The sequence below is a fragment of the Myxococcus sp. AM011 genome (genome assembly GCF_013372595.1).
GTDB lineage: Bacteria > Myxococcota > Myxococcia > Myxococcales > Myxococcaceae > Myxococcus > Myxococcus eversor.
In genome coordinates this window covers 1-40,409 of sequence record NZ_JABXEM010000074.1, presented here as the reverse complement: position 1 = coordinate 40,409, position 40,409 = coordinate 1, and the positions used below count along the sequence as shown (strand labels likewise).

General features: G+C 68.7%; 32 protein-coding genes. 7 read left to right on the top strand and 25 right to left on the bottom strand.

Annotated elements, in window-relative coordinates; all coding sequences use genetic code 11:
• The first annotated feature begins 79 nt into the window (after positions 1–79).
• Positions 80–1,537 (top strand): CAP domain-containing protein, encoded by a 1,458-nt coding sequence (locus tag HUW62_RS17595; protein ID WP_176435085.1) that lies wholly within the window; start codon positions 80–82, stop codon positions 1,535–1,537.
• A 78-nt stretch (positions 1,538–1,615) separates the two neighbouring features.
• On the opposite strand, the gene HUW62_RS17590 is transcribed toward HUW62_RS17595, so the two are convergent.
• The gene (locus tag HUW62_RS17590; protein ID WP_141648765.1) at positions 1,616–1,849 is read right to left on the bottom strand and encodes a hypothetical protein; all 234 of its coding nucleotides are present in this window, start codon (positions 1,847–1,849) and stop codon (positions 1,616–1,618) included.
• A gap of 355 nt (positions 1,850–2,204) precedes the next feature.
• On the opposite strand from HUW62_RS17590, the gene HUW62_RS17585 reads away from it, so the two are divergent.
• Complete coding sequence (locus HUW62_RS17585; protein ID WP_176435084.1) at positions 2,205–4,343, top strand: transglycosylase SLT domain-containing protein; 2,139 nt, start codon at positions 2,205–2,207, stop codon at positions 4,341–4,343.
• Positions 4,344–4,375: 32 nt separating this feature from the next.
• On the opposite strand, the gene cmk is transcribed toward HUW62_RS17585, so the two are convergent.
• Genes cmk through HUW62_RS17570 form a run of 3 tightly spaced genes read right to left on the bottom strand, consistent with a single transcriptional unit; the run spans position 4,376 to position 7,151 of the window.
• The gene (gene cmk, locus HUW62_RS17580) at positions 4,376–5,068 is read right to left on the bottom strand and encodes a (d)CMP kinase (RefSeq protein WP_163864704.1); all 693 of its coding nucleotides are present in this window, start codon (positions 5,066–5,068) and stop codon (positions 4,376–4,378) included.
• Complete coding sequence (hisC, locus tag HUW62_RS17575; protein ID WP_163864703.1) at positions 5,065–6,156, bottom strand: histidinol-phosphate transaminase; 1,092 nt, start codon at positions 6,154–6,156, stop codon at positions 5,065–5,067. Before hisC ends, cmk begins: the two co-directional genes overlap by 4 nt.
• Positions 6,157–6,182: 26 nt before the next feature.
• Positions 6,183–7,151, bottom strand: a complete 969-nt coding sequence (locus HUW62_RS17570) for an acetyl-CoA carboxylase carboxyltransferase subunit alpha (protein ID WP_163864702.1) — start codon at positions 7,149–7,151, stop codon at positions 6,183–6,185.
• A gap of 102 nt (positions 7,152–7,253) precedes the next feature.
• Between HUW62_RS17570 and HUW62_RS17565 the strand changes: the two genes are divergently transcribed.
• Complete coding sequence (locus HUW62_RS17565) at positions 7,254–7,952, top strand: hypothetical protein (protein ID WP_176435083.1); 699 nt, start codon at positions 7,254–7,256, stop codon at positions 7,950–7,952.
• A gap of 201 nt (positions 7,953–8,153) precedes the next feature.
• Here HUW62_RS17565 and HUW62_RS17560 read toward each other — a convergent pair whose 3' ends face one another.
• The 6 genes from HUW62_RS17560 to HUW62_RS17535 form a co-directional block, all read right to left on the bottom strand.
• Positions 8,154–10,121, bottom strand: a complete 1,968-nt coding sequence (locus tag HUW62_RS17560; protein ID WP_163864701.1) for an ArsA family ATPase — start codon at positions 10,119–10,121, stop codon at positions 8,154–8,156.
• A gap of 289 nt (positions 10,122–10,410) precedes the next feature.
• A complete protein-coding gene (locus HUW62_RS17555) occupies positions 10,411–11,856 on the bottom strand; it encodes a sigma-54 dependent transcriptional regulator (RefSeq protein WP_163864700.1) in 1,446 nt (481 codons plus the stop codon).
• A gap of 78 nt (positions 11,857–11,934) precedes the next feature.
• The gene (locus HUW62_RS17550) at positions 11,935–12,555 is read right to left on the bottom strand and encodes a HAMP domain-containing sensor histidine kinase (RefSeq protein WP_240356273.1); all 621 of its coding nucleotides are present in this window, start codon (positions 12,553–12,555) and stop codon (positions 11,935–11,937) included.
• A gap of 261 nt (positions 12,556–12,816) precedes the next feature.
• Entirely contained in the window at positions 12,817–13,269 is a 453-nt protein-coding gene (locus tag HUW62_RS17545; RefSeq protein WP_176435081.1) for a cytidine/deoxycytidylate deaminase family protein, read from the bottom strand.
• A gap of 63 nt (positions 13,270–13,332) precedes the next feature.
• Entirely contained in the window at positions 13,333–14,205 is an 873-nt protein-coding gene (locus HUW62_RS17540; RefSeq protein WP_163864697.1) for a serine protease, read from the bottom strand.
• A gap of 125 nt (positions 14,206–14,330) precedes the next feature.
• Positions 14,331–16,577, bottom strand: a complete 2,247-nt coding sequence (locus HUW62_RS17535; RefSeq protein WP_163864696.1) for a PrkA family serine protein kinase — start codon at positions 16,575–16,577, stop codon at positions 14,331–14,333.
• A 337-nt stretch (positions 16,578–16,914) separates the two neighbouring features.
• Here HUW62_RS17535 and HUW62_RS17530 point away from each other — a divergent pair, with 337 nt between their 5' ends.
• Positions 16,915–18,435, top strand: a complete 1,521-nt coding sequence (locus HUW62_RS17530; protein ID WP_163864695.1) for an Hsp70 family protein — start codon at positions 16,915–16,917, stop codon at positions 18,433–18,435.
• A 21-nt stretch (positions 18,436–18,456) separates the two neighbouring features.
• On the opposite strand, the gene HUW62_RS17525 is transcribed toward HUW62_RS17530, so the two are convergent.
• Positions 18,457–20,460 carry a protein kinase gene (locus HUW62_RS17525; RefSeq protein WP_176435080.1) on the bottom strand — a complete coding sequence of 668 codons (2,004 nt, stop codon included), beginning with the start codon at positions 20,458–20,460 and terminating at the stop codon, positions 18,457–18,459.
• Between the two features lie 193 nt (positions 20,461–20,653).
• On the opposite strand from HUW62_RS17525, the gene HUW62_RS17520 reads away from it, so the two are divergent.
• Positions 20,654–22,900, top strand: a complete 2,247-nt coding sequence (locus HUW62_RS17520) for a carotenoid oxygenase family protein (RefSeq protein ID WP_163864693.1) — start codon at positions 20,654–20,656, stop codon at positions 22,898–22,900.
• Between the two features lie 3 nt (positions 22,901–22,903).
• On the opposite strand, the gene HUW62_RS17515 is transcribed toward HUW62_RS17520, so the two are convergent.
• On the bottom strand, positions 22,904–23,713 hold the full coding sequence (locus tag HUW62_RS17515) for a hypothetical protein (protein WP_163864692.1): 810 nt from the start codon (positions 23,711–23,713) through the stop codon (positions 22,904–22,906).
• Between the two features lie 83 nt (positions 23,714–23,796).
• Positions 23,797–25,311 carry a phytoene desaturase family protein gene (gene crtI / locus HUW62_RS17510; RefSeq protein ID WP_163864765.1) on the bottom strand — a complete coding sequence of 505 codons (1,515 nt, stop codon included), beginning with the start codon at positions 25,309–25,311 and terminating at the stop codon, positions 23,797–23,799.
• 171 nt (positions 25,312–25,482) lie between these two features.
• On the opposite strand from crtI, the gene HUW62_RS17505 reads away from it, so the two are divergent.
• On the top strand, positions 25,483–30,810 hold the full coding sequence (locus HUW62_RS17505) for a trifunctional serine/threonine-protein kinase/ATP-binding protein/sensor histidine kinase (RefSeq protein ID WP_176435079.1): 5,328 nt from the start codon (positions 25,483–25,485) through the stop codon (positions 30,808–30,810).
• Positions 30,811–30,890: 80 nt separating this feature from the next.
• Here HUW62_RS17505 and clpX read toward each other — a convergent pair whose 3' ends face one another.
• The 3 genes from clpX to HUW62_RS17490 form a co-directional block, all read right to left on the bottom strand.
• Positions 30,891–32,168 (bottom strand): ATP-dependent Clp protease ATP-binding subunit ClpX, encoded by a 1,278-nt coding sequence (clpX, locus tag HUW62_RS17500; protein ID WP_163864690.1) that lies wholly within the window; start codon positions 32,166–32,168, stop codon positions 30,891–30,893.
• Between the two features lie 222 nt (positions 32,169–32,390).
• On the bottom strand, positions 32,391–33,047 hold the full coding sequence (locus HUW62_RS17495) for a hypothetical protein (RefSeq protein ID WP_163864689.1): 657 nt from the start codon (positions 33,045–33,047) through the stop codon (positions 32,391–32,393).
• 27 nt (positions 33,048–33,074) lie between these two features.
• Positions 33,075–33,998, bottom strand: coding sequence for an AgmX/PglI C-terminal domain-containing protein (locus HUW62_RS17490; protein WP_163864688.1), 924 nt, complete (start codon positions 33,996–33,998; stop codon positions 33,075–33,077).
• Positions 33,999–34,042: 44 nt separating this feature from the next.
• Here HUW62_RS17490 and HUW62_RS17485 point away from each other — a divergent pair, with 44 nt between their 5' ends.
• On the top strand, positions 34,043–34,897 hold the full coding sequence (locus HUW62_RS17485) for a tRNA pseudouridine(38-40) synthase TruA (RefSeq protein ID WP_176435078.1): 855 nt from the start codon (positions 34,043–34,045) through the stop codon (positions 34,895–34,897).
• A gap of 27 nt (positions 34,898–34,924) precedes the next feature.
• Here the strand turns inward: HUW62_RS17485 and HUW62_RS17480 are convergent, their stop codons facing one another.
• The 9 genes from HUW62_RS17480 to HUW62_RS17440 all read right to left on the bottom strand — a co-directional run bounded on the left by HUW62_RS17480 (position 34,925) and on the right by HUW62_RS17440 (position 40,161).
• On the bottom strand, positions 34,925–35,089 hold the full coding sequence (locus tag HUW62_RS17480) for a ribbon-helix-helix domain-containing protein (RefSeq protein ID WP_163864686.1): 165 nt from the start codon (positions 35,087–35,089) through the stop codon (positions 34,925–34,927).
• 68 nt (positions 35,090–35,157) lie between these two features.
• Positions 35,158–35,706: a hypothetical protein gene (locus HUW62_RS17475; RefSeq protein WP_255203485.1), complete on the bottom strand. Its 549-nt coding sequence runs from the start codon at positions 35,704–35,706 to the stop codon at positions 35,158–35,160.
• 88 nt (positions 35,707–35,794) lie between these two features.
• The gene (larE, locus tag HUW62_RS17470) at positions 35,795–36,688 is read right to left on the bottom strand and encodes an ATP-dependent sacrificial sulfur transferase LarE (protein WP_163864684.1); all 894 of its coding nucleotides are present in this window, start codon (positions 36,686–36,688) and stop codon (positions 35,795–35,797) included.
• Positions 36,689–36,790: 102 nt separating this feature from the next.
• Entirely contained in the window at positions 36,791–37,591 is an 801-nt protein-coding gene (cysC, locus tag HUW62_RS17465) for an adenylyl-sulfate kinase (RefSeq protein ID WP_163864683.1), read from the bottom strand.
• Positions 37,592–37,784: 193 nt separating this feature from the next.
• On the bottom strand, positions 37,785–38,213 hold the full coding sequence (locus tag HUW62_RS17460; RefSeq protein ID WP_176435076.1) for a M67 family metallopeptidase: 429 nt from the start codon (positions 38,211–38,213) through the stop codon (positions 37,785–37,787).
• Positions 38,210–38,851 carry a ThiF family adenylyltransferase gene (locus HUW62_RS17455; RefSeq protein ID WP_163864681.1) on the bottom strand — a complete coding sequence of 214 codons (642 nt, stop codon included), beginning with the start codon at positions 38,849–38,851 and terminating at the stop codon, positions 38,210–38,212. Before HUW62_RS17455 ends, HUW62_RS17460 begins: the two co-directional genes overlap by 4 nt.
• Positions 38,852–38,857: 6 nt before the next feature.
• Positions 38,858–39,130, bottom strand: a complete 273-nt coding sequence (locus HUW62_RS17450) for a MoaD/ThiS family protein (protein ID WP_163864680.1) — start codon at positions 39,128–39,130, stop codon at positions 38,858–38,860.
• Between the two features lie 7 nt (positions 39,131–39,137).
• Positions 39,138–39,377 carry a sulfurtransferase TusA family protein gene (locus HUW62_RS17445; protein ID WP_163864679.1) on the bottom strand — a complete coding sequence of 80 codons (240 nt, stop codon included), beginning with the start codon at positions 39,375–39,377 and terminating at the stop codon, positions 39,138–39,140.
• A 16-nt stretch (positions 39,378–39,393) separates the two neighbouring features.
• Entirely contained in the window at positions 39,394–40,161 is a 768-nt protein-coding gene (locus HUW62_RS17440) for a HesA/MoeB/ThiF family protein (protein WP_163864678.1), read from the bottom strand.
• Positions 40,162–40,409: the final 248 nt, after the last annotated feature.

Genomic DNA, 40,409 nt, shown 5'->3' with positions numbered 1-40,409 from the left:
CGCCACGCCCGCCCGCTCGGTGGTGGATCCACGAACCCAGCCCCCGGAGCGCAAGGCCCCGCTCACGCCCTCCGAGTCGATGGAGAGGCAGGCCGCCCAACACGTCGTGCGGGAGTTCGAGCGCGTGGGACGTCGCGCGCCCGCCGAGGACCCCGCGCTGAGCGTGGCCGCGCGGAGGCTGGCCCTCGACGCACTCAGCGGGGCCTTCACCGGAGCGCCGGACCTCTTCACGCTCACGGAGGTCATCAGCGACGCGGGCGCGGCGGATCCCGCCCCCCGAGCGCTCGTCATCCGCGCATGGGCCCACTCGCATGCACTCGAGTCGCTGAAGGCCCGGACCGACCTCAACACGGAGCGGGCCTCCCACTTCGGCGTGGGCGTGGCCCTGGTGGACAAGCGCGCCGCGTTGGTGACGCTGCTCACGGACCGCAAGGCGGAGCTGAAACCGTTTCCCCGCGTCATGCCCGGCGAGCGCGCGGTGCAGACGCTCTGCGGAAGGCTCACGCCCCCGCTCCAGGCTCCGGAGATCTACGTCACGCGGCCGGACGGCGAGGTGAGCATCGTCCCCCTCACCCGGCGCGGCACGGAGGGCTCCGACTTCTGCACCCGCCTGGACTTCCTCCAGCCCGGCACCTACACGGTGGAGGTGGTCGCCCGGGGCGACGCGGGGCCGGAAGTCACGTCCCTCTTCCTCACGCAGATTGGCGAAGTGCGCCGACGCGGTGAGCGCGAGAGCAACGTGGAGCCCACCACGGTGGAGGAGTCGCGCGCCGCCCTGCACGAGCGCATCAACGCCCTGCGCCGGGCGCACGGGCTGGTGGAGCTGATGCCGGACCCGGTGCTGGAGCGCGTGGCCCAGGGCTACAGCACCCGCATGACGACGGAGGGTTTCTTCGCGCACATCGCGCCGGACGGAAGCACGCTGACCCGTCGCCTGCCGCCAGGCTCGCGCTACGGCCGCGCCGGAGAGAACCTGGGGCAGGCCGCGGGGCCGCTCGCCGCGCACTTCGGCATCGAGCACAGCCCAGGCCACCGTCGCAACCTGCTGGACCCGGGGTTCCGCTTCATGGGCGTGGGCGTGGTGCTGCGCAAGGTGGCGGGCGGTCGCTCGGAGGCCACGGTGACGGAGGTCTTCACCGCCTCGTCGCCCGCCACGGAGGACTCGCAGAATCCCCAGCAAGAGGCCTATGACGCCCTGGCCCGGTGGCGCTCCGCGAAGAAGCTGCCGCCCCTGGCCCGCAGTCAGGTGCTGGAGTCGCTGGCGCTGGCGCACGCGAAGCATGCGCTGGAGCTGGACCAGCCCGCGGCCCAGCCCGGCGAGGCGCCTCTGCACGAGCGCGTGTTCCAGGTGCTCCCGGATGCGGGAACGGCCTCGGTGGATTTCTTCGTGGTGGGGGACCCGGCCTCGCTTCCCGAGTCCCGCAGCGTCACCGAGGCCACCAACAACCGGGTGGGCGTGGGCGTTGTGCGGGGAGACTCGAAGCGATTCGGCGCGAAGCAGTACTGGGTCGCCGTCATCTACGCCGCCGTCCAGTAGGGAGGCGGCGGGTGCTGCCCGTGTGGGGCGCCCCTCTCTAGAACGGGGCCTCCCCTCACACGGTGAAGCGACTGTGAATCAGACGGGACGGCGCTGGGTGGCGTAAGCCTCGAGGCCCATCTGCGGCGGCGCGGCGTGCTGATACATCGGGCACTTCATGCATGTGAAGGACTGCCACCCACGCCGGACGGCTTCGTCCAGGCAGTTGTCATACTGGTGGCAATTCAGATTGCGATGCGTCTCGACGCCGGCACGCTTCGGCCCGGCCTCGGGATTGATGGTTTGCGGCAGATCGGCTGGACACGGCTTCATGGAGCCCTCCCTCTGTGCTGTTTCCCCCCCGAGCGCTGTGAACGAGCAGTGTTACCGGACGACAGGTCCCGCCTGGACGACGACGGACCGGGGTAGCGTGTAACGGCCGCGCAAAGTAGTGATGCACCCCGGGTGACGCAATGGGCCGGCTGCAATGACCCAAGAGCACGTAATCGCCTGAACGCTTTCAGCGAATGCAACGGGTCAAGAACAGTTTTTTGGACTGGCCCGATGGCGCGCGGATTTAGGACTTGTCGGCCCCGCTGTCAAACCACCCCCCTGGCGTGAGAGGGGAATGATTGCCGCGGCCGTCTCGTTGGCAGGCCGCAAAGCCGCGTGGTGAAAGGAAGAACACATGAGCTGGCTGGTGACAGTCACGGGGTGGGCGCTGGGGGTGTCCCTGGGACAATCCCCGACAACCCTGGAGGCCGTGCGACTTCATCAGACCGAGGCGACCTCGCTGGCCGAGCGCGAGTGGGCCACGTGTGTGCAAACGAAGTGTCCGGATGCGGGGAGGCTCGGCCTGCTGGCGGGCACATTGGCCCTGTCCGACGGGAGGGCGGCCGAGGCGCGCGACATGCTGGCGGCCGGCCCCGCTCCCGCCCTGCTGGAGCCCTACCGCGCCTTCTACCTGGGTCAGGCGCGCTTCTACGCGGGGGACGCGGCCGGGGCCGCCCTGGACTTCTCCCGCGTGCTGGAGGCCCCTGGGGCCCCCCTGGACCTCGTCACGCGAGCCCGGGCGCGGCTGGGTGAGTCGCTCCTGAAGGCCGGCAAGGCGAAGCAGGCGGCGGTCGTGCTGGAGGCGGCGGTGAAGGCCATGCCCGTCCCAGAGCTGCTCTTCCAGCGGGCCCAGGCGCGAGGCGAGTCGGGCAATCGCGCCGGGCAGCAGGCGGACCTCATGACGGTGGCGCTGCGCTTTCCCACGCATCCGTACGGCGACGAGGCGGTGAAGTGGCTCACCGAGGTCCGCCGTCCCGCGGTGCGGCTGGGCTTCGCGGAGCGCACTCAGCGCACGGAGGGATTCCTCGGCGGCGGCGCGTCGCAGCGGGCCCTGGAGGAGTTGGCGACGCTGGAGGGCGAGAAGCTCTCGAAGGACCAGGCGGCGAAGGTGTCCCTGCTGCGAGCCAAGGCGCTGTTCGCGCTGGGCCGCGCGGAGGAGGCGAACCAGGCGCTCGTCCTCGCCCAGAAGGGGCCCGCGAGTGTCGCGTCCGACGCGGAGCTGCTCGTGGCGCGGCGGGCCCTGCGCGCGGACGACAACGAGAAGGCCCGCATGTTGATGGCGGCGCTGGACAAGAAGTACGCGTCGCAGTCGGCGGGTGAGGAAGGCGCCTTCTTCGCGGGCTGGCTCGACTTGCAGGCGGGCCGCTTCGCCGAGGCCGCGAAGGCATTCACCGCGCATGGGGAGCGTTACGCGCGCTCGCGGCGGCGGGACGAAGGCCTGTGGTTCCGCTCGCTCGCGTACCTGCGACTGGCGGACTACGCGCAGGCGCGCGCGTCGCTGGAGTCGCTGGTGTCCACCTTCCCCAAGAGCAGCCTCGCCCCTCAGGCGCGATATTGGATGGCGCGCAGCCGCGAGCTGGGCGGCGCGGGCGCGGCGGAGGTCGGCCCGGAGTACGAGCGCCTCATCACCCTGGCGCCGGCGTCGTTCTACGCGCTGCTGGCCTCGGAGCGGCTCAAGGAGCTGGGCCGCGTCGCCCCGGCCAGCTTCCCTCGTCCCCCCTTGTCACTGGAGCTGCCCCGGCCGCCCGAGCTGGGGCTGGCGGTGGAGCTGACGCGCGCGGGGCTGTTCCGCGACGCGGCGGAAGAGGTGGAGTCCCACGTGGCGCGCCTGCGCTCCGCGGACCAGGCCCTGCCCTTCGCGCACGCGCTGATGAGCCTGGGCGAGTTCGGCCACGCACACACGGTGGCCGCGCGCCACCTGTGGGGCCGGGCCTTCGGCTCACGCGAGCCGGATGCGCTCGCGGCCTTCTATCCTCGGGCCTTTTCGAACGCGGTGGAGCAGGCGGCGACGGCACACAAGGTGGACCCGTTCCTCGTGTGGGCCATCATGCGGCGGGAGAGCGCATTCAAGCCGGAGGTCATGAGCGCGGCGGACGCGCGAGGGCTGATGCAGATCATCCCCAAGACGGCCACGGAGATTGCCCGGAAGCTCGCGGAGCCGGACCCCGCGCCCGCGGACCTCTTCTCGCCGGACCGGAACATCCGCTACGGCGCCTGGTACCTGTCGCGGTTGATGGAGCGCTTCTCTCATCCGGTGCTCGCCGCCGCCGCCTACAACGCGGGACCGAGCGCCGCGGCGAAGTGGGCCCAGGAGCGAGGAGACCTGCCGCTGGACCTCTTCGTGGAGTCCATCCCCTTCCGGGAGACGCGCGGCTACGTCAAGCAGGTGGTGGCGGACCTGTTCCTCTACCACGCCTTCTACGACGCCCAGGGCGCGCAGCCCCGACTGTCGCTGGTGGTGCCCGCCCCCTCGAAGGAGGGCGTCACCTTCTGACGGGCTCTCAGCGGGTCAAGCGCCTGGGCGCCCTACCCGCGCGCCGCCATGCGGCGGAGAATCTCCGACTCCATGGAGTGGACCACCTCCGACAGCGGCAGGCTGCTGGAGTCCACGCGGATGGCATCCTCCGCCGCCTTCAGCGGGGCCACCGCGCGCGCGGAGTCATCCTTGTCGCGCTTCGTCTGGTCCGCGAGCACGTCGTCGAGGCTGCTCTCCACGCCCTTCTGGAACAGCTCCTCGAAGCGGCGCCGGGCGCGCACCTCGGGGTTGGCCTCCAGGAAGAACTTCGCGTCGGCGTCCGGAAACACCACCGTGCCGATGTCGCGGCCCTCCAGGATGGAGCCCTTGCTCGACTCCAGGGCCAGGCGCCGCTGGAGCTGGAGCAGGCCCGCGCGCACCACGGGACGTCCGGATACCTGTGACGCGGCCATGGAAATCTCGGGCGAGCGAATATCCCCCGACACGTCCTTTCCGCCGAGGAAGACGCGGTTCTCCTCGCCCACCACCTGGAAGTGGATGCGCACGCGCTCCAGCAGCTCGCCCAGGCGCGCGTCGTCGTCGTAGGGGATGCGCTCCTGCGTCGCCATCAGCGCCACGCAGCGGTAGATGGCGCCGGTGTCCACGAGGGAGAAACCGAGCCGACGCGCCAGCAGCTTGGACACCGTGGACTTGCCGGCACCCGCGGGCCCGTCGATGGCGACGATGAAGCAACGTGCGCTCACGCGAGCACCTCTCTCAGTGCGTTCACGCACCGCTCGTTCTCCGACGCCGTCCCCACGGAGATGCGCAGACAGGTGGGGAAGCCCCCGCCCGCGAAGGGCCGGACGATGACGCCCTTGCGCAGGAGCAATTCGTACAGCTCGGTGGAGGAGCGGCGGAAGTCCGCGAACACGAAGTTCGCGTGGCTCTTCGTGAGGGAGATGCCCAGCTTCGGCAGCTCCGCCTCGAAGTAGCGCAGGCCCGCGCGGTTGTTCTCCCGCGTGCGCTTCACGTGCTCGGTGTCCTCCAGCGCCGCCAGGCCCGCCGCCTGCGCCACCACCGTCAGGTTGAACGGCATGCGCGTGCGCTGCAGGTACATGGCGAGCTTCGCGTCCATCACGCCGTAGCCCAGGCGAATGCCCGCCAGCCCGTGAATCTTGCTGAAGGTGCGCAGCGCCACGACGTTCGGATAGCGCCGGAAGAGCTCCACGCCGCTGACATAGTCGGGCCAGTCGACGAACTCGAAGTAGGCCTCGTCGTAGGCAATCAGCACCTCGGGAGGCACCGCCGCCAGGAACGTCTCCAGCTCCTTCCGGCCGAACGCGGTGCCCGTGGGGTTGTCCGGGTTGGCCAGGAAGATGAGCCGCGTGCGCGACGTCACCGCGCGCGCCATGGCTTCCAAGTCGTACTGGAAGCCCTCGCGCATGGGCACCTCCACGAAGGGCCGCCCGTGGGCCTGCGCGGAGATGCGGTACGCGGAGAAGGAGTTCTTGCACAGGAGGATTTCGTCCTCCGGCGTGGTGAAGGTGCGGATGAGCAGTTCAATCAGCTCGTTGGAGCCGCTGCCCAGCACCACCTCTTGCGGCTGCACGCCCAGGGACGCGGCCAGCCGGCGCACCAGATGGAATGACGTGGCATCCGGATACAGATGCACCTGGGTTGCCGCCAGCCGCATGGCCTCCAGCGCGCGCGGGGAGGGCCCCAGCGGGTTCTCGTTGGAGGCGAGCTTGATGACACCCGTCAGGCCGAACTCGCGCTCGGTCTCCTCGATGGGCTTGCCCGGCACGTACGGCTTGAGCGTCTCGACATGGGAAGGAACGAGAGGTCGCATGGTGGTGGGGGCCTTGGAGTCGTGCCTCAGCGACCGGAGAACACGCCGAGCGCGCGGAACTTCGCGTACCGGTCCTTGACCAGGCCGTCGGGCGACAGCTCGGCGAGCTGGCTCAGGTGCTTGCGCAGCACCTTGCCCAGCGCCTCGGCCGCCTTCGCGGGGTCTCGATGCGCGCCACCGGCGGGCTCGGGCACCACCTCGTCGACAATCTTCATCTGGAGCAAGTCGGGCGCGGTGAGCTTCATCGCATCCGCCGCCTTGTCCGCCTTGGTGGCGTCGCGGAAGAGGATGGAGGCGCAGCCCTCCGGCGAGATGACGGAATAGACGCTGTTCTGGAGCATCAGCACCCGGTTGCCCACGCCAATGGCGAGCGCGCCGCCCGAGCCGCCCTCACCCACCACCGTGGAGATGATGGGCACGCGCAGCCCGCTCATCACCTCCAGGTTGACGGCGATGGCCTCCGCCTGTCCGCGCTCCTCGGCGCCGATGCCCGGATAGGCGCCCGGCGTGTCCACGAAGGTGAGGATGGGCTTCTCGAAGCGCTCCGCCAGCTCCATGAGACGGCGGGCCTTGCGGTAGCCCTCCGGGCGCGGCATCCCGAAGTTGCGCGCCATGTTCTCCTTGGTGTTGCGGCCCTTCTGGTGCCCTATCACCATCACCGGCTTGCCATCGAAGCGGGCGAAGCCTCCGACAATCGACGGGTCCTCGCCGAAGTGCCGGTCTCCGCACAGCTCCACGAAGTCAGTGAACAGGATGCGGATGTAGTCCAGGAAGTAGGGGCGCAAGGGGTGGCGGGACATCTGCACCACCTGCCACCGCGTCAAGTCACTGAAGATCTCCGTCTGGAGCTTCTTCGCCTTCTTCTCGAGCTTGGAAATCTCCGAGGTGAAGTCCGCGGAGCCACCCGTGGACAACGCCTTGAGCTCATCGATCTTCTTTTCCAACTCGATGAGCGGGCGCTCGAAGTCGAGCGCGTAACTGATGCCGGTTGCCATGGCGCGGAACTAGCACCAGGGTAAGGCACCTTTCAACGCGCAAGCGGTTACGCACCGCACCGTGTCACGCTGTCGGACACCTTCCGTCCCATTCGGAGCGCCATGTTTCTTGCCCTGCCGCTGCTCGTCCTGGCGCTGAACACCTCTCCGGCCCCCCAGGCGCCCCCTCCTTCCGCCAAGGCCCTCAACACCGAGGGCTTCCGCCTGTACCAGGCCGGGCGCTACCCGGAGGCCCTGGAGAAGTTCCAGGCGTCCGCCAAGGAGGACCCGGCCTACGCCCTGCCCCGCTACAACGCCGCCGCCACGCTGGGCGTCCTGCGCAAGAAGGGCCAGGTGTGCGAGTACGGCGCCCACCGGGACGTCATCGTCGAGCACCTCTCCCAGGCGGTGCGGCTGGACGCGCGGCGGCTCGTCCGCGCCCGCCAGGACACGGATTTCGACGGCATCCGCGACACGCTGGGCTGGCAACGGCTGCTGGGGCGCGTCCCGGAGCGCGAGGCGGACGTGCCCTTCCTGCTGCGCGACGTCTCCTGGTTCGGCCCGGGCGTCGGCGTCTACGGGAGCACCCAGGCGCTGCGCTTCAATACCCGAGGCAAGGCCGTCCTCAAGACGCGCGCCGTGGACGTGAACGGCCAGGCCCAGCGAATCGAGCTGGGAGGCACGTACACGGTGAAAGGCCGACAGGTGGAGCTGCGCCTGAAAGGAGAGGCCCCCGTCACGGGAACGCTGACGGAGGCGGGAGCGCTCACCTTCCCCAAGCTCGGAACGTTCACCGATGCGCCCTCGGAGTGCGACGCCTGAGACGTCACGCGCCCGAGTGCTGACCAGCCATCACTCGGGATGACGGGCCTCGCACGCCTACACCAACACCTGGAGATGAGTGATTGGCCCGCCCATGCGAGAGGGCCAAGGTGCCAGCGGGGGCGGACGGGAACGGGCCTCGGCGGGCGTTTTACGGGTGGGAGGCCACCAGCACCATGGCGGGGCCCCCACCTCGCTGCTTCAAGCCGCCTTGATCTTCGCGGCCGGCGGAGACAGCGCGTACCACGCCGTCCGGAACGCCTTCAGCTCGCGCAGCCCGGCCGGGTGACGACCGAGCGCCGGCGCCATGGTGACGGGCAGGCCCAGCTTCTTCTCGATGGCCTTCGCCGCGTTGAGCTCCAGCTTGCGGCGGTTCTCGCACTTCTCGCAGGTGGACTTGGGGCCCACGCGGTTGACGAGGATGCGCTCCACCGGGAGCTTCCGCTCCTTCAGGTACTCCACCACGCGCTCGGTGCGGGACGCGGCCAGTTCCTCGCCGCGCGTGACGACGACGAAGCGCGCCTCGGTGGGAGACGCCAGCGCCTCCTCGAAGCGCTTCGCGTGCTTGATCATCCCCGCGATGTCGTCCGCCAGCTCGCCCAGGCCCTTGGCCCGGTGCTTGTTGAGCACGGTGTGCAGCGCGCCCAGCCACGTCTTCGCCGTCTCCGCCAGCTCGACGACGCGCACGGAGCTCACCACCGGCGACGAGTCCACGACGATGCGCTTGAAGCGCTCCTGCACCAGCGCGTCGGTGAGCACGCTCATCGCCGCCAGCTCGTCGATGCCCGGGGGCGCGCACTCCAGGAGGTTGCGCAGGTAGAGCAGATCCGCGGGCACTTCACTGCCCGCCTTGGGCGCGCCCTCGAAGGCCTTCTCCGCCTTCTCCTTGAGCCGTTTGCGCAGGGCGTTGAACCAACCCGCCATGTCCAGCTCGCGCGCGTACAGGCCCTTGGTGCCCTTCACCTGCGTCTCGGTGTCCGTCAGCCGGCTCTGGAGCACGTCCGACAGCGAGTGCGCCGGATCCGTGGAGATGAGGAGCACCGGCCCCTCCTTCTCCGTCAGCGTCACGGCGGCGGCGGCGGCGCAGGAGCTCTTGCCCACTCCGCCCTGCCCCACGAAGAAGATGAGCCGGGTGGGCGGCAGCGGCGGCGCGGCGATGGGCGGCATGGACGGCGCGCGCACCAGGGCCGGAGGGCCCTCCGCGGCGGCGAACTCCAGCGCCTTCGTCTCCTTGCCACCCGCCCACGCCTTGGCCAGCAGGCCCACGCCGTCCAGCCCGCGCGGCGCCACTTCACGGCGGCCCAGCAGGTGGACCGGCACGACCTTGTCCAGCGCCTGGAACTTGCGCACGTGCGGCGCCTGCAGCCCCCGGCGGCCCTGACACGCGGGGCAACCCTCGCGGTCCTCCACCTGGTTGACGACGATCTCCGTCACCGGCAGCCCGCGCTCGCGCAGCTGGGTGAAGAGCATTCGCGTCTGCGCCTCGGGGACCGGCTCGGCCAGCGCCACCAGGTGGAACGCGGTGCGCACGGGGTCCTTCAGCAGCCCCAGCAGCTTCTCCGCCTTCTGCCCCAGCGCTTCCAGGTAGGTCGGCTCCGCCGCGGCGGCTTCGGCCTTCTTGCCCTTGCCCGTGGACGCCGCCGGCTTGTCTCCGCCCGCCTTCACCAGGCCCAGGAACTTGCGCAGCCCCACCGGCAGGTCGAACAGGCGCAGCGTGTGGCTCGTGGGCGAGCAGTCCACGACCACCCGGTCGAAATCCTCACCTTCCAGCAGCGACACCACGTGGAAGAGCCCCACCAGCTCCTCCAGCCCGGGGACGGCCTGCTGATACAGCGAGCCCAGCTCCTCCTCGGAGAAGTGGGTGCCCTTGCCAGCGGCCTTCTTCAGCGCGGGCAGGTAGTCCGCCAGGAACGGCTTGAGCAGCGCGGCCGGCTCCAGCTCCAGGGCCCAGACACCACCCTCACCCTTGCCCGCCACCAGCTTCGAGGGCTTCGCGGTGAGCTTCTTCTTCAGCAGATCCGACAGGGAGCGCACCGGATCCAGCGAAACGAGCAACACCCGTTCCTTCGGGACCTCCTCCGACAACCGCAACGCGTACGCCGCCGCGAGCGTCGTCTTGCCGACGCCGCCCTTGCCGCCGAAGAAGTGAAGAACTCGCGCGTCGCTCATTGCGTTGTGGCCTTCCTTGTGCCCCCCCGGCGGCACTCTGATGCACACTCCTGATTTGCCGTGAAGAAGGCGTCGGAGTCTGCCCGGTGCGTCGACCTGTACGGCCGGGCCATCCCTGTGGGTGGGAGTCGACCACAGAATCCCTTGTCCAGAGGTCAAAAGTCAAGAATTGACGCGGGGTTTCGCGGAGGGTCGGCCCCTCTCGGCACCTCCTGGCGAGGCCTTCTTGACGCCCCCTCCGAGCCGCTCCAACAGCGCGGAATCCGGAGGGGATTTCCTACCCGTCAGGTCAGCGGGCGACCAGGTTGTGGGCGCTCAGCGGGCCATCGTTTCCCTGTCCGCCCATGGGCCCGTTGTCGCGCGAGGGCCCGCCTTGCTGGGTGCGCGCCTCCGCCGCATAGCGATTGAGCTTGTTGTAGAGCGTCTTTTCGCTCACCCCGAGCACCTCCGCCGTGCGCGCCTTGTTGTTGCCATTGCGCTGGAGGCTTCCCAGGATGTATTCGCGCTCCACCGCGTCCAGGCTCAGGCCAAAAGGCAGACGGAACGTGTGTCGCTCCGGGCCCTTGCCCGCCATGTCCGGCGGCAGGTGCTCGCGGGTGATCAGCTCCCCGTCGCAGAGGATCACCGCGCGCTCCACCGCGTTGCGCAGCTCGCGGATGTTGCCCGGCCACTCGTAGTTCTTGAGCACCTCCATCGCCTCCGGGTGCACCCCGGACACGCGCTTGGCCGAGTCCCCGCGGAACTTGTCCACGAAGTGCTGGACCAGGATGGGCACGTCCTCGCGCCGCTCGCGCAGGGGCGGCAGGTGGATCTGGAACACGTTGAGGCGGAAGTAGAGGTCCTCGCGGAACCGCCCGTTCTTGATCTCCTGCTTCAAGTCGCGGTTGGTGGCGCACAACACGCGCACGTCCACCTCGAGCTCCACCTTGCCACCCAGCCGGCGCAGGCGGCTCTCCTCCAGCACGCGGAGCAGCTTGGCCTGCAGGTCGACGGGAATCTCTCCCAATTCGTCCAGGAACAGCGTGCCGCCGTGGGCCAGCTCGAACACGCCCGGACGGCGCTGATCCGCGCCGGTGAAGGCGCCGCGCTCGTGGCCGAAGATCTCCGATTCGATCAGCGTGGCGGGGATGGACGCGCAGTTGATGGCGATGAAGGGCTTGTCGCGGCGCAGGGACAGGTTGTGGACGGCGCGGGCCACCACTTCCTTGCCCGTTCCGGACTCGCCGCTGATGGACACGCTGGCCTTGGACGGGGCCACCTTCTCCACCAGCTCGATGACCTTGCGCATGCCCGCCGACTGGGCGATGAGGTCGGAGGAGCCCAGCTGCTTGAGGCGACGGCGCAGCGTCTGCACCTCGCGCATCGTCTCCTTCTTCTCCAGCGCGCGGTCGATGCAGACCTTCAGGCGCGCGGTGTCGAGCGGCTTGACGATGAAGTCATACGCACCCTCGCGAATGGCCTCCACCGCCGCGTCGATGGTGCCGCGGCCCGTGAGGAACACCACCGGACAGTCCGGCAGCTCCTCCTTCAGGTTGCGCAGCAGCCACAGGCCGTCGGTCTCCGGCATCGCGAGGTCCGACAGGACGACGTCCGGTCGGAACTCGCCAGCCTTGCGCAGGGCGTCGTGCCCGTCGAAGGCCGTCTCGACCTTGTGGCCCCAGGAGCTGAGCATCTCCGCCAGCGCCTCGCACGTGTCGCGTTCGTCGTCCACGGCCAGGATTCGTGCGCTACCCAAGATGAAGACCTCCGGTACTGCGTCGTGACGCGAATGGGGGATGACTCTGAAGGAGAAGCCTGGCGCCCGGTACAGCCCTCAAGCGCGAGGGAAGATGAGTCGGCAGGAACCACCACGGACGTGCAGGTCCACGCCCAACTGCGAACAGCGCAGCCCCAGGGCCGCCACCGCGTCAGCATGTTCCGGTGAGCTGTCGCCCCCGGTGTCCTCCACCTCCAGCACCGCCACGGAGCCCTCCGCGCGCACCGTCACGCGCACCGAGCCCCCGCCTTCCGCCCGCCGGAAGCCCCGCAGCAACGCCTGGATGACGAAGAAGCCCAGCTCGGAAGTGTCCGCCAGGCGCACCAGCACGCCCGCCTCCACGGCCACCTGCACCGTGGCCCGTCGCTTGCGACCCTCGTGCGCCACCACGCCCAGCGCCCGCGTCGTCGCGTCCGACAGGTCGACCTCGCCCGCCGTGCCACCCCGAGTAACGATGAAGTCGGAGAACTGCCTCAAGATTCCATCCACGCGTTGAATCTGGTCGCGCAGCGCCTTGAGGTTCTTCTCCTGCGACGGCGGCACCTGGCCGGTCTCCGCCTTCAGCTTCTCCGACAGCACCTCCAGGTGGATGGCCATCGCATTGAGTGGGTTGCGGACGTCGTGCAGCAGGCTGTCCATCAGCGTCTGCACGGCGCCATAGCGGGCAGCGCCCACCACGGGATCCGTCGCTTCCTGGACACGCACCACGCTACTGGACACAGCCGTCGAGCTAACCAACGGAAACTCCTCGGGTTTTTCGTCTCCCTCTCCCGCCGCCACCCCACCGCCGGCAAGAGTTAGGGAGCCTGTTGCACAACGTCAACCCTGGGTCGGTAATTCTTGCCGGACACGGCAAATTCCCGAGTGGAGTCGCCTACTTGCGATGACTCCAGAGTGTTGCGCAGGTGACGTTTTCCGAGGTGCTCGCAGGCAGCCTCTTCAGGCCGAGGTCGCGGGAGGACGCGCGCCCTCGCCCAGGCCCACCAGCTCCAGCTTGAGCTGGGAGGCCACTTCGAAGATGCGCGGATCCCGATAGAACTCGCCGAAGACGATGCGCACGAGGCCCGCGTTGGCGATCAGCTTGAAGCAGGGCCAGCAGGGGCTGGCCGTGGTGTAGATGGTCGCCCCGTCAATCGCCACGCCGTTGGTGGCGGACTGGATGATGGCGTTCGCCTCCGCGTGCACCGTCGCCACGCAGTGTCCGTTCTCCATCATGTGGCCCACGTCGTCGCAGTGTGCCAGGCCTCGGATGGAGCCGTTGTAGCCGGTGGACAGGATGGTTCTTCCACGGACGATGACCGCTCCCACGTGCTTGCGATCACACGTGGCCCGCGTCGCCACCTGCTTGGCGATATCCATGAAGTACTGGTCCCACGAAACACGTCCCGACATCCGCTCGCCTCCTGGCCCGGGCAGATGTAGCGCGCGGCGGACGGCTGTCGACAAAAAGGCGGCTCAGCGCCCGGCGGCGTGAGCGACGCCTCCCTCACCAGGCAGACTGCGCTCCAGCAGGCGCCCGAAGCCCTTGGCATGCAGGAACTGTCGCACCTTGGTGCTGGGCGCGGCGAACGTCTCGCCGGGCATGGGCACGTCGAAGCTGTAGCTCTCCTCACGCACCGCGAAGTCCACCTGCGCCGTGCGGTAGCCCTCCACGATGGCCAGCAGCCGCCCCGTCTCCAGGCTGAAGATGCCGCCGCCCGACGCGCCATAGCCGATGGGCGCGTCCGTCTTCACCATCCTCGGACGCCGGGACTCCCGGTCCCACTCCACCTGGGACAGCATGCCGCCGGACAACGACAACGCGCGGCCATAGGGCGACGCCGCCACGACGACGTCCTCTCCCAGCTCCAGCTCCGCCTCGTCCGCCAGCTCCACCGCGGGCAGCGCAAGCCCCGGCACCTTCACGAGCGCCAGGTCCAGGTCCGGCACCTGGCCGGTGGCCACCACCTGGCCCACGTGCGTCTCCACGTCCGCGCGCTGGTCCACCAGCACGTTCAGCGTGGGGGACTTCAAGTCATCCATCACCACCGCGTGCGCATTGGTGATGACCCAGGCCACTACTCCGTCAGCGCTCCGCTCGGAGCCCACCACCACGCCGGAGGCCGTGCGCCGCACCTTGTCCGCCTCGGTGATTTGCAGGCGCACGTTGTGCGGGAGGATGCGGCGCACCATCTCCTTGCGCGTCGGCCTCGCGGGCTCCGGCGTGGACACCCGCACCACCTCCGGCGGCGCCCGTGGCGCGGGAGCGCTGGCGGGGGGCACAGACGCGCCGGCACACGACGCGAGGGCGAGCAGGGCGACGGGGGCGCCCAGGAGGAAGCGGGTCATCGACTCTCCAGGAAGAAGGACGGCGCTGAGACTGCGAACTCGCTTGCGACGTCCATCTTCCCCACGCCCCGTCCCCATTGGAAAGCAGGCGCCCTACAGGGGCCGGTCGCCTGCTCGCCCGCGCTTCACGCGTAGCGCTTCTTCATCAGGAACAGGATGGCGTCCTTCGCGCAGTACTCGCAGTAGCCGTAGCGCTCCGCCATCGCCTTCAGCGTGCTTTGCACCTGCGTCTGCTCGCGCGACGACAGCTGGTTGCGGTCCTCGGAGAGGTACTTGAGGACGTTCTCCTTGTTCTTGCGCAGCACCCGCTTGCGCTCCTCGAAGTAGTGGTCTCGCAGGCGCTTGAACATGTCCGGGAAGATGCGCGGGTAGTCCATCGCCAGGTCCGGGTTGTCCAGCCGGTGCGCGCCAATGGAGGAGATGAGGCCGCGGCGGAACTCGGAGACCTCTTCTCCGCGCGGCATCACGATGGCCTCCACCTCCTGCATGCGCTGCTCGTCGGGCTTCTCCATCTCGCCCGTGATTCGATTGCGCATCTTCTCGCCGCGCACCCAGTGGCTGACGCCCTGGATGTAGCGCTCCACCAGCTCGCGGTACTGGCCCTCGGAGACCAGGCCCATGGACTCGCGCACCTCGGTGTCCACGCGGTCCAGGTACTCCGCCTCGACGACGCGCACGAACTCCTCATGGTCGTGGTAGCCGTCGACGACTTCCTGGAGCAGGAACTCGTAGACGCTCTTGTCCTTGCAGATGGACTCCAGCTCCTCGAGCACCGCCAGTCCGTTGAGGCACTTGTAGTCGGGGTTCTGCGCGGCGTTGAACAGCGCCGTCTTGATTTCGCGCGCGCTCGCGCCCACGCGCCCCTCGTAGTTGGGGTACGAGTCCGACTCCGTGAAGAGCTCCTCGCGCAGCTTGCGCAGCTCCTTGGTGTTGGCCAGGCTGAGCCGGTCCGGCGGCGCGCCCTCCTCGTACAGGTGCAGCTTCTCCACCGGCGTGACGTGGTCGATGAGTTCCTTCACGTCGCTGGGGTAGCGGTCCGGAATGGGCTTCTTCAGTCGAGTGAGCACCGCCCACATCGCGGCCAGCGCCGTCGCGTGCGGCGCCACGTGCTTGCCCACCGTCGTCGGGGACACCTGGGTGTCGTAGATCTGCTGCTCGGTGCGGTAGCGGCGCAGGTAGGGCACGCGCACCAGCTCGATTCTCCCCTTGAACGACGCGAAGTCCGGCAGCTCCTTGAAGGCGCCCAGGTGCTTCTCGTTCGATGAGGCAATGAGCACCTCGTCCAACTGGAGGACGAACGGCTCCAGTGGCACCTCGCTCGTCTCGCTGAAGCCCAGCAAGTACTTGAACGCCTCGAGCGGGCGCTTGAGCAGATCCGAGTACTCGATGAGGCCGCGGTTGGCGTGCACCAGTGGCCCGTGCGGCTCGAAGAGGACGGTGCTGTGCAGCGGCGCGGGCACGTTGAGCTGGGTGCGGTCCGCGGTGATCTGCTGGACGACGGCGTCCACGCTCATCTGCGGCTCCACCGTCACCGTGGCCACCTGGTAGCGGCGCGACACGTAGAAGCGCTCCACCTGGACGTGGCGCATCACCTTCAGCCAGTCGCCGTTGTACGAGTTGAGCAGCGCCGTGTAGATGCGGCGGCACTTGGAGCACAGCTCCCCGTCCCGCACGTAGTCGGACAGGATGAAGTCCCCCGACTCCCCGTCCCCGGTGCCCAGCCCCTTCTTCTTCAGGGCCGCCTCCAGCACCTTGCGCCGCTCGCCCGGAGGCATGGCGAACATCGGATGATCTCTCAGCTCGCACGGCATCCGCAGGTCGATGTTCTCCGCCTCCAGGTGCGCGAAGGTCGTCAGCTCCCCGTTGCCGTCCGTGCGCTCGCCGAAGCCGATGGAGCCCTTGATGAGCTTCTCCGAGGGGAACACCCAGGCGATGCGGTAGAGCGCGCCCTGCGGCAGCCAGGAGTACGTCTCCATGCCGGACTTGAGCGCGTTGACGAGCGTGGACTTGGCGCTGCCGTTGGGGCCGTGCAGGAAGATGAGCTTGTTGATGCGGCCGGCGCGCACGAAGTTGCCGAGCACCCGGTAGATGGCGTTCTGCACCTCCTCCTGCCCCGCCACCCGGCCGTCCCGGTCACTGCCCTCCGCGTCGAAGACCTTGAAGCGGCGAATCGTCCCCGTCGGGTGCGGCACCTGCTGCGTGCCGAAATGGTCCATCACGTCCCGGAGGTACTGCGCCGCGTTCCGCGCCTGGGCGCGCGGATCGTTGATGAAGAGCGACAGGTACTCCTCGAAGGACAGGATCGAACGGTTCTTGACGAAGTCGGCGTTCACCTGCGTGCCCACTTCCTGCAGATAACCCTTCGCGTCCACGGTGGCTCTCCTCGTACGGGTCAGTTCTCGCTCGTAACGCCCCCGGTGCGCCGCTGCCGCCGGTGGCCCTCCCAGGACCTTTCCGCCCGGCCTGCTGGAAGTCCAGGGCCCTTTGACGGCATGTCATCCAGCCCACGCGCTCGCGCCGCTGCCCGCTCACCAGGGAAGAGAGTGGCCGGGTTGGACTTTTCGCTCGACATCGTGCGGGGTTCCAGGGTTTTGCCAGGAGCCTGCCCGGAGGTAGCGGGCCTACGGGGTATAAGCATACTCGCGTGAGGCCCGGGGGTGAGATACGGTCCAAACCTTCCCTTCGGTGCCCACCCGGAGTCCAAACACGATGCACAAGGAGCCCATCATCGGCATCGACCTCGGCACGACGAACTCGTGCGCGGCGATCGTCGAGGAGAGCGGGAACGTGAAGCTCATCCCCTACAAGGGCGGCGAGTACACCATCCCCTCCATCTTCGCGATTGACGACAAGGGGAACGAGCTCATCGGCTACGAGGCCAAGCGCCAGTGGCAGCTCAACCCGCGCAACACCGTCTACGGTGCCAAGCGCCTGGTGGGGCGGACGTTCGGCAGTGACGTCGTGGAGACGATGAAGAAGGTCGTGGCGTACAACCTGCGCCCCGGCAAGAAGAACGAAGTCACGCTGGACGTGGGCAAGAAGGAGTTCACCCTCCAGGAAGTCAGCGCGAAGATTCTCGGGAAGATTCGAGAGGTCGCCTCCAACTACCTGAAGACGCCCATCAAACGGGCGGTCGTCACGGTCCCCGCGTACTTCAACGACCGGCAGCGCCAGTCGGTGAAGGACGCCGGCAAGCTCATCGACCTGGACGTCGTGCGCATCATCAACGAGCCCACCGCGGCGGCGCTCGCGTACGGCGTGGGCAAGGGCCTGAAGCAGAAGGTCGTCATCTACGATTTGGGCGGCGGCACCTTCGACGTCTCCATCATCGAGATTCGGGACCGCGTCTTCGAGGTGAAGGCCACCGGCGGCGACGTCTTCCTGGGCGGCATCGACTTCGACAACGCCATCATCCACCACGTCCTCAAGGACTTCGCGGCCAAGACGGGCATCGACCTGGCCACGGACCCGGTGGCGATGCAGCGCATCAAGGACCTGGCCGAGCGCACCAAGATTGATTTGTCCGCGCGCGACGAGGTGCCCTTCAACATCCCCTTCATCACGATGACGTCCCAGGGCCAGCCCCTGAACATCGAGATGAAGTTCACCCGGAAGATGTTGGAGCAGCTCACCAACCACCTCGTGGACCGCACGCTGCAGATGGTGGCGCGCGTGCTGGTGGACTCGGGGCTGTCGACCCGGGACATCGACGAAGTGATGTTGGTGGGCGGGCAGACGCGCATGCCCGTCGTCCAGGACCGGTTGACGAAGTTCTTCGGCAAGCCGCCCAGCAAGGGCGTGCACCCGGACGAGGCCGTGGCCATCGGCGCGGCGCTCTACGCGCACTCGCTCCAGGACGACACCAACCTGCGCATCCAACTGCTGGACGTGATTCCCATGGCCATCGGCCTGGAGAAGGCCGGCGGCGCCTTCCACGTCGTCTTCCCGCGCAACGCGCCCATCCCCAACGCCAAGCAGTTGCTCGCCACCACCAGCATGGACAACCAGACCGAGCTGGCCATGCGCATCTTCCAGGGCGACCACGACGTGGTGGTGCGCAACGACATGCTCGGCGAGTTCACCTTCTCCGGCATCCAGCAGGCTCGCGCCGGCGGGGTGCAGGTGGAGATCACCTTCGACGTGAATATCGAAGGCATCCTCACCATGCGCGCCAGGGACCCGGCCACCGGCCGGGAGATGAACACCACCGTGCGAGTGACGCAGAGCTGAAGCGCCCCGCCGTCCCCTCCCCTACCGGGACGGCAGCGCCACCAGTCCCGCCTCGCGGGTGTCCTCGCGCTTCTCCGACACCATGAACGGCGTGGAGTCCTCGGGCGTCACGTCCGGGGGCGCCTCGCCGCGCAGCAGCTCGTAGACGGTGAGCGACGTCGTGGCGCCGTGCAGCACCTGCTCTCCCAGCGGCGCGTAGACGAAGGGCTCCCGGGCCCGCTCGCGCGTCCTGTCGCTGAGGAGCACCTGCCCCCGCCGCGCCAGGCCCGCGAGCTTCGCCGCCGTGTTCACCACCTCGCCCAGCACCGTGTAGTCGAGCCGCCCCGACGCCTTGGCGCCGATGCTCCCAGCGACCAGGTCCCCCGAGTCCAGGCCGATGCAGACGCCGTGCGCATAGGGCGCATGGGCGCCGCCACGCGTGGCCAGCAGCTCCAGTTGGCGGCGGATGGACAGGCACGCCTCCATCGCCTGGTCCACGTGCCCCGGGCCCCGGAACACGGCCATCACCGCGTCCCCGACGAACTTGTCCACCGTGCCGCCGCGCGCGAGGATCTCCGGGACAATGGCCTCGAAGTTGGCGTTGAGGCGCCGCAGCGACTCCGGGGGCGCCTGCTGGCTGAGCACGGGCGTGAAGCCGTCCACGTCGATGAAGACGACGGTGCCCTCCACCCACTCGCCCGCCATGTCCTCGGTGCCCTGCAGCATGGGAGGAATGCGCTCCAGCACGCCGCCGGGGACGAACATGCGGAGCAGGCCGTTCTCCTCCGTGTAGCGCACCGTGCGGCGCAGCTCGCGCACGTGCTTGAGCGTCTTGATGACCGTCGCTTCCATGTCCGGGAAGTCGATGGGCTTGGTGATGAAGTCGAAGGCGCCGCGGTTCATCGCCGTGCGCAGGTTGCTCATGTCGCCGTACGCGGAGACGATGACCACGCGCGTCAGCGAGCTCACCTCACCCACGCGGGACAGGAAGGTGAGCCCGTCCATGCGCGGCATGTTGATGTCGCAGAGCACCACTTCGGTGTCGGGATGCTGGCGCAGCTCCTCCAGCGCCTCCTCTCCGTCCGAGGCGAAGAGGAACTGGTACACCGAGCGGCGGATCTGCTTGCGGAAGCTCTGCTCCATCAGCACCGCGACATCCGGCTCGTCGTCCACCACGAGAATCTTCGCCGGCCGTGACGGGCGCCCGGCCTCCACCCGCGCGATGAAGTCCGAGGACAGCTCGTGCGCGGATTGGAAGCGGCGCGAGGGCTCCACGTCGAGCGCCCGCGCGAAGAAGGCGTCGACTTCCGTGCCCAGCCCGGGCACCAGCGTGGACGGCGGCACGGGGGGCGGAGGCACGTTGCCCAGCCGGAGCTGACGCAGGGACTCCAGGGGAAACGGATGCTGGCCGGTGAGCGCGCGGTAGGCCACCACGGCCAGCGCCCACAAGTCACAGCGGTGGTCCAACCGGGGCGACATGCCCCGCAGCTGCTCGGGGCTCATGTAGCGCGGCGTGCCCGCCATCTCCTCGTCCGGGTGCGGCTGCGCCGCGCCGCCTTGCGTCAGCAGCGCGAGCCCGAAGTCGAGCACCTTCACCACCTCTCCCGCCGTGCTGCGGGACAGGAAGAGGTTCGCGGGCTTGAGGTCGCGGTGGATGACGCCCGCGGCGTGCGCGGCGGTGAGCGCGCGCGCGGCCTGGGTGAGCATGCGCTCCACCATGGCGAGCGACAGCCTTCCCCGCCGGTTGAGCAGCGCTTCCAGGTCTTCCCCCTCCAGCAGCTCCATGACGATGTAGGGCGCTTCGCCGGAGAGGTCGCAGTCGTGGACCTGGATGACGTGGGGACTCTGGAAGCGGGCGATGGCCTGCGCTTCCCACTCGAACTGGCGGAGCGCGTGCTCGGTGGGCGCACAGTGGCTGGCCATGAGCTTGAGGGCGACGAGCCGCTGGAGCTTGGGATCTCTCGCCACCCAGACCGTGCCCATCCCACCGCCCCCGAGCACTCGCTCCAGGACGTATCGCCCGCCGATGATTCGTGGCTGAGACATGTCTTGTTGGTTCATGTTTGGTGGCCCCGAGCGGCGCGATGATGGCACATGGGGTCCACACCCGGTACTCCGTCGCGGTCCCTCCCTACCCAAGCGGACGGGCCACCTCATGCGAGTGGAAACGCCGCGCGTGATAGGGTGCCGGCCCCGTTCCCCTGTCACGACTCGCACCTCCCTACCCGTGGAGGCGTCCATGCACGAAGCGATCAATCCCCTTCTTTCTCCCCTTCCCCATTCCGCCAGCGACGACGAGCCCGCTCCCGCGCCGCCGCACCTGCCGGACGGAACCACCTACCCCGGCCTCGTCGTGCATCCGGGCCTGCGCCCGGGCATGCCGCGCAACGCGATGACGTCTGATAGGACGCCGTATTCCAAGGAGCCGCTGAAGGTGCTCGCCGGCAAGCTGCCGCCGGATCTGCATGGACATGTCTTCGTCGCGGGCCCCAGCGTCCATGCGGGATCACCCGCGCTGGCCTCGGATGGGCTGGTGCTGCGGCTCGACTTCGACGGCGCCGATGCGACCTTCAGCTCCGCCATCATGGAGACGCCGTCGTACTACGCGCGGGAACCGGTGAACGCGGGGCGGACCTCTCGCGGCCCCATCACCCGCTACCTCAACGAGTTCCGTGAGACGACGCTCTCCGACGTGAGCATCGCGCTGGGCGCGCAGGAGGCCCCCAACACGGCGCCGTTCCTGGTGGAGGGCGAGAACATGTTGCTGGTGACCACGGACGCGGGGCGCCCGTGGGCCATCCACCCGATGACGCTCAAGGCGTACACGCCGCTCGGTTATCTGCGCGAGTGGAAGCCCGCCATCCCCACGCCCTGGGCCTTCCCGCTGCTCCAGAGCACCGCTCACCCCGCCTTCGCGCCCGAAGTGGCGCAGCCCATCTCTCCCCGGGAGACCGAGTCCCAGCAGAAGCCCCGCCTCTTCTTCACCAACCACGCCCCCAAGTGGCCGCTCGGTGAAGGCTGGACGCACCTGTCGAGCTGGGACACGTGGGAGAACCGGCTGCACCACTGGGCGCTGATGGACGCGGCGACGGGCAATCCGGTGGTGGCGCAGTCGCTCCATCAAATCGCCGTCACGCGCGACTACGTCGTGTTGCTCGACAGCAACTTCCCCATCAACTTCTGGACCATCGCGGTGCAGGCGGCGCTGCCGGGGATGACGCGCGTGCAGCGACTCGTGGATAGATTCACCTCCGAGCGAGCGTACCCGCAGGCGGTGTTCTGGGTGGTGAAGCGCTCGGACCTGCGGCCCTCACCCGGCACGCTGTCGCGGGACGACCCGCCCCGGATTCCGGCGCATCGCTTCCAGTCCGGCGGAGGTGGCCTGCACTTCGCGGCGCGCTACGAGAACCCGGACGACGTCATCACCCTGGTCGCGGGACACTCGCCGTCCGAGGACCTGTCCCACACCATCAAGGAGGGGGACCTGCTCATCAATGGCCGTCGGGCGCAGGCCTACCAGGAGGGCATGCCCACGGCGGTGCCGGTGACGCGCAGTTCGCTGGGGGTGCACCGCATCGACATGCGCAACCGGCGCATCGAGTCGCGACTGCACTCGCACGACAACTTCACCTGGGGCCTCACCGTCTTCTCCAACGCGGGACTCGTCAACGGAGAGCTCGAGACGAACCTGCGGCTCTATCTGCGGCAGAAGTGGCGCTCGCCCACGTCCGACGACAGCGACGGAGCGGAGCCGAACTGGGTCATCCCGGATGACGAGCTGGCCATCTACTTCAACTCGGATGGGTTCGCGGCGGACATGGTCCCCGAGTACGTCTACCAGCTCTACAAGCCCATCGTCGGCGACAAGGCGGGGCTGCCCATCCAGGAAGGCCGGGCCGCGAGCTTCTTCAAGTTCTACGTCAAGTCGGGTCGCTTCGACGGCTACGTGTTGCCCACGGGCTGGTTCGGCTTCGCGCCGCAGTTCGTGCCCAGCATCAAGCTGCCGAAGGTGCCGTACTGGAAGGGCTACGTGGTGGCGCTGGTGGTCTCCGACCCGACGCCGGACCTGCCTGCCGACTCCACGGGCGACGAGGTGTGGATCTTCGACTCGGAGAACATGAGCAAGGGGCCCATCTGCCGGCTGGGAAGCAAGAACTTCGACGTGGGCATGACGTTGCACACCACGTTCCTGCCGCCAGGGCTGGGGGAGATCCTCGACGGCCACGTACCGGAGAACGCGGGCCCGCAGTACTGCGTGGACGTTCGCGAGGACTACAACGTGGACGCGATGAAGAAGGCGTACGCGGACTGGCTGCCGGGCCTGTTCCCTCGCGTCCCGAGCGTGCTCTTCACGCCGTGGAAGCTGGGAGTAAAGTGGGCGCTCAACTTCCCGAAGCTGCGCAAGGTGTTCGAGGAAGAGGTGTTCCCGAACTTCCCGCTCCAGCGGCCGCGGTCTCCGCCGGGCAAGGGTGACAAGAAGGACTGAGCGTCACCCTTGGGCGAGGACCGTGCGGGTGGCATCCGCGAAGAGCGCGTCGGGCACGGAGGCGAGGACTTCATCACGGCCTCCCTCCACCCAGGCCCAGCGCGCTCCCAGCTTCGTCACCAGCCCCAGGGTTCCGCCACGAAGCCTCGCGATGAAGTGTCGCGCCTGGCCCTTGCCACCATCGACACGCCACAGCACCTCATCGAGCTCTGGCATGGGCGCGCCCGCCGTGAGCAATGGAGCAATCGCGGCCTGACACTCCAGCCGGAGGATGCGCGCGTCCAGTTCCACGAGGAAGTCGTGCGCGCTCAACTCGCCTCGAGTCTCAGGCTCACTCAAGTTCCTCACCACCCGAGCCACCGCCGCGGTGAGGTGGACATACGTGTCCTTGCCACGACACAGGGCCGCCGCCGCGCCCGCCGTGCGCCTTGCCACCGCGAGCGCTTCCGACTCCTTGGGCTCGGAGCGGGAGTCCGCGATGAGTCGGTGGTGTGCGCGGCCCGCGTGGCTGGTCAGTTGCTTCTGGTGCCCGAGCGAAAGTGACTCCCGCGGCGTGAGGCGCGACGGCTTCGCGAGGAAGTCACGCACGTGGTCCAGCACGCGTCGTGCGACGGCCTCCTCGAACGGGTCCGCGAGATGCGGCGCGACGAGCGAGGAGAACCACAATCCCAGCTCCACCTGCCCCGCCGCCGGGCAGACAGGGCGCGGTCCACCGAGCGCCCAGGGGCCCGAGGGCCGGTCCTCCGGACTCGCGGCCTGGAGCGCCGCTTTCAGGATGATGTGACAGTGGGCCAGCTCGTCGACCGCCGCCATGCACGTGCTCCTCCGTGGCCCGATTCTCGGGCACGCGCGCCCCGCCCTCAATCCCCAGGCGAGCGCAGCGCGGCGATGCGGGCTCACGCCCCCGCCATCACCGTGTCGACAATCTTCGCGGAGCACAGCACCGCGGGCAGCCCCGCCCCCGGATGCGTCCCCGCACCCACGAGGTAGAGCCGATCCACGTCCTCGCTCTTGGCCTGCGCCCGAAGGAACGTGGTCTGCATCAGCGTGGGCGCGAAGCTGAACGCCGCGCCCAGGAACGAGCGCAAGTCATCGCGGAAGTCCTCCGGCGTGAAGACCCGCGACGTCACCAACTCCTGCTCCAATCCGGGCAACACCGTGCGCGACAGCCGGGCCTCCAACTTGCGACGGAACGTCTCCGCCCGAGCCTTCCAACTGGCCCCGTCTCCCAGATGCGGCACTGGCGCCAGCACATAGAACGCATCGTGGTCCGGCGGTGCCAGCCCCGCATCCGTCGCGGTGGGCCGATGCAGATACAGCAGCGGATCCTCGGAAGGCAGCCCCGGCCCGTCCAGTCCGGAGAACATGCCCTTGAAGTCGCGACCGAACAGCAGCGTGTGGTGCGCCACGTCCGGATACCGACGCCGCGTTCCGAAGTACCAGAGGAACACGCTCATCGAGTACCGCGCCTGCTGGATGCGCGTGTCCGTCCAGTGACTGCGCACGTGCCGGGGCAGCAGATACCGGTACGTCCAGGCCGCGTCCGCGTTGGACACCACGGCCTCGGCCGGAAGCCAGGACCCATCCCCGAGCCTCACGCCCGTCGCCTTGCGCCCCTCCACCGTGATTTCCGCCACCTCGCTGTCGTAGCGAACCTCGCCCCCCAACGACTCCAGCAAGGACACCAGTCCCCGCACCAGCGCTCCCGTTCCCCCCACCGGAAAGAACGCGCCCCAGCGCCGCTCCACGAACTGGATGGACGTGTACACCGCGCTCGCGGCCGCGAAGGGACTGCCGCCGATGAGCAGCGGATGGAAGCTCAACGCCTGTCGGAGCCGCTCGTCCTTCACGTGACGCGACACCAGGCCGTACATGCTCCGGAAGGCCTCGTCGCGCACCAGCGCCGGAGTGAAGGGCGCCAGGCTCAGCACGTGCGGCACCGGAGCGCTCATCAGCGGACCGATGCCCGCTTCATACATGCGCTCGACACGGGCACTGAGCGACAGGTAGCCCGCTTCGTCTCCAGGCGAGAGGCGCCGCACCGCCTGCAACATCGCTTCCTTGTCCGTGTGGTAGTCGAACGTGAAGCCATCCGGAAAGCGCATCCGGTACAGCGGCGTCACCGGCTTCAACTCCACATGGTCGGCCAGCTTCCGTCCAGCCAGGGCCCACAGCTCCTCGAGCAGGTGCGGACAGGTGATGACCGTGGGCCCGGCATCGAAGGTGAATCCGTCCTGATGGAACGCGTGGGCCCGACCTCCCGGGCCATCCCTGCGCTCCAGGACGGTGACGCGCCAGCCTCTCGCGGCCAGTCGGACCGCCGCCGCCAACCCGCCAAAACCACTGCCAATGACGAGGACGCGCCTGCCGTCTCGCCGCGCGTCGGGTTCCACCCTGGCCGAAGGTCGCATCACCGTGGAGGGTCCATGGCACACCCGGGCCGCGCGCTCCACTCCAGCGAGCAGGCAACCCCGCCAGCGAAGCGACCGGGCGCTGTTGCGAGCGTGGGGGGGCGCAGCTAGCCTCCCGCGTCCAAGGCCTCCAAGGGGGGGTGCCGCGCCCATGCGCGCACGGGTTGAGCAATGATTGAGGTTCCTGGCTACCGTAGCGACAGAGCGCTCTCCGCCTCCGGCTCCTTCCAGCTCCTGCGCGCCACCCGCGCCGAGGACGGGGCCCGTGTCACCTTGAAGGTCGCGGAGCCCTCTCGCCCCCCGTCCTTCACGAACCGTCTCCGCCACGAATTCGAGCTCACCCACGCCCTGCGCCTCGACGGCGTCCTCCACCCCTTGTCCCTGGAGGAGTCGCGCCCCGGCATGTCGGTGATGGTGCTCGAGGGCTTCGGAGAGACGACCCTCGCCCAGCGACTCGCCTCGGGCCGCGTGGAAGCCCGCACCGGCTGCCGGCTCGCCGTCGCCATCGCCCGCGCGGTGGGACAGCTCCACGCCGCCGGCATCCTGCACAGGGATTTGCAGCCCGCCTCCGTGCTGCTGAGCGCGGACGGCACCTCCGTGAAGTTGACCGGGCTCACCCTGGCCACGCGCCGCGCTCGCGCCGAAGTCGCGCCCGTCGCCCCGGAGCGCCTGGAGGGCACGCTCGAATACCTGTCGCCCGAGGGCACCGGCCGCACCCACCGAAGCGTCGACTCGCGCAGTGACTTCTACTCGCTGGGCGTCATGTTGTTCGAGCTGTTCACCGGCCGTCGGCCCTTCGCGGACACCGATGCGCTGGGGCTCATCCACGCGCACGTCGCGCTGCCGCCGCCCGCGCCGCATGAGCTCGTCCCGGAGCTGCCGCGTCCCCTCTCCGCCCTCGTCCTCAAGCTGCTCGCGAAGTCTCCCGAGGACCGCTACCAGAGCGCGTACGGCCTGGTGGCCGACCTTCAGCGCTGCCTCGACGCGATGGAGGAGTCCACCGGCTCGGTGCCCGACTTCGAGCTGGGCACGAAGGACGTGCCCGAGCGCTTCACCGCGCCCGAGAAGCTCTACGGCCGCGAGCCGCAGCAAGCCGAGCTGAAGGCCGCCTTCGAGCGCGCCGCGTCCGGTCGCTCCGGCTTCGTGTTGCTCACCGGCGCGGCCGGCATGGGCAAGTCCGCGCTCACCGGCACGCTCAAGCGTCCCGTGTCGGCGAAGCACGGCCTGTTCGTGCGGGGCAAGTACGACCAGCTCCTCCGCGACACGCCCTATAGCGGCATCTTCGAGGCATTCCGCGAGGTGGCGCGGAGCCTGCTCGGAGAGGAGCGGCTGGAAGACTGGCGCGCGCGCCTGCTGGAGGCCCTGGGCGGCATGGGGCGGCTGGTGGTGGATGCGGTGCCGCGCATGGCGCTGGTGCTGGGCGAACAACCTCCCGTCGCCGAGCTGGGCCCCGCTGAATCCGAGCTCCGCTTCCAGCTCGTGTTGCGCAAGCTGGTGGGCGTGCTCGCGACGGAGGAGCATCCGCTCGTCATCGTGCTGGACGACCTCCAGTGGGCCGACAGCGCCAGCCTCCAGTTGCTGCGCCTGCTCTTGTCGGACCGCGGACTCAGTCACCTGCTCGTCGTCGGCGCGTGCCGCTCGGAGGAGCTGGGGCCCGAGCACCCCGTGGAGGGCCTCACGCAGGCCCTGCGCGACGCGGGCACGCCCGTGCAGCGAATCGACCTGGAGCCGCTGTCCCCCGAGCAGATCACCCAGCTCGTGGCCGACGTCTTCCCCGCGGCGGCGGGCCAGCCGGACACGCAGCTCGACGCGGTGGTGCTCTCGTTGACGGAGGGCAATCCGTTCTTCGCCGTGCAGCTCCTGCGAGCCTTCTATGAGCGCGGCCTGGTGCGCTTCGACGCGGAGGGCGGCGGGTTCCGGTGGGATGGCGGAGCGTTGCGCGGCCAGGACTTCAGCGACGGCGTGGTGGCGCTGCTCACCGCGAGGATTCGCGAGCTGAGCCCTGGCGCCCAGGCCCTGCTGCCCATCGCCGCGGCCCTCGGCCACACCTTCACGCTGCGCAACCTCGCGGTGGTGCTGGAGCGCTCGCCCGAGCAGGCGGAGGAGGCCCTGGACGAAGTCCTCCAGGCGGGACTGGTGGCACCGGTGGGCGAGCGGCTCGCGGACACCGAGAGCGCCGACAGCTTCCAGTTCGCGCATGACCGCGTCCAGCAGGCCGCGCTGGAGCTGACGCCCGTCAGCGAGCACCCGGAGGTCCACGCGCGCATCGGCCGCCTGCTGCTGAGGCACACGCCTCCGGAGCTGCTGGACGAGCAGCTCGCGGACATCGTCACCCACTTCCACCTCGCCCTGCCCGTCCTGAAGGACGCGGAGGAGCGTCACCGCGTGGCGGAGCTGGACTTGCGCGCGGGCCGCGGCGCCAAGTCACGCGGTGCGTGGGCCGCCGCGCTGCGGCTCCTGACGACGGGACGACAGCTCCTTGGAGACGAGGGCTGGAGGTGGGACCGCTCGCTCGCGTTCGACCTGCACGTCGAGGCGGCCGAGGCGGCCTACCTCGCGGCGGACTTCGAGCAGATGGAGCGACTGGCCAGCACGGCGCTGGCCCACGCGGCGGACCGGCTCGAACAGGTCCGCGTCCATCTGGTGCGGCTCCAGTGTCACTCGCACCGGGGCGAGCACGAGCGCGCGGTGGACCTGGGGCTGAAAGTCCTGGGGACGCTGGGGCAGCACCTCCCCGCGAACCCCAAGCAGGCGCATGTGCTGGCCGCCGTGGCGAAGACGAAGATGTACCTGGGCCTGCGCAAGCCCGAGGATTTGGAGTCGCTGCCGGAGCTGACGGACCCGCTGCTGCTCGCCACGCTCAGGGTGATGATGAAGCTGGCCACGGCCGCGTTCATGGCCCGGCCGCTGCTGTTCCCACTCGTCGTGCTGCGCAACCTGCAGATCTCCATCCGTCACGGGGCCACGGGCACCGCGGCCTTCGGCTACGTGGGTTATGGCCTGATGCTCAGCGTCCATCTGGGCAGTCCCGAGGAGGGCTACCGCTACGGACGGCTGGCGCTGAAGACGTTGGAACGCTTCGGCGCGGAGAGCCTGCGGTCGATGGTCCACTTCGTCTTCAACCTCTTCATCCGTCACTGGAAGGAGCCGTTGTCGCCGTGCATCGACGACTTCTTCGCGGGCGCAAGCAAGGGGCAGGAGACGGGAGACATCGAGTACTTCGCGTACAACGCGAGCGCGGGCTGCGCCGTGTCGCTCATCGCTCGGGACGGACTGGTGGAGCACGGTCCGCGCGTCGACCGCTTCATGGATGCGCTCGCCTCGCACCGGCACCAGAACGTGCCCTTCCTCCAGTACACGCGGCACACGCTCGACGTGCTCACGGGCGCCTTCACGGGGGACGTGGAAGCGCGCGAGCAGGACATCGTCGCGCCATATCACCAGCTCGGGTACGCCAACGGCATCGCCACCTGCGACGTCATGCGCACCATGCGGCGCTGGCTGTGGGGTGATGCGCGCGGTGCGCTGGAGAGCGCGGCCGCGGTGGACGCGCGCGTGGAGTTGATCGCCGGGCAGATGTACCTGCCCTGGTACAAGTTCTTCCAGGGCCTCGCGCTCCTCCAACTGCATCCCTCGCGAGGGCCGGTGGAGCGCATCCGCTCGTCGCGCGCCATCGAGGCCCTGCGCAAGCAGATGCGCGGTTGGGCCCGCATCGCCCCGATGAACTACGGCGCGCGCGCGGAGCTGTTGGACGCGGAGCGCGCGCGGGTGGATGGGCGCGACGAAGAAGCGGCGGATGGCTATGACCGGGCCATCCGGCTGGCGCGCGAGCACGGCCTGTCGCTCGACGAGGGCGTGGCCTGTGAACGGGCCGCGCACTTCCACCTGTCCACGAGCCGCGAGCGGGTGGCCCGCACGTACCTGGAAGAGGCCCGGAGCGCGTATCTGCGCTGGGGCGCGCGGGCGCTCGTCTCGCGAATGGAGCGGGAGCATCCGCGCCTCCTGACGTCCTCCGCTCCGGAGCCCTTGCGGACCGAGGAGTCCGGAGGCACGCCGCTGGCCGCGTTGGATCTGGAGTCCGTGCTCAAGACGGCGCGCGCGCTGTCCGGCGAAATCGTCCTCGACAAGCTCTTGCGCAAGTTGATGACGCTGCTCATCGAGAACGCGGGCGCGCGGCGCGGCTTCCTCATCCTCAAGAAGCCCGAGGGCCTCTTCATCGAAGCGGAGGGCTCCGTGGATGGAGCCCGGGTGCTGCAAGGACAGGCCGTGTCGGTCGAGTCCTCCACGGCGCTGCCGGCCTCCATCATCCACTACGTCGTCCGCACGGGAGAGACGGTGCTCCTGGATGACGCCACGGCGGAGGAGCCCTTCTCCGAGGACCCCTACGTCCGCGAGGCGAGGCCGAAGTCCGTGCTGTGCAGCCCGCTGCTGAAGCAGGGCTCGCTCACCGGCGTGCTGTACCTGGAGAACGACGCGGCGCGAGGCGCCTTCACGCCCGAGCGACTGGAAGTCCTGCGCCTCTTGTCCTTCCAGGCCGCCATCTCCCTGGAGAACGCAGGCCTGTATGCGAGCCTGGAGGAGTACAGCCACACGCTGGAGCGGCGCGTGGAGGAGCGCACCGCGGAGCTGCAGAGCAAGAACGTGGAGCTGGCGGGCACGCTCAGCCGCATCCAGGAGATGCAGCGGCAACTGGTGGCGCAGGAGAAGCTGGCATCCCTGGGCTCACTCACCGCGGGCATCGCCCACGAGTTGCAGAACCCGCTCAACTTCGTGAACAACTTCTCGGAGCTGTCCGCGAAGCTGGCGGACGAGCTGGACACCACGCTGCGGCGCATGACGGACAAGTTCGATGCCGCCACGGCCGAGGACGTGCTGGAGACGCTGGAGGACCTGAAGCAGAACTCCAAGCGCATCCAGTCCCACGGGCGGCGCGCGTCGAACATCATCAAGACGATGCTGCGGCACTCGCGGCGCTCGGAGGGTTCTCGCAGCCGCGCGGACCTGAACATGTTGATTCGCGACAGCGTCAACCTGGCCGTGCAGGGACTCAGGGCCCGGCAGGGCGCGGCCACGGTGGAGACGGACACGGAGCTGGACGCCTCCGTCGGCAACGTGGAGGTGGTGGCCGGCGACATCAGCCGCCTGCTCATCAACATCGTCGACAACGCCTTCTACGCCACGGTGCAGAAGCAGCAGACGGCCGACGCGGGCTTCGTCCCTCGCGTGCGGGTCTCCACCCGTCGCCAGGGAGACCGCGTGGAGCTGCGCGTGCGCGACAACGGGCCGGGCATTCCCCTGGAGATTCGCGAGAAGCTCTTCGACCCGTTCTTCACCACCAAGCCCGCCGGCTCCGGCACGGGCCTGGGCCTGTCGCTCTGCCACGACATCGTCCAGGAGCACCAGGGCGAGATTCGGGTGGAGAGCGTCCTCGGTGAGTCCACCGAGTTCATCATCTCCCTCCCCGCCACGCGCTCAGCCGCCGCCAGCCTCGCCGACTGACACGCCGGACATGTGAAGGCCCCTCGTTCCACACGGGAAGGAGGGGCCTTGAATCACGGAAGGAAGCAGCGAGAGGACGGCTAGGCCGTCTTCTTCTCCTTCTCCATGACGAGCTGGGGCGCCTCGTGACGGGTGATGACCGTCTCGGTGATCTTGCACTCCTTGACGCCCTCGCGGAACGGCACGTCGTACATGATCTCCAGCATCGCGTCCTCGAGGATGGCGCGCAGACCACGCGCTCCGGAGTGACGGCGCATCGCCTCGCGAGCGATGGCGCGCAGCGCCTCCTTCGTGAAGGTCAGCTTCACCTTCTCCATCTCGAAGAGCTTCTGGTACTGCTTCACCAGCGCGTTCTTCGGCTGGGCGAGGATGGTGACCAGGTCCTCTTCCTTCAGGTCATTCAGCGTGGCGATCATCGGCAGACGACCGATGAACTCGGGAATCATCCCGAACTTCATCAAGTCCTCCGGCTCCGTCAGCGCCAGCAGCTCGCCCACGCTGCGGTCCTCGCGGTGCGAGATTCGCGCCCCGAAGCCCAGGCCCTTCTCGCCCACGCGGCGCTTGATGACGCCGTCGATGCCGTGGAACGCGCCGCCGCAGATGAACAGGATGTTCGTCGTGTCGACCTGCACGTACTCCTGCTGGTTGTACTTCTTGCCACCCCGCGGGGTGACATTGGCGCGCGTGCCCTCGATGATCTTCAAGAGCGCCTGCTGCACGCCTTCACCGCCGACGTCGCGAGTCGCACTGGGCATGTCGCCCTTGCGCGCGATCTTGTCGATTTCGTCGATGTAGACGATGCCGCGCGCCGCCTTCTCCACGTCGTAATCGGCGTTGTGGAGCAGGTTCTGGATGATGTTCTCCACGTCCTCACCCACGTAGCCCGCCTCGGTGAGGCTGGTGGCATCCGCGATGGTGAACGGGACGTTGAGGAAGCGCGCCAGTGACTGGGCCAGCAGCGTCTTGCCGCTGCCCGTGGGGCCGATGAGCAGGATGTTGCTCTTGCTCAGCTCCACCTCCTCGCCCGACGGACCCTTCACGCCTGGGCGCGGCCTGGCCGCTGGCTTCTTCTGGTAGATGCGCTTGTAGTGGTTGTACACCGCTACAGCGAGTACCTTTTTGGCCTGGTCCTGCCCGATGACGTACTCATCGAGGAACGCCTTGATTTCAGAGGGCGTTGGCAGACTGACCTGAGGCTTGCCTTCTTCACGCTCGTTCTCATCCGCGATGATGTCGTTGCAGAGCTTGATGCACTCATCGCAGATGTAGACCGTAGGTCCCGCAATCAGCTTGCGGACCTCGCGCTGCGATTTTCCGCAGAACGAGCAGGACAGGTTGACGTGGTGCTCCTTCTTCACTGCCGCCTCCGAGTTCGCCGACCCCGGATCCCCCGGAGCCACTTCGCCGTCCACCGCTCCCCTACCCAAACGGCCTGCCCACGTCTCGAACAGCCGCCGGGCCCACCTACATGGGGCCCACAACCACTATAGGGCCCTCCACCTTGGGCAGGAAGCCCAACGGTGCGGGCCCGTTACGGAGCGTACAGCGTCCGCAACGGGTGAGCGTTCAGTAACAGTGGCTCAGGCGTCCGTCACGCCCGAGGCGAGCTCTTCCACGTCATCCGCCAGGGCGGCCGCCCGCTGGGCGACAGCGTTCGGAATCTTGCGACACCCCGCCAGCTCGCTTGCGAGCTTCCGAGCCATCGACGCCAGCTTCCTCACCTGGAGGCTCTCCGGCGGCGGCTCGGGCGGAGGACGGGGGAAGCGCTCGGTGAACTCCTTCTTCAGCTCCGTGGGCGACTTCTCCGGGCTCCAGATGCTGTCACGTAGGGATTTGTATTCAGTGGGTGACAACTGGCCCCGTTCCTCGGCGTCGGCCAGCACTTCAATCACTTCGAAGGCAGGGGCCTTTTCAGGGAACTCCTGAGCCCGCAACTCCTCCTCGGGCTCATGCTTGGCCAGGAAGCTGAAGGAGCGGGTCAGCTTGAGGGCCGTCTGCTTCTTGATGTGCAGTTCCTTGAGGCAGTAGGCCTCGAAGGTGGGGTGGCCCCACTCCTCGAACTTCGCCTCGTCCCGGACCGTCACGAGCAACTTCCCCAGCTCGGCCCAGGTGGACTTGAAGCGCTTGGCGGCCATCAGCACGGTGTGACGGAAGGTCCCCGGCGGAACGCTCAGCGCTTTCTTCGCGATTTCGGTCTCGGCTACGGATGCGGCGGACATGGCCCCGGTATGGGGCATGCCCGGGAGGTGGGCAAGAAAGTGGCCCTAGCCCTTCCTGCCGATATTGAACGAGAGACCCACCGTCGCCCGCTCTCCGTCGTACGCCCGGAAAGGCCACTTCTGCAGCTCCACGAAGAGGCAGTCGTAGAGTGGACCTTTCTTGAACTGGGGGTTGTCCACCCAGAGCTTGTTGACCTTGCCGTCGTTGCCGATGACGAACTCCAGGGGGATTTTCGTCGTCAGCCCGGGGCTGCGCTCAGCCTCTTCCTTGAAGCACTTGAAGAGCGTCGACTTGTTGCCCGCGACGATGCGGTTGATGGCGCCCTGGTCGAACTGCTGGGCGACCTCCATGCCCTCGGCGTCCGTGTTCACGCTCCCCGAGGGACGCGGCGGCTTGCGGTCCTCCGTGCGGGAGGCGGAGGCCACGGCCGTGGGCTTGCTCGTGCCCGTGGCCGGCTTCGTCGTGCCCGTGTCGGCGGGCTTGTTCGGTCGGGCGGTGCCCTGCGTGGGGTACTCGAACAGCTCCTCGTCGTCCTGACGCGCCTGCGCCACGCGGATGACGGGGGCCTCCATTTCGATGCCCTCGAACTCGTCCTCGCCGAACCAGCCGTGCACCGCGGCGTTGCGCGCCAGGAACAGGCCCGCGGTTCCGAGCACCAGGGCCAGCGCGCCCGCGACACCGCCGAGCACCATGACGCGCTTGTGGTTCTTCTCCCGCTCCACCTGGACGGCCGCGTCCACGCGCACCCGCGCCTCGGAGAGCGCGACATGCACCTTGAAGGGCTCCACCTCCTTCATGGGGTGGAAGTCCCGCTCGCCGGCCAGGGCCAGGGGGGAATCGGGCGTGAGTTCACCCGTCTTGAGCTTCTCGACAATCTGGGAGCCACTCACCGGTCCGAGGACCAGGTCTCCATGTCGGAAGAGCCACTGCCCATCCACGTCCGCCGCGAGTTCTTGTCCAGCCGCCATTTCGCGCGCGATTATCCCGTGTTACCCCGCGCCCTCGCAACGCCGTGCTTCCTTCGACCTCCAAGCGGATTCCTGTCGCACTGTGGATCTGGTACCGCGGCGGAAACTTCCGCGGCTTCCAGCGCCAGCCGGAAGGCCCCACCGTCCAGGAGGCCCTGGAGGGAGCGTTGCGCTCGGTGGGGGTGCCCGCGACGGTGATGCCCTCGGGGCGGACGGACCGGGGCGTCCATGCCCGCATGCAGGTGGTGAGCGTCCGGCTGGAGGCGGGGGATTCGCCGGAGTCGCTCGCCCAGCGTTTGCCCGCGCACCTGTCGCCAGGGCTCGGCCTGTGCCTGGTGCGCCGCCCCGGCTCCTTCCACGCCCAGTGGAGCGCGAGCGGCAAGGAGTATCGATATCGGCTGCGACTGGGCGGCGGCGAGCCGATGCCGGAGTGGGCGCCCTACTCGCTCGACGTCGCGGGCGAGACGGGGCTCCAGGGGCAAGGCGCGACGGTGAAACCCGAGCGTGTGGCGGAGCTGCTCGCCATGGCCGCGGGCACGCGGGACTTCATCGCGTTCCATGAGAAGTCCAGCCCCCGCAAGCCGCGCACGCTGGAGTCCGCCACCCTGCACGAGCGGGGCGGTGGTCTTTTCGAGGCGAGGTTGATTGGGGACGGCTTTGCCCGCTACCAGGTGCGCTACGTGGTGGGTGGCGCGCTGAAGGTGGCGGCGGGGCTGCTGCCAGAAGAGGCCTGGCTGGCGGCGCTGGAGACAGGGGCGGCCATGGAGGGCTTCAAGGCGCCCGCTCACGGCCTGATGCTCTGGGAGGTCCGCTACCCTCCTGGAGTGGATCCCTTCACCGCCCCGGAGCGTCTCCACCCTCCAGGGCTGCCGCTGGAGCCACCCTTCCTGCCCGGGTGACACGCGGCGGATCCACGCTTCACTGCTTCAGTCGACGAGACGCTCTTCGTACTTCGCCAGCAGATCCGAGATGGCCTCCCGGAGGTACTCGCTCTGACGGATACGGGTGGTGCGCGACAGCTCCTTCAAGGAGTCGAGCTTCTCGCGATTGAGCCGGAAAACCACCGAAGTGAGACGGGGATTCATGTCCAAGTGCGCAACCTCCTACAGATGCGCACACCATCTCACAGCCCTTTTTGATCGCAAGATTTTCACTCGGATCAGCCTACCGGGAAGATCCACTGCAGCCCGGTGAAGCCCTCGGCATCGGCGCGGAGGCCGGATCCGAACCCGAGCGTGAGCCCGAGTCCCCCGAACACCGCGAACCGCTCCGAGAAGGTGTGTCGCAGGCCGAAAGCTACGCGAGGCCCCAGCCACGGCCCAGAAAACGGCCGCACGACGGCGCCGAGATCCACGAAGGACTGCCACGACTCGTCCCCGAAGAAACTGCGGAAGCCCCCGACAAAGGAGAGATCCGGCTCCCGGAGGCTGCCGCGGATCACCACGAAGACCTCGTTCCCGTCGTGGCCCACGGTGAGGGAGGCCCCCACGTCGAGCAGCGCGTCCAGCCCCTTCACGGCCTCCGCGTCCGCGTCGTTGATCAACTCCGTGTACGAGGCCCCCGGTCCGAGGAGCAGCGAGAAGGCGCGGCGATCCCGATAGGGCGAGTCGACGTATTCGGCGGCCCCGGCGCCCCGAGGCCAGAGCCCCACTGCCACCAGTGTGACGAAGCACCCCGCCGCTGCCCGCTGTCGGCTCCGCTTCGTCATCACCGTGCGCTCCCGAGCCATCGTGGAACCGGGCTTTCTACCCGTCTTCCGGGTGCCCGTGGGGGCGCGGTGTGGATCAGCCGGCCCGTCAGCTCACGACGGGCAGCGCGAAGCCCCTGGACTCCGGGGCCACGGGCTTCGTCACGCCAGCGGCCTCGTTCAGTCGGCCGGAGCGGAATGGCTCCAGGTCCAACGACACGAACTTGAACCCCAGCGCCAGGAACGACGTGTTGATCCGCTGGCGCACATCCGCGACGAGGAACCGCTCGTACTCCTCGGCGGCCACTTCCAGCCGGGCCACTTCGCCGTGGTAGCGCACGCGGAACTGCCGGAAGCCCAGCTTGCGCAGCTCCGACTCGGCCGCGGCGATCTGCAGCAGCCTGTCCCGCGTCACCGCCGTGCCGTAGGGAATCCGCGACGCCAGGCACGCCATCTGCGGCTTGTCCCACGTGGGCAACCCCAGCGACTGGCTCCAGGCGCGAATCTCCTCCTTCGTCAGCCCGGCATCCGCCAGGGGAGAGCGCACCGCGTGCTCGCGCGCGGCCTTGTGCCCCGGACGGTGGTCCTTGAAGTCATCCGCGTTGAAGCCGTCCACCACCACCGCCAGGCCCAGCTCCGTCCGCTTCGCCTCGCAGATGTCGTACAGCTCCGTCTTGCAGAAGTAGCAGCGGTTGGTGGGGTTGGCCGCGTACTGCGGATTGGCCAGCTCGTTGCTGCCCAGGACGACGTGCCGGGCCCCCATCTTCTCCGCCAGCTCCCGCGCCTCCTGCGCCTCCTCCGGAGCCACCGAGGCCGACAGCGCCGTGAGCGCCAGGGCCCGCTCCCCCAGCTCCTCCACCGCGACTTTCAGGACGAACGTCGAGTCCACGCCGCCGGAGAACGCCACCAGCGCACTGCCATGGGCCCGCAGCGCGGCGCGCATGGCCTCCAGCTTGGGACGCGACGACTCACACAGGGCCTGGATTCGCTCGGGGCTCAGCATGGGGCACTCCTAAAACGGAAGGGCCCCGGATTGCACGCGCATCGCGCGGCAACCTGGAGCCCTTTTACGTGAAGTGGAACAAGGGCCGGGTCGGCCCCCTGCTCAGCGGGCCTTGCTCTTCGAGGACTTCTTCCCCGCGGCCGCCGGCTTGGCGACGCGGGCAGCGCGCGTGGCGGGACGCGACTTCGCGCCCTTGTCCGCCTTGTCGGCCTTGGCCGGCTTCACCTTGGCGGCCACCTTCGGCTCCTCCGCCCGACGGGCCTTGGCGCCGTTGCCCTTCTCGGGCTTCTCGGCCTTCTCAGCCTTCTCGCCCTTGGCCGGCAGCGGGTTGGCCTTCATCTTCTTGCCGGTGATGATCTTCAGCTCCTCGGTGGTCATGTAACCGAGGTCCAGGAGCGACTGGAAGATCTTCGCGGCGCCGTCTTCCACCGACTCCACGTCGGAGTGGATGGTGACCTCCGGAGAGTTGGGCGGCTCGTACGGCTCGGTGATGCCGATGAAGTTGGGGATCTCCCCGTTGAGCGCCTTCTTGTACTTGCCCGTGCTGTCGCGCTCGATGAGCTTCTCCGTGGGGCAGTCGACGTAGACCTCCACGTAGCGGCCGATGGCGCGGCGGTTCTCCTCGCGCTTCCCCTTGTAGGGGCTCACGCAGGGCACCAGCGCGGCGACACCATTGCGCGTCAGGACGTTCGCCACGAAGCCGAGCCGTCCGGCGATCGTGTTGCGCTCGTCTTTCGAATCACCCAACCCCGCCCACAGCTCGTCGGCGAGCTCACCCTCGTCGAGGATCTCCACATTGCGGCCGACCTGTCGGAGCCGCGCCGCGATGTAGGCGGCAGTGGTGCTCTTACCGGTACCGGACATGCCGGTCAGCCAGAGGGTGAATCCAGTGTTGGAGGCCATAAGGGTTTTCAACTCCCATGCGTCCGGAGCGCTTCTTGCACGCCGCGGTGGACGCCGCAGATCCAGAAGATGGACGTCGTTATAGACGAAAACCCACTCACTTGACAATTCAGGCGCACCTTTCCGCAGGTAGGGGTGACAGGCAGTCAAGTGCTTGGGCCTACTGGGCTTTTTCGTTCTTGCAATGGTCGTTTCAGACCCGTCGCGTCTGAAAATCTCCATTGGTCCACCCATACTCAGACACCCAGGACACACAGCCCCGGTGTACGGATGCAATGAGATAGGAAACTCCCGGTAGCAACGGATGCCCTGCCGGGGCTGCCAGGGAGCGATCTTCCGCCGAAAAAGTGGGAGGCCCGTCTACATGGGAGTGGAACACGCCCATGAGCTGCTCGCCCCGCGAATCCGCCTGGAGGCACACCGCCAACCACTCCTCGGGGGCGAAGGCATAGGCGAGCGCGGGACGCGGGGACGCGTTGCGCAGGGGGCACACCCGCCAGGAGCTTTCGCTGGGAGCATGGAGGATCACTCCGCAGCCTTCCAGCGGGTAGCAGGACTCGAGGTGCCGGACGACTTCGCGGCGGACCGTCTCCGGCCAGCGTGGATCAGCCCACGGATTCACTGAGCGGGAGGTTCGGCTCGCGCGGCGCACCGGGAGCACTTGCGGACATCCATCTCCTCCAGGCCACCCGGGGGCACCAGCCAGCGGCCTCCCAGCGTCGGGCCCAGGCCCAGGCGGAGCCGCTGGAACACCATGGCGCCCACCGTTCCGAGCGCCACGCCCAGGGCGCCGTCTGGCGGAGGGCCCAGGTGACGCACCGTTTCGCCAAAGCACCAGACGCATCCCTCGGAGCCCCGGAACACCACGCCCGCGCGGGCGCCATCACCGCAGAGGGCCACCCAGGGGGCCTCCCCGCTCCAGGCCGTGGGCAGCTCCGCGAGCAGTCCCCCACCCCGCTCCGGGTTCGCCGCGTCAGGGTTGAGCGCGGATACTTCTCGGGCCAGCGTCGCCGCCATGGGTTGGCCGACGTCGGTGGCCGACATGAGGAAGCCAGGAGCCCAGGGGCCCAGGGTGAGCGCGCCCACGCCGGCCACGGGGGTTCCGCCTCCCGCCAGGTACGCCGCCGCCGTCATCCCCGAAGCGCCGGTGGCGTCCACGCGGGCGCCGCCGGCCAGGAGCGACTCCTGACCTCGACCACCGACCTCGCGCAGGAGGATCTGCCGGGAGTAGCGGAGGATTTGATCTTCACGCAGGGCCATGTGGCGTCACCCTCCCGCCATCGCGGGGATGAGGGTGAGGCGATCCGCGTCCTTCACCGGCGTGTCCAGCTCCCGCAGGGCGCGGATGTCCTCCTCGTTGAGGAAGACGTTGACGTAGCGCCGGACGGCGCCGCGCTCGTCCAGCAGTCGCGCGCCGATGCCGGGATAGCGGGCGTCCAGATCACTCAGCACCTCGCGCACGGTGGCGCCGGAGGCACTGACCTCCGACTGGTTGCGCGTGAGGGTCCGCATCGTCGAGGGAATCCGAATCGTCGCCATGGCTCACTCACCTTCCCTGCTTGCGGAGCACCAGTCGGTGCGTTCCATCCTCGCGCGGCTCGAGGGAGACGACTTCGTGCCCCTCCTCGCGCGCGCTGCGGGGAACGTTCTTCAGCGGCTCGGTGCCTCGGAGCAGCACTTCCAGCAGCGCCCCTGACTCCAGCGACTCCAGCCGCAGCTTGGTGCGCACATAGGTCATCGGGCAGACCTCGCGGGTGATGTCCAACGTCGCCGTCACCTCGCTCATCGCCGTGCCTCCACCCTCAGCGCGCGCATGCCGTGCCCTCCTCGGGAAACGTCGGAACGGCGGTGATGCGGCAGCCCGGACAATCCTCCGCTCGCTCGACGCGCGTGCGCCGTCCCAGCAGCGTGTTCCCATCCAGCACGTGCAACGTCGCCTCGCCCGGCACCCGGCGCGCGGCGCCCGCGAGCAGCTCCAGCACCAGCAGCGCCTGCACCGCGCCCACCAGCCCCGCCAATGAGCCGAGCACTCCCGCCTGCGCGCACGTGGGCACCGAGTCCGGCGGAGGCGGCGACTCGTAGAGGCAGCGCAGACAGGGCCCCTGGGGCTCCACGCGCATCGCCTGTCCCTGCATCCGCAGCACGCCGCCGTAGACGAGCGGCACCCCCGTGAGCACCGCCACATCCGAGAGGAAGAACTTCGTCGCCACGCCATCCGTCGCATCGATGACGGCGTCGTGCGCGCGGAACAGGCCCTCCACGTTGTCGGCGTCCACGCGCTCCGCGAGCACGTCCGTCGTCAGCGCCGGGAAGGCCCGCAGGAGCCCCGCGGCCGCGGACTCCGCCTTGTTGCGCCCCACGTCCTCGGCGCGATGCCAGAGCTGCCGGGGCAGGTTCGTCACGTCCACGCGGTCAGGATCCGCCAGCGTCAGGTGGCCGACACCCGCCTGCGCCAACGCCAGCGAGGCCGGACAGCCGAGCCCGCCTGCTCCCACGACGAGCACCCGCGAGCGCTCGATGCGGGAAGCGTGAGGAATCCGGGGATGGTGGTGCTCTTCTGGTCCGTGCATCGATTGCTGCTCCGCGAGGGCGGATGCGAATAACGTGCGGGACCCTGCGTCGCACCTGGCAACAGTTGAGCGCAGGCGCCCTTTCCACCGTCCCGCTTCGCGGCGGACTCCACCAGCCAGGACATATGAGAAACCTGACCGGCGTGCTCGTCTTTTCCACCACCCTGTTGCTCGTCCACGGCTGCCACAAGAACACCGGCGAGGCCCAGGGCCCCGCGGACGCGTCCACTCCCACCGCCGCCCCCCAG

Excerpts from the sequence above, each read along its gene's own strand:
- HUW62_RS17595 (WP_176435085.1), top strand. The coding sequence starts at position 80 with ATGGAGAGGCAGGCCGCCCAACACGTCGTGCGGGAGTTCGAGCGCGTG.
- HUW62_RS17590 (WP_141648765.1), bottom strand. The coding sequence starts at position 1,849 with ATGAAGCCGTGTCCAGCCGATCTGCCGCAAACCATCAATCCCGAGGCC.
- HUW62_RS17585 (WP_176435084.1), top strand. The coding sequence starts at position 2,205 with ATGAGCTGGCTGGTGACAGTCACGGGGTGGGCGCTGGGGGTGTCCCTG.
- hisC (WP_163864703.1), bottom strand. The coding sequence starts at position 6,156 with ATGCGACCTCTCGTTCCTTCCCATGTCGAGACGCTCAAGCCGTACGTG.
- HUW62_RS17570 (WP_163864702.1), bottom strand. The coding sequence starts at position 7,151 with ATGGCAACCGGCATCAGTTACGCGCTCGACTTCGAGCGCCCGCTCATC.
- HUW62_RS17565 (WP_176435083.1), top strand. The coding sequence starts at position 7,254 with ATGTTTCTTGCCCTGCCGCTGCTCGTCCTGGCGCTGAACACCTCTCCG.
- HUW62_RS17560 (WP_163864701.1), bottom strand. The coding sequence starts at position 10,121 with ATGAGCGACGCGCGAGTTCTTCACTTCTTCGGCGGCAAGGGCGGCGTC.
- HUW62_RS17545 (WP_176435081.1), bottom strand. The coding sequence starts at position 13,269 with ATGTCGGGACGTGTTTCGTGGGACCAGTACTTCATGGATATCGCCAAG.
- HUW62_RS17540 (WP_163864697.1), bottom strand. The coding sequence starts at position 14,205 with ATGACCCGCTTCCTCCTGGGCGCCCCCGTCGCCCTGCTCGCCCTCGCG.
- HUW62_RS17530 (WP_163864695.1), top strand. The coding sequence starts at position 16,915 with ATGCACAAGGAGCCCATCATCGGCATCGACCTCGGCACGACGAACTCG.
- HUW62_RS17525 (WP_176435080.1), bottom strand. The coding sequence starts at position 20,460 with ATGTCTCAGCCACGAATCATCGGCGGGCGATACGTCCTGGAGCGAGTG.
- HUW62_RS17520 (WP_163864693.1), top strand. The coding sequence starts at position 20,654 with ATGCACGAAGCGATCAATCCCCTTCTTTCTCCCCTTCCCCATTCCGCC.
- HUW62_RS17515 (WP_163864692.1), bottom strand. The coding sequence starts at position 23,713 with ATGGCGGCGGTCGACGAGCTGGCCCACTGTCACATCATCCTGAAAGCG.
- crtI (WP_163864765.1), bottom strand. The coding sequence starts at position 25,311 with ATGCGACCTTCGGCCAGGGTGGAACCCGACGCGCGGCGAGACGGCAGG.
- HUW62_RS17505 (WP_176435079.1), top strand. The coding sequence starts at position 25,483 with ATGATTGAGGTTCCTGGCTACCGTAGCGACAGAGCGCTCTCCGCCTCC.
- HUW62_RS17495 (WP_163864689.1), bottom strand. The coding sequence starts at position 33,047 with ATGCCCCATACCGGGGCCATGTCCGCCGCATCCGTAGCCGAGACCGAA.
- HUW62_RS17490 (WP_163864688.1), bottom strand. The coding sequence starts at position 33,998 with ATGGCGGCTGGACAAGAACTCGCGGCGGACGTGGATGGGCAGTGGCTC.
- HUW62_RS17475 (WP_255203485.1), bottom strand. The coding sequence starts at position 35,706 with ATGACGAAGCGGAGCCGACAGCGGGCAGCGGCGGGGTGCTTCGTCACA.
- larE (WP_163864684.1), bottom strand. The coding sequence starts at position 36,688 with ATGCTGAGCCCCGAGCGAATCCAGGCCCTGTGTGAGTCGTCGCGTCCC.
- cysC (WP_163864683.1), bottom strand. The coding sequence starts at position 37,591 with ATGGCCTCCAACACTGGATTCACCCTCTGGCTGACCGGCATGTCCGGT.
- HUW62_RS17455 (WP_163864681.1), bottom strand. The coding sequence starts at position 38,851 with ATGGCCCTGCGTGAAGATCAAATCCTCCGCTACTCCCGGCAGATCCTC.
- HUW62_RS17450 (WP_163864680.1), bottom strand. The coding sequence starts at position 39,130 with ATGGCGACGATTCGGATTCCCTCGACGATGCGGACCCTCACGCGCAAC.
- HUW62_RS17445 (WP_163864679.1), bottom strand. The coding sequence starts at position 39,377 with ATGAGCGAGGTGACGGCGACGTTGGACATCACCCGCGAGGTCTGCCCG.
- HUW62_RS17440 (WP_163864678.1), bottom strand. The coding sequence starts at position 40,161 with ATGCACGGACCAGAAGAGCACCACCATCCCCGGATTCCTCACGCTTCC.